This window comes from Paenibacillus sp. FSL R7-0652, assembly GCF_038595045.1.
Taxonomy (GTDB): domain Bacteria; phylum Bacillota; class Bacilli; order Paenibacillales; family Paenibacillaceae; genus Paenibacillus.
Genome location: NZ_CP152001.1, coordinates 921715 through 979385, shown reverse-complemented (window position 1 = coordinate 979385; position 57671 = coordinate 921715). Strand labels below are relative to the sequence as shown.

General features: G+C 47.4%; 47 protein-coding genes and 1 pseudogene (2 of these 48 only partly in view). 15 read left to right on the top strand and 33 right to left on the bottom strand.

Going from position 1 to position 57671, the window contains the following annotated elements:
• A protein-coding gene (locus MKY97_RS04435; RefSeq protein ID WP_342554303.1) for a penicillin-binding transpeptidase domain-containing protein crosses the window boundary here: on the bottom strand, window positions 1-1210 show its 5' portion. 962 nt of this gene lie to the left of the window's left edge; only the first 1210 of its 2172 coding nucleotides appear in the window; its start codon is at window positions 1208-1210; its stop codon lies off the left edge, out of view.
• A 174-nt stretch (window positions 1211-1384) separates the two neighbouring features.
• Here MKY97_RS04435 and MKY97_RS04430 point away from each other — a divergent pair, with 174 nt between their 5' ends.
• A complete protein-coding gene (locus MKY97_RS04430; RefSeq protein ID WP_342556227.1) occupies window positions 1385-1789 on the top strand; it encodes a CBS domain-containing protein in 405 nt (134 codons plus the stop codon).
• A 240-nt stretch (window positions 1790-2029) separates the two neighbouring features.
• Here the strand turns inward: MKY97_RS04430 and MKY97_RS04425 are convergent, their stop codons facing one another.
• A complete protein-coding gene (locus MKY97_RS04425) occupies window positions 2030-2464 on the bottom strand; it encodes a hypothetical protein (protein WP_342554302.1) in 435 nt (144 codons plus the stop codon).
• 237 nt (window positions 2465-2701) lie between these two features.
• Between MKY97_RS04425 and MKY97_RS04420 the strand changes: the two genes are divergently transcribed.
• Complete coding sequence (locus MKY97_RS04420) at window positions 2702-3292, top strand: hypothetical protein (protein ID WP_342554301.1); 591 nt, start codon at window positions 2702-2704, stop codon at window positions 3290-3292.
• 126 nt (window positions 3293-3418) lie between these two features.
• Here MKY97_RS04420 and MKY97_RS04415 read toward each other — a convergent pair whose 3' ends face one another.
• From MKY97_RS04415 to MKY97_RS04405, 3 genes are all read right to left on the bottom strand, one after another.
• Complete coding sequence (locus MKY97_RS04415) at window positions 3419-3958, bottom strand: isochorismatase family protein (protein ID WP_342554300.1); 540 nt, start codon at window positions 3956-3958, stop codon at window positions 3419-3421.
• Window positions 3955-4326 carry a DUF1801 domain-containing protein gene (locus MKY97_RS04410; protein ID WP_342554299.1) on the bottom strand — a complete coding sequence of 124 codons (372 nt, stop codon included), beginning with the start codon at window positions 4324-4326 and terminating at the stop codon, window positions 3955-3957. The genes MKY97_RS04415 and MKY97_RS04410 overlap by 4 nt, the downstream gene beginning before the upstream one ends.
• Window positions 4327-4465: 139 nt before the next feature.
• Entirely contained in the window at window positions 4466-5128 is a 663-nt protein-coding gene (locus tag MKY97_RS04405) for a SprT family zinc-dependent metalloprotease (RefSeq protein ID WP_342554298.1), read from the bottom strand.
• A gap of 172 nt (window positions 5129-5300) precedes the next feature.
• Between MKY97_RS04405 and MKY97_RS04400 the strand changes: the two genes are divergently transcribed.
• Both MKY97_RS04400 and MKY97_RS04395 read left to right on the top strand, forming a co-directional pair.
• Complete coding sequence (locus MKY97_RS04400; protein WP_342554297.1) at window positions 5301-6059, top strand: GNAT family N-acetyltransferase; 759 nt, start codon at window positions 5301-5303, stop codon at window positions 6057-6059.
• 260 nt (window positions 6060-6319) lie between these two features.
• Complete coding sequence (locus MKY97_RS04395) at window positions 6320-7195, top strand: hypothetical protein (RefSeq protein WP_342554296.1); 876 nt, start codon at window positions 6320-6322, stop codon at window positions 7193-7195.
• Between the two features lie 69 nt (window positions 7196-7264).
• On the opposite strand, the gene MKY97_RS04390 is transcribed toward MKY97_RS04395, so the two are convergent.
• Together MKY97_RS04390 and MKY97_RS04385 are read right to left on the bottom strand one after the other, a co-directional pair.
• Window positions 7265-8167, bottom strand: coding sequence for an SDR family oxidoreductase (locus tag MKY97_RS04390; RefSeq protein ID WP_342554295.1), 903 nt, complete (start codon window positions 8165-8167; stop codon window positions 7265-7267).
• A 245-nt stretch (window positions 8168-8412) separates the two neighbouring features.
• The gene (locus MKY97_RS04385; protein WP_342554294.1) at window positions 8413-9786 is read right to left on the bottom strand and encodes an amino acid permease; all 1374 of its coding nucleotides are present in this window, start codon (window positions 9784-9786) and stop codon (window positions 8413-8415) included.
• 204 nt (window positions 9787-9990) lie between these two features.
• On the opposite strand from MKY97_RS04385, the pseudogene MKY97_RS04380 reads away from it, so the two are divergent.
• Both MKY97_RS04380 and MKY97_RS04375 read left to right on the top strand, forming a co-directional pair.
• Window positions 9991-10089 (top strand): annotated as a pseudogene (locus MKY97_RS04380) (hypothetical protein); the annotation flags it as partial.
• A 28-nt stretch (window positions 10090-10117) separates the two neighbouring features.
• A complete protein-coding gene (locus MKY97_RS04375) occupies window positions 10118-11101 on the top strand; it encodes a DUF4003 family protein (RefSeq protein WP_342554293.1) in 984 nt (327 codons plus the stop codon).
• A 104-nt stretch (window positions 11102-11205) separates the two neighbouring features.
• Here the strand turns inward: MKY97_RS04375 and MKY97_RS04370 are convergent, their stop codons facing one another.
• The 3 genes from MKY97_RS04370 to MKY97_RS04360 all read right to left on the bottom strand — a co-directional run bounded on the left by MKY97_RS04370 (window position 11206) and on the right by MKY97_RS04360 (window position 14576).
• The gene (locus tag MKY97_RS04370) at window positions 11206-12225 is read right to left on the bottom strand and encodes a phosphotransferase (RefSeq protein WP_342554292.1); all 1020 of its coding nucleotides are present in this window, start codon (window positions 12223-12225) and stop codon (window positions 11206-11208) included.
• Window positions 12226-12300: 75 nt separating this feature from the next.
• Window positions 12301-14067 (bottom strand): sulfate permease, encoded by a 1767-nt coding sequence (gene sulP / locus MKY97_RS04365; RefSeq protein WP_342554291.1) that lies wholly within the window; start codon window positions 14065-14067, stop codon window positions 12301-12303.
• A gap of 179 nt (window positions 14068-14246) precedes the next feature.
• Complete coding sequence (locus MKY97_RS04360; RefSeq protein WP_342554290.1) at window positions 14247-14576, bottom strand: metalloregulator ArsR/SmtB family transcription factor; 330 nt, start codon at window positions 14574-14576, stop codon at window positions 14247-14249.
• A 132-nt stretch (window positions 14577-14708) separates the two neighbouring features.
• Between MKY97_RS04360 and MKY97_RS04355 the strand changes: the two genes are divergently transcribed.
• Window positions 14709-15434, top strand: a complete 726-nt coding sequence (locus MKY97_RS04355; RefSeq protein WP_342554289.1) for a suppressor of fused domain protein — start codon at window positions 14709-14711, stop codon at window positions 15432-15434.
• Window positions 15435-15627: 193 nt separating this feature from the next.
• Here MKY97_RS04355 and MKY97_RS04350 read toward each other — a convergent pair whose 3' ends face one another.
• The 10 genes from MKY97_RS04350 to MKY97_RS04305 form a co-directional block, all read right to left on the bottom strand.
• Window positions 15628-16440, bottom strand: coding sequence for a hypothetical protein (locus tag MKY97_RS04350; protein ID WP_342554288.1), 813 nt, complete (start codon window positions 16438-16440; stop codon window positions 15628-15630).
• A 26-nt stretch (window positions 16441-16466) separates the two neighbouring features.
• Window positions 16467-18047 carry a glycoside hydrolase family 43 protein gene (locus tag MKY97_RS04345; RefSeq protein WP_342554287.1) on the bottom strand — a complete coding sequence of 527 codons (1581 nt, stop codon included), beginning with the start codon at window positions 18045-18047 and terminating at the stop codon, window positions 16467-16469.
• Window positions 18044-18943, bottom strand: a complete 900-nt coding sequence (locus MKY97_RS04340; protein ID WP_342554286.1) for a carbohydrate ABC transporter permease — start codon at window positions 18941-18943, stop codon at window positions 18044-18046. Before MKY97_RS04340 ends, MKY97_RS04345 begins: the two co-directional genes overlap by 4 nt.
• Before the next feature lie 15 nt (window positions 18944-18958).
• Window positions 18959-19933: an ABC transporter permease subunit gene (locus tag MKY97_RS04335; RefSeq protein WP_342554285.1), complete on the bottom strand. Its 975-nt coding sequence runs from the start codon at window positions 19931-19933 to the stop codon at window positions 18959-18961.
• A gap of 312 nt (window positions 19934-20245) precedes the next feature.
• On the bottom strand, window positions 20246-21919 hold the full coding sequence (locus MKY97_RS04330) for an extracellular solute-binding protein (RefSeq protein ID WP_342554284.1): 1674 nt from the start codon (window positions 21917-21919) through the stop codon (window positions 20246-20248).
• A gap of 152 nt (window positions 21920-22071) precedes the next feature.
• Window positions 22072-23670, bottom strand: coding sequence for a response regulator transcription factor (locus MKY97_RS04325; protein ID WP_342554283.1), 1599 nt, complete (start codon window positions 23668-23670; stop codon window positions 22072-22074).
• 11 nt (window positions 23671-23681) lie between these two features.
• Entirely contained in the window at window positions 23682-25484 is a 1803-nt protein-coding gene (locus MKY97_RS04320; protein ID WP_342554282.1) for a sensor histidine kinase, read from the bottom strand.
• 82 nt (window positions 25485-25566) lie between these two features.
• Window positions 25567-26274, bottom strand: a complete 708-nt coding sequence (locus tag MKY97_RS04315) for a DNA alkylation repair protein (protein ID WP_342554281.1) — start codon at window positions 26272-26274, stop codon at window positions 25567-25569.
• A 308-nt stretch (window positions 26275-26582) separates the two neighbouring features.
• Entirely contained in the window at window positions 26583-28766 is a 2184-nt protein-coding gene (gene gnpA / locus MKY97_RS04310; RefSeq protein WP_342554280.1) for a 1,3-beta-galactosyl-N-acetylhexosamine phosphorylase, read from the bottom strand.
• Entirely contained in the window at window positions 28763-29791 is a 1029-nt protein-coding gene (locus MKY97_RS04305) for a glycoside hydrolase family 88 protein (protein WP_342554279.1), read from the bottom strand. The genes gnpA and MKY97_RS04305 overlap by 4 nt, the downstream gene beginning before the upstream one ends.
• A 181-nt stretch (window positions 29792-29972) precedes the next feature.
• Here MKY97_RS04305 and MKY97_RS04300 point away from each other — a divergent pair, with 181 nt between their 5' ends.
• The 3 genes from MKY97_RS04300 to MKY97_RS04290 all read left to right on the top strand — a co-directional run bounded on the left by MKY97_RS04300 (window position 29973) and on the right by MKY97_RS04290 (window position 35325).
• Window positions 29973-30941 carry an AraC family transcriptional regulator gene (locus MKY97_RS04300; protein WP_342554278.1) on the top strand — a complete coding sequence of 323 codons (969 nt, stop codon included), beginning with the start codon at window positions 29973-29975 and terminating at the stop codon, window positions 30939-30941.
• Window positions 30942-31078: 137 nt separating this feature from the next.
• Window positions 31079-34210, top strand: a complete 3132-nt coding sequence (locus MKY97_RS04295; RefSeq protein ID WP_342554277.1) for an ATP-binding protein — start codon at window positions 31079-31081, stop codon at window positions 34208-34210.
• A complete protein-coding gene (locus tag MKY97_RS04290) occupies window positions 34207-35325 on the top strand; it encodes a response regulator (RefSeq protein WP_342554276.1) in 1119 nt (372 codons plus the stop codon). Before MKY97_RS04295 ends, MKY97_RS04290 begins: the two co-directional genes overlap by 4 nt.
• 105 nt (window positions 35326-35430) lie before the next feature.
• On the opposite strand, the gene MKY97_RS04285 is transcribed toward MKY97_RS04290, so the two are convergent.
• Window positions 35431-36603 (bottom strand): DUF4317 domain-containing protein, encoded by a 1173-nt coding sequence (locus MKY97_RS04285; RefSeq protein WP_293201533.1) that lies wholly within the window; start codon window positions 36601-36603, stop codon window positions 35431-35433.
• Window positions 36604-36954: 351 nt separating this feature from the next.
• On the opposite strand from MKY97_RS04285, the gene MKY97_RS04280 reads away from it, so the two are divergent.
• Entirely contained in the window at window positions 36955-38124 is a 1170-nt protein-coding gene (locus tag MKY97_RS04280; RefSeq protein ID WP_342554275.1) for a glycoside hydrolase family 27 protein, read from the top strand.
• Window positions 38125-38328 (top strand): hypothetical protein, encoded by a 204-nt coding sequence (locus MKY97_RS04275; RefSeq protein WP_342554274.1) that lies wholly within the window; start codon window positions 38125-38127, stop codon window positions 38326-38328.
• Between the two features lie 38 nt (window positions 38329-38366).
• On the opposite strand, the gene MKY97_RS04270 is transcribed toward MKY97_RS04275, so the two are convergent.
• Window positions 38367-39215 (bottom strand): AraC family transcriptional regulator, encoded by an 849-nt coding sequence (locus MKY97_RS04270; protein ID WP_342554273.1) that lies wholly within the window; start codon window positions 39213-39215, stop codon window positions 38367-38369.
• Between the two features lie 201 nt (window positions 39216-39416).
• Between MKY97_RS04270 and MKY97_RS04265 the strand changes: the two genes are divergently transcribed.
• Together MKY97_RS04265 and MKY97_RS04260 are read left to right on the top strand one after the other, a co-directional pair.
• Window positions 39417-40952 (top strand): carboxylesterase family protein, encoded by a 1536-nt coding sequence (locus tag MKY97_RS04265; RefSeq protein WP_342554272.1) that lies wholly within the window; start codon window positions 39417-39419, stop codon window positions 40950-40952.
• Window positions 40953-41156: 204 nt separating this feature from the next.
• Window positions 41157-42968 carry a flagellin gene (locus MKY97_RS04260; RefSeq protein ID WP_342554271.1) on the top strand — a complete coding sequence of 604 codons (1812 nt, stop codon included), beginning with the start codon at window positions 41157-41159 and terminating at the stop codon, window positions 42966-42968.
• A gap of 110 nt (window positions 42969-43078) precedes the next feature.
• Here the strand turns inward: MKY97_RS04260 and MKY97_RS04255 are convergent, their stop codons facing one another.
• Both MKY97_RS04255 and MKY97_RS04250 read right to left on the bottom strand, forming a co-directional pair.
• Window positions 43079-44896 (bottom strand): ABC transporter ATP-binding protein, encoded by a 1818-nt coding sequence (locus MKY97_RS04255; RefSeq protein WP_342554270.1) that lies wholly within the window; start codon window positions 44894-44896, stop codon window positions 43079-43081.
• Window positions 44889-46625, bottom strand: a complete 1737-nt coding sequence (locus MKY97_RS04250; protein ID WP_342554269.1) for an ABC transporter ATP-binding protein — start codon at window positions 46623-46625, stop codon at window positions 44889-44891. The genes MKY97_RS04255 and MKY97_RS04250 overlap by 8 nt, the downstream gene beginning before the upstream one ends.
• Before the next feature lie 131 nt (window positions 46626-46756).
• Between MKY97_RS04250 and MKY97_RS04245 the strand changes: the two genes are divergently transcribed.
• A complete protein-coding gene (locus MKY97_RS04245; protein ID WP_342554268.1) occupies window positions 46757-47593 on the top strand; it encodes a MerR family transcriptional regulator in 837 nt (278 codons plus the stop codon).
• Window positions 47594-47682: 89 nt separating this feature from the next.
• Here the strand turns inward: MKY97_RS04245 and MKY97_RS04240 are convergent, their stop codons facing one another.
• The 9 genes from MKY97_RS04240 to MKY97_RS04200 all read right to left on the bottom strand — a co-directional run.
• A complete protein-coding gene (locus MKY97_RS04240) occupies window positions 47683-48261 on the bottom strand; it encodes a DUF4256 domain-containing protein (protein WP_342554267.1) in 579 nt (192 codons plus the stop codon).
• A gap of 95 nt (window positions 48262-48356) precedes the next feature.
• Window positions 48357-49709 (bottom strand): glycosyltransferase, encoded by a 1353-nt coding sequence (locus tag MKY97_RS04235; RefSeq protein ID WP_342554266.1) that lies wholly within the window; start codon window positions 49707-49709, stop codon window positions 48357-48359.
• Window positions 49672-51048 (bottom strand): glycosyltransferase, encoded by a 1377-nt coding sequence (locus tag MKY97_RS04230; RefSeq protein ID WP_342554265.1) that lies wholly within the window; start codon window positions 51046-51048, stop codon window positions 49672-49674. Before MKY97_RS04230 ends, MKY97_RS04235 begins: the two co-directional genes overlap by 38 nt.
• Entirely contained in the window at window positions 51045-52052 is a 1008-nt protein-coding gene (locus MKY97_RS04225; RefSeq protein WP_342554264.1) for a glycosyltransferase, read from the bottom strand. The genes MKY97_RS04230 and MKY97_RS04225 overlap by 4 nt, the downstream gene beginning before the upstream one ends.
• A 30-nt stretch (window positions 52053-52082) precedes the next feature.
• The gene (locus tag MKY97_RS04220) at window positions 52083-53792 is read right to left on the bottom strand and encodes an ABC transporter ATP-binding protein (protein WP_342554263.1); all 1710 of its coding nucleotides are present in this window, start codon (window positions 53790-53792) and stop codon (window positions 52083-52085) included.
• Entirely contained in the window at window positions 53792-55636 is a 1845-nt protein-coding gene (locus MKY97_RS04215) for an ABC transporter ATP-binding protein (protein ID WP_342554262.1), read from the bottom strand. Before MKY97_RS04215 ends, MKY97_RS04220 begins: the two co-directional genes overlap by 1 nt.
• Window positions 55633-56922 carry a hypothetical protein gene (locus MKY97_RS04210; protein ID WP_342554261.1) on the bottom strand — a complete coding sequence of 430 codons (1290 nt, stop codon included), beginning with the start codon at window positions 56920-56922 and terminating at the stop codon, window positions 55633-55635. The genes MKY97_RS04215 and MKY97_RS04210 overlap by 4 nt, the downstream gene beginning before the upstream one ends.
• A 90-nt stretch (window positions 56923-57012) precedes the next feature.
• Entirely contained in the window at window positions 57013-57255 is a 243-nt protein-coding gene (locus MKY97_RS04205) for a 4Fe-4S binding protein (protein WP_123064903.1), read from the bottom strand.
• A protein-coding gene (locus MKY97_RS04200; RefSeq protein WP_342554260.1) for a S24/S26 family peptidase crosses the window boundary here: on the bottom strand, window positions 57243-57671 show its 3' portion. It continues 348 nt past the right edge of the window; the window shows 429 of its 777 coding nt (coding positions 349-777); the start codon falls outside the window, past its right edge; it ends in the stop codon at window positions 57243-57245. The genes MKY97_RS04205 and MKY97_RS04200 overlap by 13 nt, the downstream gene beginning before the upstream one ends.

The following is a 57671-nucleotide window of genomic DNA, read 5'->3' as shown; positions in this document are numbered from 1 at the left end:
CGGCGTCCCCGCCGCCAGAGAGCGTTTGATACAGCTTTTTCTGCTGCGCAGAGCTGATCGTCAGCTGCACATCCCTGCCATCCACCGCCTCCTTACGTATAATTTCGGAGCGGGTATTGCCCGCTTCATCCGTAATCTCAATCAAACCCCCGCGTTCTCCGCGCAGCTGTTTCTCCATGGACTGCTCCAGCCCCGCTTTACCGATCCAGTCCTCCGCACGGTAATACCCTTCCGTATCTTTGTCCAGATCTTCTTTGGTAGCCTTACGCACATATCCAATCAGATGTGCAGCTGCTTCACCCAGGGGGTAATAACGGATTTCCTTACTTTGCAGGGCAACTCCACTGAGTGAATCTGGTACATCAAATTCCTCTGTGGAGCCCATCGGAACAAAAAATTCAGGTTTCACCCATGTCTGACCAAGTGCCTTCTGAATTGTTTCTACCGATACCTTATAATGATCCGCGATACGTGCAATCATTTGTTCCGGATTCTCTCCCAGCTTCTCGGGAACGATCCCCCACTCATTCATAGTGCCTTCAGTGGCCAGCGGCAGTCCGTCACGATCTACAATATCCCCTCGATTCGGGAACAGCGTTTTCACCCGAACTTTGCTTCCCTTCACCATATCACTCAGGATCAGGGAAGGCTGCCAGTTAATCTGCCAGATGCTGCTCCCATCCTCAAGCTCTCGTCTAACCAGCTGTAACGTATGCGTTTCGCTAACTTCGCCCAGAAACGTTGTCAGCTGCACTTTATAATCGGCCTGGTATAAGTCCGAGCTATCTGCTGCCTGCTGTGCCTGGTCCTTACCCTTTTCATTTTCCGTGGTGTTTAATCCCTCCTGTGTATCGGTTTTATTTTCAGTTTCTGCTGCTTGATTGTCAGGATCTGTCCCGGCTGCGGCCTCTGACGACTGCGCCGGCTCCAGTTCGGCCTTAACGGCAGACACCTGCATCCCCGAATAGATGGCATTGTACTTCTCGACAAATTGTTCCTTGGTCATGCCTGCCTCGGTTAATGAATCAGGTGACATTAATGAATACAGCTGGTCAAACTCTTTCTTTTGCAGATGCTCTATGTACTGATTCACAATCGGCTGGGGCTTGGCTTCCTCTGTTTTGTTATTCTGCATATAAAGATACATTCCGATGCCGCCTGCAAACAGGATGGGCAGCAATCCGTATAATAATTTACGTTTGGATTTCATGTCACATCACCTCTACTCTATACTATAGATTTCCAGCGTCAATTACACAATGTAACAAATCTGATGAATTTGTCATTAAAAATAGCCTTTGCCTCGCATAATATGTTTAAATAAGAATAGTGAATTACATACTACAGCTTTTTGCGATGCAAAAGGTTGAAAAGGAGCCCGATGATGGAAATCAGCTATTTTTTACTCCCAAAAGCCGAAGTGGCCTATATCAAGTCTACCGCTTCCATGAAAGATGCTATTGAGCAGCTGGAATCGCACCACTACACCGCCATTCCTGTAATTGATCCGGATGGAAAATATGTTGCTACTCTATCCGAAGGTGATCTGTTATGGAAAATGCGTAATACCCCCGGATTGACATTTGATAACATGGATCAGGTGCAGGTGCAGGAGATCAGCAATCGCATCTATAATGAATGCGTGTACATCGAAGCAGAGATGGAGGATATGCTGACACTTGCGGCAGACCAAAACTTTGTACCTGTGGTGGATATAGATCGTGTCTTTCTCGGAATCATTCGTCGTAAAGATATCATTGAGTACTACACACGCAACATATCCGACTAGCATTTGTTTCAGGTAACGGTCAAGTCTCATGCGAAGACGGCTGCATCTGTATAGGTATTACGAAGAAGGCGAGCCAGGCGGGCTCGTTTTTTTTGTGCCGTTTTCCGGAATGTGTTCAGTGTGACGACTCCGATGAGTCAGCGTTAATATCATTCGGACAACAAAAGAGTACTTCTTTAGCCTGTATGACAAACCGAGTACCCTTTTGTTTTATACATCCAACATCCTATTGTAAGGTCTTTAAGTTAGTACGAAGTACCACTCCAGGAATGCACTGAAATCTGCCCATTGCGGCTTGCTCTCACCATTCAGGAAAAGCTCGATTGACTCCCCTAATTCAACCAGCACAACCTCGCCCGTCTGGCGATTATAGAAAAACCCACCTTCTCCTTCAAAGCTGTCCAGGGGAATGTAAGCCTCAGGCAGTCCGAGTGTGAGCTGCGATATATGCATATCCTGAAGGTATACCGTATTTTCGATGACCCAGCAGATCTGATACAATTCCTGATTTCGACTGTAAAACGTTGGCCCATCCTCTGCATGCAGGTAGAACTGTGCAAAATCCGAGTTCAGATCAACATCCAGTTTGCGCAGTGCTTCCTCGTACTCAGCCGGGACATCTTCATGCCACCAGCCGTTCAAGCGGCAGTGTTCAATGACTTTAGTGGATAACATCACAAGCCCCCTAATTCATGTGTACGTCATTACATCATTTATCGTAACTCTAATGAAAGAGTAGCACGATTATAGAGGCCTGCACAAATTAAGAGAATACTTCACGACGGCGAAAGGTCTGATAGGTAAAATATCATTACATCTACAGAATCAGAAGAACGCTTGGGAAGATCATGTTGGTGAAACTTTCCCGCTTCACCTCCGTTTAATTAAAGACTACCCTTAAAGGAGATGACTATGCGTATAAGCTGCAGCCCCGGTTTTCCGGGAAGTATGATCGGTTCTATTGATCTGAGACCCACTGAACCCAATCCAACAAGTCAAATTACAGCACATGTTGACCCGGAACTCATTGTGATTCCCTATATAATCGACCCGGACTTTGGATTACACTTTGATACAATGAAGATAATGACAGGTACATATCAGGAAGAGTTTCATGAGAGCTATGATGTGGAGTTTACTATCGATGTCGATAGAAAAGGGTATATCACGCAGTTTGAGCATACCTTCACGCTCGAGCGTTATTTGGACCTGATCCGAACCCAGTCGTACCGGGTCATCCAGACCAACTGGCGCGGACAGTCCTTTCACGTGATGACTTATAGTTATATGAAAGAAGTCATCAACCCCAACAATGTTATCTTCCGATGTACGAATGCCGAGGACGTGTTCGTTGTGGCCGAGCTCATTCCTTTTCGTGCAGGTGGGGTTGTAGAGCAGCCGAACCATCGATACCTTCATTTCCGTGCGCTGATCTCAGCCCGAGATGACCTGTACCCCATTGAATATATGTGCAGGCCGGATTTTGACCTGAATCTGGACTGAGCAAAAGCAGCGAAACAGACGATAATATATTAATAGTTAAGATCAACGTAATCAGATTCAAAGTGCAAAAAAACAGCCGGGTGATTTCACCGGGCTGTTTCTTCTTAGATCAACCGCATCCTTGAATCAAGAATTTTGAACAAACCTATCCATAAACTCATCCGTATACAGTACTTCAATGCATCCCGACCAGTTCAGAATGGAGCCGATAAAATCCGGGATGTCCAGCCCCTCCATTTCATACGTATCTGCAGTATTGACCGTGCCCGCTGCATCTTCAATCAAGGTTACGTTGAATCCCTCATGTTCGGCAGTTATTGCCGTAAACAGACAACAATATTCCATATTAAAACCCGTAATGAATACATGCTCAACCTGCTGATCAAGCAGCCATCTTTTCAGTTCACTATTACTGAAAGCACTTGGTTTATTCTTCACCAGAACAGGATATTGTCTGGTATCCACAACAATCTCCAGGTTCTCGGTTTTGCCGCGATAGAGTGAGGACTCTTCGTGATGCTCATCAACATGTTTTATAAACACCACAGGCCAGTTCATCTTCTCAAAGACATGTATGACCGATTCAATCTTTTCCAATGTCGCTGATACATCTCTTAGACTCGTTAATCCGTGCTGCACATCAAGTACAATTAAAGCTTTATTCATCTCTGACTCCTTTCCACATTCTCTTTCACCCGATACTCAACAATCTGGCGGATTAATTCTTCCGGGAGCGGCTCATCTAGCGGAAACTGGACGGACCCCTTCGCTCCTTTGAACCTGGAGAGCTGTTCCTTGAATGCCAGAATACCGCTGGGTGCAGGATAAAATCCGATATGTTTCGTATATGCGGCAAAATGAACCAGATTCCCATGCTGCGCATAGGTAGGCATTTTATAACTGATCTTCTCTTCAGCAAGTGGGGCTGCCTCACGAATAAGCTCCCGCATCCGCTGCAATTTCAGCTGCACATCTGCCGAAAAAGAATGGATATATTCATCGACCAGCACCGAATGCTGCCTGTTATAATCCATCTTGCACTCCTTTCGCCGCGCAGGCTGCTCTGTGATTCGCGGCACGTAATAATGGCTCTATTGTACTTCATCTTCATGAAAAGGCAGCAGCTTTTTTTCCTGCAGAGTCTATCCAATGCCTGCCTGCAGGTGAGGTAGTCTACAGCGTCATGGCTCGGCCGTTGCGCATCAGATAATCTTCTTTTTCCTTGTAATCCGGCATAATGCTGCCCACCCGCCGCCAGAAGGAGCGGTCATGGTTCATGTGGTGAATATGACACAATTCATGGATGATGACGTAATCGATCACTTCCGGCGGTGCCATGGCGAGGCGGTAATTAAAGGTCAGTTTTTTGTCCCAGCTGCAGCTGCCCCATTTTGTGGGAGAGTCCACAATGTCGATTGACTTGGGCTTCACCTTCAGCTCCTGTTGATAACGTACAATCCGCTGTCCAATCATGCGTTTACACTCGGCAAAATAAAACTTTTTCAGATTTGCCCGCAGCTCCTCTTCGGTATATCCTTCTACCGGGATTAAGTCCTGCAGCGCATGAGCCCTGCCAAAGAGCAGGAATGCCCCCTTTCCCTCTTTTTCATATTCCTTGGCCTGAGGGCCGTCCAGCACCTGCTGCATTCGAGCCGACTTGTGTATAATCTCCTCACCATGCTGTATAACCAGCTGCCGAATCAATTCCTCGCTTGTGCCGTTTGGTGCCTTAATGGTGACCATATAGGGCAGCTCCATTGTTACCGAGGCTTTTTTTCGTTTGCCGAATTCAATATGACATGTAATCATTTGTCCCTGGATATTAATCGTAAACATGATGTACTCCATTTCTGCAAATTGAGTTGTTTGCTTGTCCTACAGATTGTAACCCAATATTCAAATGTTAGATATCTGTACAAATTTATTGAATATTTATGCAATAATATGTAATATTATTCTATTGAAATCATACTGTCTTTTGAAACATTACATTGAAAGGATGAACCATATGTATTCAGAAAAGCACACGCATCGGCACATTGAAGAATTAACACTCAATCACTGGCAGCCTTTATCAACCTCATTTTATGACGGTTGGGTGCTGCGATTTGCCAAAGGATATTCGAAACGAGCCAACTCGGTCCAAGCGATCTACTCTTCGTCTCTGGATGTGCACGAAAAAATCCGGGTATGTGAAGAAATGTATACGTCCAGCCAATTAAATACTGTTTTTAAAATTACACCATTTGTTCAGCCGGGAGAACTGGATCAGCTCCTGCAGGATAAGGGTTACGTCGTTGTAGATCGCACCCTCGTACAGCTTCGAAATCTGGAGGATCTAAACATACCAAAGCCCGTGGACATTCACATTGACGAGCAGCTGACTGATGAATGGCTGCATCATTTTTGCCGTTTGAATTCTGTCAGTGGACAGTTCCGCGAAACGATGACACAGATGCTCTTGAATATTCGGGCACATACCGCATTCATTCGCCTCTCGGTTGATGGCCTCGTAGTGGCCTGTGGACTTGGTGTTGTGGAGCGGCAGATCATCGGACTGCATGATATCATTACAGACCCGGCATACCGCAGCCGCGGCCTGGCAGAACAGATGATTCTGCATCTGCTGCATTGGGGAAAAAGCCAAGGTGCAGTTTCAAGCTATCTGCAAGTGGTGGCAGAAAACGCTCCCGCACGGCGCTTATACGCAAAGCTGGGATATACCGATGCATATTCTTATTGGTATCGCGTTAAAAAATTTACATAATAATGCTCCATCATGCAGCGTAATCGGCACAGCTGAAACGGTCTCTCTGATTTTAAGAAAAGGCCGTTTTATCCTACTCCTATATTAAAAATGTTGATCTACCCTTCCAGTCCATAGGACCAAACACTCGGATCACTATCCTTGACGATAAGTCGTTGTGACCATACACTAGCAATGAATATTATGTAATTAATAGGAGGTTTGAAAGATTAGAGGTTTGAGAACGAGTTTTACCCAGAAAAATAAGAAAGCAGTGTACCATGAAACGACTATTTTTTATGATGTTTGCACTTCCCCTGCTGCTCGCCGGCTGCCAGAGTAATGATCAGGAGAGCAGCCCATCCGATAACATATCAGGTGAAACGAAACAGGGATCCAGCATTTTAAGCCCAAAAGAAAAATACGGCACAGCATCCGACAAATCCATCATGCCTATGTACAACGCAGCCCAGAATGAAGAATTTACGTTTAAGTTTAAAGCAGATTTGAGAAATTCAAGCTTGTCTTCAGATGATATTATTTCCGTACATACCGATATCAAAGGACTTAAAGCAAGTAAAGTTTATGCTCTTCCAGAAATATATGATCCGGATGCGGATAAGCTTACTTTACTTGATAAACCCATAATTATACCGTTTACAGTAAAGTCTGAGCTGCCGGTACCTAAACTTAGATACGAGATCGATAAAGACAGACGGTTAGCCCTAGTATGGGACAAAGTTGAAGGGGCAAGCCAATATAAGATATATAAACGCATCGATCGAAGTAGAATTTTCGATCCAAACAATCTCCCTCTTCAAGGTGCAGAAAATGCTTATAGTGAAAGTAATCCTTTGGTTATCGCAACGACAACCGAAACAACCTTTAATGATTTTATGAAAGATGGGCGTGGAGGCCTTGGTATTTATAATGATATCGTTACAACGAAGCAAAATTTCGGCATTCAGGGAGAATACTACGTTACCGCCATCGGGGAAGGTAAAGAATCCAATTTTAGTAATGGAAGCCCTGCTGGATCACGCGCAGCTCGCCACCCTGGGAAGCTATGTGATGCTGGAAACAAAGTCGGAAGAGAAATAAAACGTAAAGACGGGATAAAGCAGCGCACTTTTGCTTTATCCCGTCTCTTTATATAACCTGAAGAACGCAAATGCATCAAGAGGCCGTTGACCTTTCATATCAGGTTCTTACGATTCAATTCCTCATTACGGACTAACCGTACCGCCATTGGCATTCAAGGTCTCTCCGCTCACATAGCTCGATTCCTGACTTGCCAGAAATACGTAAGCCGGAGCCATCTCTACAGGCTGTCCTGCTCGTCCCAGCGGGGTATTGTTACCAAATTCGGCCAGCTTCTCTACAGGCTGTCCACCGACAACCTGCAGCGGTGTCCATACCGGCCCCGGCGCCACAACATTCACACGAATACCTCTGCTGCCAACCTGCTGGGCGAGTGCCTTGCTGAATGTGTTAATTGATGCTTTAGTCGTTGCATAGTCCAACAGAATTGGAGACGGGCTGTATGCCTGAATGGAAGATGTGTTGATGATTGAGCCGCCTGCTTTCATATGTTTGACTGCTGCTTTGTTAAGCCAGAACATGGAATATACATTCGTTTTGAACGTAGCGTCGAATTGTTCTGTCGTTAGATCTTCGATCTGCTCAACAAACTGCTGTTTGCCTGCCACGTTCGCGAGAATATCGATCCCGCCCAGTTCTTTGACTGCAGTTTCAATTAGTTGTTCGCAGTATTTCTCATCCTTCAAATCTCCTGGTACAGCAATCGCTTTGCGGCCAGCTTCCTCAATCAGCTGCACAACTTCCTTAGCATCTGCTTCTTCCTCCGGCAGATAGGAGAGTACAACGTCTGCTCCTTCACGTGCATAAGCAATCGCCGCCGCACGGCCGATCCCGCTATCTGCACCGGTAACAACCGCTTTGCGGCCTGTAAGGCGCCCGCTGCCTTTATACGTTGTTTCACCACAATCGGGAACCGGAGTCATCTCACGCTGCAATCCCGGCTCATCCTGCTGTTGTTTCCAGTCCGGGTTTGCCTTCGGATATTGTGTCGTTGGATCTTGAATCGAATGTTGATCTTGCGTCGCCATGTTCAATTCCTCCTTGGTTTGTATTTATGTGTTGTGAATTTCATTTGTGTAAAGGTTCACTCTTTCCTTTGTAACCGAGATGCCTGTTCTTTAAACTGCAAAAAAAAACACGCCTTAAACATATTGGACTCTTCTCAAGTCGCCTCATATGTTCAAGGAGTGCATTATTACCGCCATACAAGCGGTATTTCATTCAATGATAACGGACAATTCTTTTTTTAATTTTAGTTTGTCTTTATTTATAATTATTTTTGATCGTTGGCTTTCTCCCGGCCGCCTATGCCAAATACATAATAACCAACTACCACAACACCCATAAACGCCGCACCAACGATCAGCGGCAGACGTGTATCCGGGTTAAAGGCCATACCGATGATAACCAGGATCAGATACACAATAATGATGTAATTGCTGATCGGGAACCATTTGGACTTGAAGTTATGCTCCGCCAGTTCCTGGCCCCAGCGCTTTCTGAAACGGAACTGACTGAACGCCAGTGCAAACCAAGGCACCATCCCCGGCAGTACACTCGCACTGTAGATGTATAGGAACAGCTTCGAATCAGGCATCAGATAATTCAATATCACGCCAATCAGGAGCAGCGAGATGGTCACCACGATACTGTTGCGGGGAACCCCGCCTTTGGACAGCTTTTTGAAAAAGGCAGGCGCCTGCCCGTTCTCTGCCAGCGTGTACAGCATCCGCCCGGCACTGTAGATCCCGCTGTTGCATCCCGACATTGCCGCTGTCAGCACGACGAAGTTAATAATCCCCGCAGCTGCCACAATACCAACTTTGGCAAAGGTCAGCACGAATGGGCTGCCCGTCTCGCCTACCTCATTCCATGGATACAGCGTAACGATAACAAAAATTGCACCTACGTAGAATATGAGTATCCGCCACACGATATTTTTGATCGCTTTGCGCAGCGTGTACTTCGGGTTTTCGGCTTCCCCAGCCGTAATCCCCACCATCTCTACCCCTTGATAAGCGGCCGTTACGATACACAGCGCAAACAGGAAACCTTTGATTCCTCCGGGAAAGAAGCCCCCATGGTTAATTAGATTGGACAAACCGATTGGCTGCCCGCCATTCCCCCATCCGAAGAAAATAAGACCTGTTCCGATGACAATCATCGCCACGATCGCAGTCACTTTAATCATGGCAAACCAGAATTCAAATTCTCCATAGAACTTGACCGCCGCTAAATTCGCTGCTGCAATGATGAGCACACCCGCAAGCGCCGGCAGCCACTGCGGAATATCCGGAAACCAGTATCCCACGTAAATTCCGATTGCCGTAACTTCTGCCATACCCACCGTAACCCACAGAAACCAGTAACTCCAGGCCGTGAGAAATCCGGCAAGCGGTCCGATATATTTGTGGGCAAATGTCGCAAACGAACCCGTTACCGGTTCCTGGATCAACATCTCTCCCATAATACGCATAACAAAAAAGATAATGATACCAGCCATTAAATAGGCCAGCAGTACGGATGGACCTGCCCATTTGATCGTACTGGCCGATCCCATGAATAACCCCACACCAATTGTACCGCCGAGCGCAATCAGCTCAACATGGCGTGGCTTCAGCCCTCTCGATAGTTCTTTTGATTCCAAACGATTCTCCCCTTTTCTAATAAACAGCTTCCTTTTTTCATCCACTTCAGATCATTCACATTAACGCAATGCAGAATTGCTTCATCAAATTGTACGAGATGTGCCGCAGAAATACAATATGGAATGTGAGGAAGTAAGCAGCCGCCCCGTTACTGGAACTTTTCAGCAGGAATGGCGTATTGTTTTTAATGCGTTTTCGAAAAGCATCCTCAGAACGAATTCAAAAACAGGTTCTCCAGATCTTTGATCTATCCGATGGGGTTGATTGCTCTGATTCACTTACTATTCCTTATGCTGTTGTAAACAAATTTCTCATGGGGAGGTATGCAGTATGCACACCGAAAGAGTCGAATTATTCGTTTCTAATACAGAGATCATCAAGAAACCATTCAAATATCAGCATACGATGATGCAGCGTATGGTCGCTTTACTCTACGCCGCGGAGAATAAAACCGTGGACGTGGAAGCGATCCGTCATAGTAACGAATTGATCAAGCAAAACACCAAACGATTTTCTACATTTAGAGGTTTTTCTTCCTTCAGCATCGCAGCCATGCTTTCTCTGACGAATGATGGGCTGACAAGGCTGCAGCATATGCTTCAAGTTTATGATCTGATGAAAGATATCAAGTTTCGCAATTCCGAATACTTGGTGATGGCGGCCTATCAGATTGCTGCTCAGGCTCCGCCTGAACAATTTCAGCATGCGGTACAGCGGGCCAAAACCTTCTATGACCAGATGAAAACAGAGCATCCGATCCTAACAGGAAGGGACGATTATATTTTCACCGCAATGTTAGCTCTTTCTGACTTGAAACCGGATTCCACAATAGTACGCATGGAACGTTTCTACCAAGACTTAAAATCAACCTTTTCGGCGGGTAACCACTTGCAATCTTTAACGCAGGTACTCGTTATGGGCAGCAATGATCCGGAGGTCAACGCTCGGATCATGACGTTAAGAGATACTTTCCGTGCAAGGAAACTTCGGATGGACAAAACATACACCCTGCCCTCTCTTGGACTTCTGACCCTATTACCTTCTGATCCGGAGAAGCTGACAGATGAGGTAGTGGATACCTATGACTGGTTACGATCCCAGAAGGGGTTCGGCCCTTGGTCCATTCACAAGCAGGAGCTGCTGCTGTTCTCCTCTGCACTGACAATCCTTGAGCATGTAGAGAATCTGCGCAGCGAGGTACTCCCAACAGCCATGTCAACAACGATTACTAACATGATCATCGCCCAGCAAGCTGCTATGACCGCGGCAGCGGCAGCTTCAGCAGCTGCCGCTGCTTCCCAGTCATCCGGTTGACAGATCCGGCAGTATAAGGGACATTGATCGCTGTTATCATGTTCTATATCAAAAACGAGTATGCAGACGACATGTCTGCATACTCGTTTTTTGATTGTTGATTTTTATTTGACGATACCTGTACCCCGAAACTCCTCAATAAAATCATTCAGCCAGTCTGCACCATAATCCAGTGCACCCATATCACTCTCGATAAAGGCCGCATCCAGACCCATCACCCAGAACCGACGGGCAGTAATAAACAGGTCTATCGCCTGCTCATCTGCATCTGAGAAGTTACGAACCGAACGATATCCTTTCATCAGCGCATCCCACAGCCGTTGCTTCTGCTCAGGATCACCTGATTGCCGTTTTCGAACTTTCACTTGAGCCAAGTCATACGCACGCCACCCCGGAGCAGCCCACTCGAAGTCATAATGAGTGAACTGATCCTGCTGCTGAAACACATTGTTGTTTCCATGCATATCACCGTGGCACAAACCATAATCCAGCCCTGTGCTGGAGACGGTCAGAATCTTCTCTTTTAAGACAGAGGCAAATGTCTGCAAAAATGCTGATTCCTCATGATGCTCACTCGTGTACCGAAGGATTCGTTCCAAGGACTCATCGATAAGAAACTTCGTATCCAGTTCGAACCTTGGACGGTTTGTTCTCCATTCCAGTACGGGTTCCAGCTTGATCTGATCCATAGCCTTGTGCAGCTCAGCAGCAGACTGACCAAAAGCATAGCAGGATTCCTCATCCTGCAGATTATTTTCTATCCCCTCAATATAATGAAACATGACAGCTGCCCGCTTTCCTTCCGCTGCGTCCAGCATGATGTAACCGGTCTGATCCTTTGCCGTGATAAAATCTCCAATCTTCGTGTGTTCGCTCGTACCCAATCCTGCTTTAAGCGCAGTCAGCACACTCAATTCATAACGAACATCCGCTTCCGTCACCTCGGTACGATAAATACGCAGTATATATAACCCTGTACTTGTCCGTACACGATAAGTGTCATTCAGTCCTCGCAGCCAAAATATGCATTCTTTCCACGTTCCAATATCGTAATGTTCGTGCAAGGCCCACTCCAGATAAGCCGGACTGAGTACCGAACGTAAAGCCGTTGGTTGATTGAACATATGCAAAATCCTTCCTGTATGATATATCGTCAACACACTTAATATATACCAACGAGGAATTTATTGGAATATAAATTATGGAGCCACTTTAGCTCTAACCACCTTCCACTTCTGCTGCTGTTCAGATTCAACAGCGGTACCCGACAAAACCCCACACTCCCGAAAAGCAAAATGTCTGCAGCCTCTGCATTTCTCTTGATTCAAGTGCTGTAAGGCATAGTTAATAGCTTCCCCGGTATGTTCAAACCGATGAGCAGGATTGATTCGCTCCAGCAAACCCGTTCGTTTCAGCATCTCAAGCGGCTGCTCCTGTATCCCAGATAACAACACAGTTCCGCCCTTTCGTTCAAAATGCTTGATTAAACCAGCCAGATTAGCCTCGCCCGTTGTATCGATAAAAGGAACTTTCCCCATGCGAAGCAGCAGCAATCCGGGACGTTCTGGGAGTGAATCCATCACTGATTTTTCAAACATATCTGCCGCACCAAAAAATAATGGGCCTTCAATCGTATAGAGGCTAATCTGCGGACAATCATGTCCCTCCTGCACCATATGAGCCATAACTTTCTCATGTTTATGATCTGGATCAGGCAGGACTTTGGCGACTTTTAACATCTCGCTCATTCTTTTCACAAACAGAATGACTGCCAGAATCAAGCCAACTTCGACCGCTGTCGTAAGACTTGTAAATACGGTTAGCAAAAATGTCAGAAGAAGCACAAGCGAGTCACCTGTTTTGGTCCGCAGCACATGCGCAAAGGACTTACGCTCACTCATATTCCAGGCCACCAGCATAAGTACCGGCGCCATACTGGCAAGTGGGATGAGGGATGCGTAGGGTGCGAACAGAAGCAGCACAAGCAGTACGACAACACCATGAATTACGCCTGACAAAGGCGATACCGCACCAGACTTAATATTCGTTGCTGTACGTGCAATTGCTCCTGTAGCAGGAATTCCGCCAAACAGCGGCGTAATCAGATTGGCAACCCCCTGCCCGATCAGTTCCCGGTTGCTGTTATGACGGCTTCCTGTCATGCCGTCAGCTACAACAGCGGACAGCAGCGATTCGATACCGCCCAGCATAGCGATGACAAAAGCAGGCTGCAGTAAATGAATCATCCGTTCCCACGTGATCTCCGGCAGGCGGAACCCAGGTAACGTTCCCTGTATCGCCCCAAAGGATGAACCAATTGTAGCCACCTGATCTTTGAAAAAAACGGCAGCGACAATAGTCGATAGAATCAAACCTAACAATGAAGCAGGCACTTTAGGTGCGAACTTTGGCACAAGCAGAAGAACAGCCAGGCATACCCCCGCTGTCAGCAAACTATATATGTTGATCGTGCCGATGTGCATTCCGATCTCTCTCATATTGGAGTAAAAGTCCTCGTGCTTCGTAACACCTGTGAGTCCTAGAACATTCACAATCTGACCGCTAAAAATGAGAACGGCAATCCCTGCGGTAAAACCAATAGTAACTGGTCTTGGTATAAATTTGATTAATGCCCCCAGCTTGAACACGCCCATAATAATCAGCATCAACCCAGCCATCATACCCGCAATCAATAAATTCTCGTAACCATACTGCATTACAATGGCAAAAAGAATCGGAATAAATGCCCCGGTAGGACCTCCAATCTGAAATTTGGAACCGCCTAGCAAAGAAATCAAAATCCCCGCAATAATGGTTGTATACAACCCATATTCCGGCTTGACTCCCGAAGCGATAGCAAAAGCCATGCCAAGTGGAATTGCTATAATCCCGACAATTAGTCCCGATATCAGATCCTTGCGAAAATCAGCCATTCGATAACCCGCGTATCTCCCGGTGCCTTTCATGCTCCATAACCTTCTTTTCTTCATATATTTGAATATTTGAATATATAATGAACACTACTCCTTGATATATGCACTGTCAATCGCAAATATCACAATCCTGTATAATTATTGGAACTCTTATACAAAATCAAAAAACAAGAGACACACGTACAAACTTACGGCTGCTCTTGTTTCTTGTATCAGCTATCTTTGCGCATATCCTCCAGCATCGAGATGGCATCGACCAGATGATTGTCGAAAATTTGTTTGGCTACTGCCAGCAGGTCTTTAATCAGTGGATCACGCAGCGAATAGGTGACCGTCGTACCTTCCTTGATGCCCTGTACCACATTTTTGCTGCGCAGCACAGCCAGCTGCTGGGACACCGCAGAACCTTCCGACCCGAGAATGCTCTGCAGCTCATTGACATTTTTCGCCCCTTCGCTCAGCAGCTCCAGAATGCGGATTCGCATCGGATGTGCCAAAGCTTTGAAGAAGTCCGCTTTAAATTGCTGTACGCTCTGATTCATACGCTTTGCCCCTTCAATCGAACTTGCTAACTTGAACACTATCATAACATAGAACGAGATACAGCTTTCAATTCACACGTTGTGATATGATAAAATCGCTAGTACATCAAACTGTGCAAGGGAGCGGTAAGCATGTCCAAATCCTCAGAATATTCGCCCTCCGGCGTCCCAATCCTTCGTCATAAGGACAAAGGGCGTGAGTGGCAGTCTGCTTCATATGCAGCAGACGAATGGCTGGAGCAGATCGAGCAGCACGCTGACCAATATCTTGGCGAAGCTGAATCCGTGTTTCATGAGCTGCTGTCGGACAAGGTTCATATCGATGTTCATGTCGTTCGCCCAACACCGAATCGCAATTATTACACGTTATACACCACAGGTATGAGTGCCCTGCCTATGAACACACCAGAAGATGCAGAGGACTATGCGTATGCGGAACTGATGATTTGTTTACCGCCTGATTGGCCTCTGTTTGAAGAGAAGCTGGAGGTATCGGATCACTACTGGCCCATACGCTGGTTGAAAACGATGGCTCGCCTGCCGCATGACTATGATACCTGGCTGAGCTGGGGACATACTGTACCAAATGGTGATCCGGCAATTCCTTTTTCGGGCAATACTGACATGTGTGCCTTCATCGTACTTCCGCCGCTTGAGACGGATGAGGATTTTCTGACGCTGGATATGGAGGACGGACAAACCGTGCACTTTTATGCGATTCTTCCCATCTATCTGGATGAGCTTGAGCACAAGCTGGAATATGGTTTAGACGCTCTGCTCGACCGGTTTGAAGAACATCACGTGAATGAAATTTTGGATCTAACCCGGGTCAATACCTGTGAGGATGCGCGGCATTAATCATTGGACACTCCTCTGTAATCCCTACTGAACACAGCTTGAATACAAATTCATGAAAGAGCTTCAGAAGACATAAAGGAATGCATGAGTTATGCAGTTAACAAAAAGTTACATGAAGTATAAGCGGCCTTAATCCCCCATTCATTCCAGGATTAAGGCCGCTTAACCGATTTTATCTTGAAGTGCTGTCTACCTATTTGTCCAGCTTCATAAATTGTTGGAATTCTTTCTGAGTCATTTTCTTGATCGGTTTAACCTTTTTGGCTGCTGTATTATATCTAAAAAGACTCATTTGATCGGAAGGATACTCACTAATGTAATCGAACGATTTTCCGTTTTTGTGCCAAAGGATAATGCCTGTACTAATATAGTTTGTTGTACGCGGTACATATTCAAAAGTGCCTTTCTCCGCATCGTATATGGCTAGTGAACTCTTCTCCGTATTCCCGTATGAAATCGCGAGCTTGTCCTCCACAGGTGACCAGTTGAATGAAGGGATACTTTCTACACCATTCTTACCTTCCTTTATAAGGCGATCGTTTAAAATCGTGGATTCACCCGTTTTTAGGTTCACAAGAATGACAGCACTACCGGCGCTTTTTGCTGCCTGAACAGCCACCCAATCACCTGAATTTGAATCAACAACACGTATTACTTCATGCCATTTTTCTGCCAAATCATCGGTTTTTATCGTCTGCTTCATCTTCCCTTTAGAAACGACAATAGAACGAATTACTTTGGATTCTGATGCAGGGACATTTTCTTCCTCTACGATGTTTGCGATTAATTTAATATTTTTTCCATTCCAGATTACTTTGTCCTTACTTAACGTTTTTTTAAATTTGGGAACTTCCTGATACACATTGGGTTCTACCGATGCAGCTTTTACAGAAATTAGTGATGTCGTCTTACTACCCTGATCAGCTGATACTTGAGAGACCCCGGACAAAGTTGTGATGATGCCTATGGCTGCTACACTCGACAGGACGGTTTTAGCTGCTTTCATTATACAATCTCTCCTTCAATGAGAGTTTAATTGTGTGCACCGTATTCAAACCAGTCAAAGTCCGCTGCCTGATCGGACTTTTGACCATTGCTGCTGCTGAACATACCGATACAGCAGCCAACAAAGCCGCCAGCGACTTCCGTACTCAGGCTGGTTGTATCCACTTGTCCTGCAGCCAACTGATAATCACTTCCATCTGTGCTGTAGTAGAAGCTGAGCTGCTGTCCTAGCGCTACCAATTTAATGTATACACGCGGAGTTTCTCCATCCAGCACAACTTGGCCAACCTGTGATTCCTCACCACCAAGCCATGTCATCACCCGCAGCACCTGCTGTTCACCTTCACGTGCTCGCTCAATCCGCACATGATACTGATCATTCTGAATGACTACCAAGCCAGCCGTTTCATACTCATGCTGCGGCACAAATTCCATGGCAGCAGCTGCCACATAATCCATATGCCGCTGCCGTACACAGACAAAGCTGGAGTTCTCAAGTTCCTTCAATGTTTGCGGTTTCAGCTTCAAGCGCAGGTAACCTTTACGTTCCGTTAACGAGTACAGGTCCTCCTGAGGATTACGCAGGAACATCCACTGCAGCCCCAACTGTTCACTATCAAAATTTTCACAACGCAGATCCGGTGCCACAGGTGCTGCTGGCAGATTCAACACACCCTGCTCTTCCAGTTTTCCAAGCCCGCGGTTGACCACAGGCCAGCCATCTTCCCATTCCACCGAAGCAATGAATGTCTCACGACCAAGATTACTGAAAGCGCCACCATATGGTCTGGAAGCCAGCATCACCATGAACCATTGACCGTTAGGTGCCTGTACCAAATCAGCGTGTCCTACATTAATAACCGGATAATGCTTGCCCATATGGCGATGCGTAATAATCGGATTATTCGGATTGCCAACGTAACCTTCGGTCAGACTGCTGCTGCGTGCGATGGTTACCGCATGGTTCAGGCCCGTCCCGCCTTCCGCAATCATCAGATAATAATAATCACCAATTTTGTACAGATGCGGCCCTTCCGGCCAGATGACATCCACCATCGCGCCGCGCCATAGAACATAGCTGTCTCCGACCAGCTTCATGCTGCCCAAATCCAGTTCACGCAGCCACACTTCCCAGTTTCCGTTGTAACGCACTCCTTCCGAACAAGGACGCGTTCCGAGATAATACGCCTTTCCGTCTTCATCGAAGAATATCGTTGGATCAATCCCCTCCGCACCATCAATGAAATAAGGATCGGACCATGGGCCAGCCGGGTCTGAGGCTGTCACTACAAAGTTTCCGCCATGCGTTACATTCGTTGTTATCATGTAAAAGAGCCCATCATGATACCGGAGCGTTGGTGCAAAAATACCCTGCGAATGACCTGCTCCTTGCAGATTAAGCTGCGAAGCACGATCCAGCACATTACCGATCTGCTTCCAGTGAACCAGATCACGACTATGAAAGATCGGAACACCCGGGAAATAAGCAAACGTAGACGTAACCAGATAAAAGTCTTCTTCTACCCGGCAGACAGACGGGTCCGGATAGAACCCAGGCATAATCGGATTTCTAAACGTGCATTGCTCGCCTTGATTTACATTGTTCATTCTTTTACCCCTCCAATGGTGAGTCCAGTGACAAAGTATTTTTGCAAGAATGGATACAGTATAACGATGGGCATCGCGGTCACGATGGTGATGGCAGCCCGAATGGATACGGGGGTGACCATATTAGTCACATTTTTATATTGATCCACATTGACGGTTCCCCCTTGTGACGTTGCTGAGGATAACAGCTTCATCAGTTCATACTGCAGGGTGGTCAAATTGCGGTTGCCTGCCGTATAGAGCATGGAGTCAAACCAGGAGTTCCACTGACCGACCGCAATAAACAGCGCGACTGTCGCCAGTACCGGCTTGGACAGCGGAAGCACAATACGCATGAAGATGCGGAAATCGCCCGCTCCGTCCATCTTCGCGGATTCAATCAATCCCTCGGATAATCCCTGAATGTAGGTACGGATGACGATCATGTTGAAAACCCCGATCAGACCGGGAATAATATACACCCAGAAGCTGTTCAGCAGTCCCACTTGTTTGATCAGCATATACCCGGGAATCAACCCGCCGCTGAAATACATCGTTATGACAAAAAGGGTAGTCACAAGTTTGTTAAACATATATTCCTTACGGCTCAGCACGTAAGCCAGCATAGCTGTACAGAAGAGCTGTACCACAGTTCCGATGACCGTTCTGGCTACCGAAATAAATGCGGCTTGCGTCAGATGGGGATTTTGGAACACCGAAACATAGTTTTGCAGCGTCCATTCTCTTGGCCAGAGATAGATTCCCCCGCGAATCGTATCAAGACCGTTGTTGAAAGATACGGCAATGGTGTTTAAAAAAGGATATAACGTAACAACCATAACAAGCAACATAAATATGCCGTTAGTGATCGAAAAAATAGAGTCACCCAAGCTTTGTTTTCCGCTAAATCGTTTCACAGCGCTGCCCCCTTATCATATCAACCGCTCTTCACCAAGAGACTTGGCAATCCCGTTGGCGATAAAGATGAGTATTAAACTGACTACACTTTTGAAGATCCCTGCTGCGGTAGCAAGTGAGTAGTTCCCCAGATTAATCCCGTATTTCAAGACAAAAATATCGATCGTCTCGGATACATCCTGCACCAGTCCGTTCCCCAGCAAATATTGAATCTCAAAGCCTGCATTCAGTACGTTACCCACGTTGATAATCAGCAGGATAATAATGGTTGGTTTGATGCTCGGAAGTGTGACATTCCACATTTTACGGAATCGACCAGCCCCATCGATAGATGCTGCCTCGTATAAGCTCGGATTAATGGAAGCCATAGAAGCCAGATATATAATGGTGCCCCATCCGATCTCCTTCCACATGCTGGACAGCCCCACGATGCCCCAGAAATATTTGGGTTCGGCGAAAAAATTGATCGGTGCATCGATCAGGCCCAGCTTGGTCATCAGTACATTCACAATCCCGTTTTCCGTTGATAGTACATTCGCAACGATACCCGTCACGATGATCCACGACAAAAAGTGTGGAAGATAGGAAACGGTCTGCACCACACGTTTAAATAAAACCATCCGCAGTTCGTTGAGCAGGAGTGCCAGACCAATCGACCCGGCAAATCCCAGAAACAGACTAATGAGACTCATTGCGAGTGTATTGCGAATGACGCGTAAAAAGGTAGGGTCCGTAAATAGCGTTCGAAAATGATCAAGCCCCACCCAATCCTGTTCCATGAAACCAATGCCTGGTCTGTAGTTCTGAAATGCCATCAGCCATCCCCATAAAGGGCCATAGGCAAAAATAGCAATAAACGCAATGAAGGGGAATGACATCCACATCAATTGACGCTGACTTTTCATTCTGGACAAGTTATATCCGATCCAGCTTTTCCCTGAAGGAATATGGCTGGTATTGACTGAAGGCTGCAGCTCCTTTTTGGCCATTTTTTTCTCTCTCCTTGATTACGAGTTTTATCTATATCATCCGAAAGGATGAGTCGAATCCATTCCTGTCCAATAAGCACACCTATCTGTGTTGAATAAGAAAGGCTACAGGATATCCTATAGCCTCTGCCTTACTCCTAACTGTGTCTGTCCTATACTGCTTATCTTTTCTGATAACTTGTCGTATTGCTTATCACACTGCTCAGCCTATGGCTTGTGTCACATTACTTGTCGTATTACTTTATAGGGATGCTTGCTTGTAGTTCTTCTTGACCTGCTTGTTGTCGTACTTCATGCAGATGTTTCCTCTAGTTATCCCCACAGCTCTACACGTCTGCGAACCTCTTCTGTAAGTGCATCCTCATAGGCTTTAATATCTGCACTTTCTTTCAGTGTCGATTGATATTCCTCCCATGTCTTATCGAACTCGGCTGGTGACGTCATGATTACTTTAGGCAGCCACTTCCGCTTCACATCGTCCATCTTCTGTCTGGCGATGGTCTCCGGCTTATTCGGTTCGAAATTGTACGTATAGATCGGGAACCATGGTTCGTTCTCTTCTGCTGGCTCCAGGAAATCCGTAAATTTGGTATATCCATAGGCTTTGAGTACTTTTTTATCGATATCATTCAGTGTTGCGAGATACTCTTCAGGCTGCTCTTTCGGGTCCAGTGCATTTTTACCGTCTGCTGTCATGCCTTCATGGTGCGGGAAGTAAACCAGCGGGCTTCCTGTGTTCGCCAGCACCCAATCCGGATCTTTGGCATTGGCACGCTGCTCCTCGTTACGGGAGAAAACGCCTTTGTCATCCACCTGATAATCTACATCTTTCTGTCCCCATGTTCTCAGCACTTCAATCTCCGGATCGAGCAGGTCATTAATGTATTGAAGTGCTCCCTCCACATCTTTACAGCTCTTCGTGATGGCAAGTCCGCCGTTGACGTTCAGGATTGGCTTATGCTGATACCGTCCTTTTACGTCCTCGGACAAGGTAATGGACAGCGGTACATACGTTCTTTCATACAGCTTTTGTTTGACAAGAGAAGCCTCGGCGTCAAGGAACTGCCATCCCTGATCGACCATACCGAGTACGCGTCCAGTCGAAATTTTGGAGATGTACTGATCGTAATTGGCAGTGAACGTCTCGTTGTCAACCAGCCCTTTATTGTAGACTTCATTGATCTTTTTAAAATAAGCCTTGGCTTCCGGAATCGTATTATAGTTCTTCGCCGTTAATGTGGCTTTGTCGATAATAGCAGCTCCCTCGTTCGGATAGCCTGCCAGGAACAGCGGCGGGTTCTCCAGTGCGAAGTAACGCCAGTCGTAAGAAATAATCTCGAAACCGATGGTTGGCTGACCATTAATCGTTGGATTCGCGGCTTTGTACTTTTCGATCAAGTCAAAGTACTGATCCAGTGTTTTGATCGTAGGGTAATTGGCCCACTCCAGCACCGCTTTCTGAATCCAGAATGCCTCTCCATCATGGGATACCTTCATGGACTCACCCTGTAAATTTCCAAACTGAGGAATAAAGTAGATGTGACCATCCGTTGAATTTTTCATCTTCTTCCAATTGTCACCCAGATAGTTTTTGATATTTGGATATTTGTCGATATAGTCCTCAAGCGGTACAAGGGCGCCGGCAGATACCAGCTGCTGTGTACCATCACTGCCATCAATAAAGTCCGGATATTCCCCGCCTGCAATCATGACACCAATCCGTTCTTTGGCGGTCTGACCCGTGAGCCAGTCCATCGTGACCCGCACTCCGGTCTTTTCTTCAATCGCCTTTAAAACACGGTTGTCGTCAGGCGCAAGCTTGCCAGGTACAGCAAAAAATGCGGAAAACTGCTTCAAGTCTTTGCCGTCTGCTGTCTTTTCTTCTGTCTTGGATGAACCCGGCGAACACCCGGCGAGCACTACCGTAAGCATCAAAGTCAGTAATACGAACTGCCTGAATCTTTTTCTGACATCCTTTTTCATCATGACCCCTCCAGCGAAATATGTTGAGAGACAAGCCTTGGAAAGCGCTTTCCAAATGCTGACTTAAAATTATCATTGTTACCTGCGCTCCTCAACGGGACAAACTATAGGCCTCATCCCAATAATTCCAGATATGCAAAAAAACCTGCTCCCCTCTACGGAGAACAGGATGAAGAATCCGAAGTATACACCGCTTGTGCCCTTTTTCGATACTGTGCTGGCGTCTCTCCCCTGACTTTCTCGAAGCGGTTAATAAAATAATCGGAATCCCGATATCCGACCATTGCTGCAATCTCATACACCCTGTAATCGGTTCTACGCAGCAGCCGGGCAGCCTCTTCAATTCGGATCTGATTCAGGTAATCACTGAAACTTATCCCATAGTGCTTTTTGAAAATCTGTCCCAGATAGGCACTGTTCATGTAAAAATGCTCTCCGAGCAGTTTCAGGCTGATATTTTCCGTATAGTGCTCATGAATATAAGCTTCAACCCGGGCAAGTACCCCCATCGCATTCCATTTCTGCTGCTCTTTCAGCTTATCGGCACATTTGTATGAGAACTCGCATAGATTTTCGATATTTTCTTCCATGGACAGCATGGCATAGTTCTCCTGCAAAAATGTGGACTGCAACCATTCCTCATCCGGATTCCGCTGCGCATGATCACTGTTAACCAGGCCGAGCAGGGTGTACGCCAAATAATGAAGATGAATGCCCACAATGCCCGGCTCAATCCGCTGTTCCAGAAAAAATTGAAAAATAGCCTGCGCATGACTGTGTATATCCCCGATTCGCTGTTCCTCAATGGCTTGAATCAGTCCATCAAAGAGCTGCTTTTCCCGCCCTGCAGGCTGATTATTAAAAACAGTTGTATCCATATGCTCATAATAGTAGATCGGACCATATGCACTGAAAAAGCGCAAACTTTTGATCCTGCTGCAGGAATAGTAGGATTCATGCAGTTCCTCCAGCCTGCTTACCTCCTTGCCAGCATAGATCGCAACAGCCGCACTCTGTATGCCGCTCAGCTCCGCATAAAGCCGAGTAACGTATTGTTCCAAAGATAATGCCTCCTGCTTCAGCAGCAGGTCAGTGACTATATGCAGTATTCTATTTTTCTCGCCGGTAAAGGATTTCAGGACAGTTCCTGCATGATTCTGGTTCATACTCGCTTCCACGTGCAGACACCAGTCAGCCTGCTGCTCTCGTCCAGACTCCGTTTCAATCATCAAACATCGGAACTTCGCTGCATCCCCGTATTGAGTTCGCACATGGGCAAGAGTCTCCTCGTCAGCTGATCCAAGCAGGATCGACTGCACATGCTGGACCATAACAATCTGTTCCTGCTTTTCCTGATGTCTCTTTTCTTCCGTCCTCTCCAAAAAGGAGGCTCTGAATGCCTCCAGCACCTGCAGCAGCTCGTCTTTGACAATCGGTTTAAGTATATAATCGTTCACCTGATACTTAATCGCTTGTTTGGCGTACTCAAACTCATAGAATCCACTGAGCAGCACCATCTTCATCTCGCCGCCATACTGTTCATATATAATTTTGGCAAGCTGCATACCATCCATTTCCGGCATTTTAATGTCGGATATGACAAGGTCAGGCTGCACTTTCCGAATACATTCGAGTGCCTGCACCCCGTTTGAAGCCTGACCGCAAATCTGAAATCCAAGTGCGTTCCAATCGATCAGCAAAAGAAGTCCTTGGCGAATAAATGGCTCATCGTCCACAATCAGCACGTTGATCATATCCTCGCTCCTTATCCCTGAGATGCTTGTACAAGCGGAATCTGTATCCGAATTGTAGTCCCCTTGTACCTTTCACTGACAATGTCCACCTGCACACGTTCATCAAAATACATGCGAAGCCGAATATAAGCATTCATAACCCCGATACTGCTCAGCTCACTGAGCCGCTCCAGACTAGGATCAAGCATCATATTGCGAAGCACATCCAGCTTGTCCTCTTCCATGCCAACCCCGGTATCCTGAATCATGATATGCAGTTGGTCATTCTGTTTCTGAAACCTGACTTCCACGACACCATCATTCAAGCTTCCCTCGATGCCATGAATGCAAGCATTCTCTACAAATGTTAATACCGTCAGTTTTGGAATTTTCATCTCCAAAATGCCAGTATCTGCAGCGTCAATAACGAACTGCAGCTTCTCCCCAAAACGGTATTGCTGGATCACCAGATAACTCTCAACAAAGCGAATTTCATCCTGAATGCTGACAAGATCATTGCCCCAATTAATCGTCTGCCTCAGCAGCAGCGCGAGCTTCTGAATAATGTCCGAGGTTTCGTGTTCTTCCTTGATCAAACTGCGCATGCGGATCGTTTCAAGGGTGTTAAACATAAAGTGCGGATTGACCTGGCTCTGCAGCGCCTTTAATTCAGCTTGTTTCTTGGAGATTTCCAGCGCCTGCCGTTCGACCTGTCCTTTAAATACAATTTCAATCAGATTCCTGATTTTGATCACCATCATGTTGTAGCTGTGGGTCAGGCTTCCGATCTCATCCCTGCCAGCCGCTTCTGCGATTACTTCAAATTTCTCCTGTTTAACTTGATCCAGATGTTTGGCAATACGGCCTACTCGGTGAACAAGTGACCTGGAAATGAGCCAGATGAGCAGCGTTGGTACGAGCAGATTAACAATAATCAGCAGCATCAGATTAAATCTGGAATCAACGATCTCTGTGAGAAAATCCAGTTTCTCCCCGCGCACGATAATCTGCCAATTTTCCGATACGACAGGAATGGATACCACCGATTCTCCAGTATCCCTCTCCATGTCGGACATCAGGTAAAACGGCTTCCGTGCTTGATTCATCTGTGCGTCATTCGAGAAAATAATCCGGTCGTTTGAAACGATGTATATTTTCCCGCCAGCTCCTTCGTTTTTGAAGGACTTGTTGATGAAGGCATAATCGAGGTCTACCTTTAATACCTTCTCCACCTGCTGTTTTCCGAAATAATTCAGCTTGCGAATAATGCTGACCTTCCGCCCGCCTTGACTTTGCGACATCTCAGCCTGCTGCTTGTCAAAGTACGAATAGATCATCATCTGCTCATCCGTATTCATCAGCGCCTGATACCATTCACTCTTTCGGATCTCATCATTTAGCTTGATGAAATTACCGCCATTCACGAACGTATCATTGTCTACGTAGAAGGTTACCTGGTTCACCTGCTGGTAGCTGTAATAATAACGGACCAGATTGTTGCCGCTCAGCATATCATAATATGCAAAATAATAGTCTTCCTGATTGCGGTACTTGGATTCCATAAACCGGTTCATTGTGGCATCCGTGTATAAAAAATTGGATACGTACAAACTATTGTCCAGACTGTTCCGCAGATTAAAACGAATCCGCTGCTGCATTTCGTTAATCCGGCTCTGCTCTTTTGCTTCGATCTGTCCCTTGATACTTTGATAAAATACGGCATTCGTGGCTAGTACGGGTATCAGCACACAAAAAATAAACAATATGTACAGCTTCGTTCTAAGACTCCAATCATCCAGTAACTGAATACGCTTACACTCCATCCTGCGTTTCATGTCCGTTGTTGTCTCCCCCACCCGTGTCATCCATTAACACCATTATAACGAGCCATGGCGATAATGGAATACACGTTTCGGGTTAACATCTTACATATTTGCGCTTGAAACCAAGCTGATTACGATCCACTGCTTTTTGAATATTGTCGGAAGCACTTAACTGCTTGCTTTTCGGCTTGTCCAAGCCTACCTCAACCGGGCCCACTCTTTTGGCCGTTTGCACCGCCAGATCATGCAGCGGAACATAAGATATCGCGACATTGTAGATAAATAGATTCATCGCTATTTTGGCCCGTTCCGGAGCAGTGTGAATCGTTTGTGCTGCCTGCTCAAGCATCTGTTTAATTTTATCTTCCTCAAACTCGGTATCCTTGCGGCTGCCGAGCAGCCAGCAGTAACAGCTCCACCCGCCGGACATTCGCAGTTCCTCTCCACTGGCTATCCACTGATCCGCAACCTCTTGTGCAATATCTGTCTCTGCCAGAGTTACAGCGACCACATAATCGGACAGCATATAGAAATAAGCCGCATCCATCCAGCGATCAAAGTCGGCCTGGGTCATGGCTTTGGGGTCAGCTATAATGCCTGCAAAATACATGGCATCATAGTTGCCTGTTGCATACAGCTGCTCAGCCAGCGGCTGATTTTTCTTGATCTGCTTCGCCATCGGTTTCATTGCTCCTGTCGCAACACCAAACAGCGGTTCATGTGCACCATTAGACAAATAGATTTTTTTAGTACGTTCCTTGCCCAGAGCCTCCAGCTCCTGCATAACCTCGTTGATATTCATATGAGCAGCTCCTTGCTTTCCTAGTTTTTTCCTTCCTCTCCGTTAAAGTGTAAACTGAATCCGTTTAGTCTCATAGTTATTAAAAGCAGCTTTCGCTATACATAGCTTCAAGTTTTGACATAACTTTTCATTAGTCTAGCACATAAGGGCGTGTGTCCATACATGCAGCATATCATCCTTAAATCAAAATGTGTTGGCGCCACAAAAAGCCCAAAGGCCTATAACAAGCTGCAGACCTTGAGCTTTTTTGCGGCAAACTAATCATTTTCACGTCGATTCCATGAAGTACAACCTTGCCAATATTGATCTCACACCGATGCCTGCGCCCCAATTCGGGTGATAATCGTATCAAATGGAGCGATATGCAGCGTCTGCATACCGTGATCTGTTTCAATCGTGGTCGTCTGCGCTTCATCGCTGTTGTTGATGACAACCAGCTTGCCGCTCTCGGGATAATACGCACACTCGGTAACCATATTATCCGTAATATACTTGGTATTGTGCAGCTCATTACCGCCAAAGTGGACCAGATTCAGCAGCAGCCTGGCATTCGCCCAGTTGAACTCGAACGAGGACAGATAGATCCCATGCCCCTTACCAAACGCATGAACAGACAACGCAATATCTCCTCCTGTCTTCTGCAGTACCTCGGCCGTTCCATCCGTCAGATACAGCTGCGGATTGCCTGTCACTGCCGCACCTTCCGGTATAAGATCATGCCGATCCTGAACGTCATACGCCCATTTTCCATGCACCACACGCGCACCGGTGTCCTCATCAACCCCGAGCACATGAGCCATTCGGAAAAAGGTATCGTACCCTTCCACCGCAGACGGCTGGTTGATGCCAATGAACGTGCCTCCGTCGTGCACCCAACGGGTGAGCTGATCTACACATGCCGTGTCTCGCCATTGTTCTCCGCCACTCCACGCAGAACCCGCACGGCCCGCATTAATGACCACATCCACCTCACTGAGCACGCCCTGACGTATATCCTCAAAATCAATAAACCGAACGTTTACCGGCAGCCCGGATAATGCTTCATTCACATGAATGAGATCATGCATATAGGTCTCATGGAAATGTCCTGACAGCGTCCACGATCTCAACCTGCCCCAGCTGTGCAGTACAGCTACCCTGGTTTGAAGCTGAACGGGTTTACCTGCCTGATGCAGCTCCTTGATCTCCCTGAACTCGTCCGCGACCTTCTCGATATATTCCACGAAATCAGGATACGGCTCCACCAAATGCAGATATCCACCCAGTCCAATCCGGTCAATCTTCTCGCGCAGCAATGCACGCCGAATGTTGATCCAGTAGTTTTTGGCATCCAGCGTCGGATTTCCTCCCTCTTTAAAAGTTGGTAATCCGCCCAGACCCACAGGGAACAGGTACGGGTGAAGACGAATCTCGTGTGTGTCCACCTTGATCCCCGAGCACATTCTGACCTCATACCCGGAGAAAACACATTTGATCATGCCATCGAAGCCAAACTCTTCAAAACGATCGTTGTACGGCTCCATGCCTACCCAGCTGTCATCATAGAACACATAGGCAAGTTTGCCATGCTTATGTACGATATCAATCAGTTTTTGGCCGAATTCAATGACAAAATCGTTGATGAACGCCATCCAATCCAGCTTTCGCTGCCCCGCAGGCATATGGCTGACCTGATATTTGCCTCCATTCACAAAATCTTCAGCTGTGAGTAAATAGCCATATTTTTCGGCAAAAAGATCTAGCCCTTTTGAACTTACCGTGAAATCATATGAACCCCAGTCGGAGAACAGATGACGGTTCCGCTCATCACTACCCCATATCCAGGCAAAATTATAGAAAAGCGAGGTAAACCGGACAACCGTTGTTTCCGGATGCGCAGCGCACCACCGTTCCATCCAATCCAGCAGATACGTCTGTGTATCCGTATAAATGGGATCGATCTGCATCAGGTGTTCCTTGTCCCAGTTGTTGGTCGTGTGGTTATACATGGAGATTTCTTCCCATATACGATAAACCATGAAACTTACCGTGTATTTATGCCAGGCCGCAATGCCGGTTATGACCACGTGGCCGGATTCCCTTTCGTAATTCCACTGGCTTCTCGGCACTTCCTGTCCCGTCGTTCGGTCATATACCTGCCAATACTTTAACGCTTCCTTCGAATCGTTGACCTTGAATTGTTCGGCAAAAAAATCTTCCATCAGATAGAAGGAGATATAATCCTGCACGGCCACCTTCGGCTGTGTAATCAGAAAGCACTGCTGCAGCTTATCTTGGTTTCCCGACGCCCATTCATTATGATCCCGAATGATGCAGATGGTCGAATAAATGCCGTATCCGGCTTGAATAATCTCATCCGACAATCTCGTCCCGTCACTGTCACGAATCACATCGGCTCCCCATCGCTGGGCCAGCTCCAGCGTCAGCGCTTCATAACCGGATTCTCCCGGTAACGTGAAAGAGCCTTTGGTCGATTTCGGCAATGTGTTCACTCTCCTTGTCGCAGCAGATCGGATAGAAATGCCAGTGCCAGTCCCTGACCCCAACCTTGAATCCAATCCTTCGGAATGTTACGGTAACCGTCGCGGTCCTTCATTACAGCCGTTCCACCGGATACACCCAGCACACGCCCATCTTCGCTAATATGGTTCAAAATGCCGCTCAGCGCTTTTTGCACATATTTCGTATGCAGCGGATTGCCATTATTGATCATCGCAGCGGCAATGCCGCAGGATGCAGAGACTTCCTCATATGATTCCGGATCATCCAGTACGGTACGCCACAAGCCCTCTTCCGTCTGCAGCAGCTTGAGAGCCGCAAGCTGATCTCGCAGGGAACACTCAACGTCCATACACTGCGGATACAGATACCATTCTCTAAGCTGCGGTTTTACCTGCGACATCGTATAGGCTCCCCATGCATTCGCACGTCCCCAGTAAAAACCCGACATATGATCCTTGTTCACATTGTTATAGCCGTGGTACCACAGGCCTGTGCCGGGGTCCTGCAGGTATTTGATATGCCAGTAATACTGATTCAGGGCATCCTGAATCATCGCTTCATCCTTCAGCTTGCTGCCTACCCGGAGCAGGAAGAAGGCTGCCATAAACAGCGTATCCGCCCAAGCCTGTTCGGGAAAATCATTCGCGGTGGATACGGTATGCTGCAGCACCCGATCGCCGAAGCGGAGCGCATGATTTTGCAAATAATCCACCTTACTCATCACGATATCCCAATATTTCTGATTCCCGGTCTCTTCATATAACGTAATCAGCACATGCCCCATCGCACATGTATTCACCGTCCAGCTCGGAAGCCCCAGTTCAATATATTCATCTGCCCATTGTACCAGTCTGTCCAGAACCTCCTGATCACCTGTTGTTTGGTAGGCTCTCGATACACCGTAATAGGCCACACCGCAGGGCCAATCCCACATCAAATCCATATCCAGCGTTTTTCTCGTTACATGGTGAATCACATTTAGAAGCTGTTCCCGGTCATATTTCAACTGCAGCATTTTGTATTATTCCCCTCTCCTGCGCACACTCCTCCAATTGATCCCGAGAAGCGACTGTCCTGTGATGTAAACGCTTTACTTATTTCATTGTACGCAGTAAAATAGTCTGCATCTAAGCATATTCGTAACAAAACTGCGCAATTTCGATCATTTATAATCAGACGAATGGGAGCAGCCGGACATGCCCAAACCTAAGAAACCTGTCATTGAATACCGTCATTACAGCCTGCCCATCGATTTTCCCGTACTGCTGCTCAGCGGGGAACGCTGGAAAATATCCGATATCAAGAGTGAGCATCTGCATTTCCATAATCATATGGAGATCGGCATTTGTTACTCCGATGGAGGGGTGATGGAGATTAAAGGGGAATGCGTTCCATTCCGGGCAGGAGACGTGACATTTCTTCCCCGCTATCTGCCGCATACCACTTACAGTTCACCTAATAACGCAAGCAGGTGGGCTTATCTCTTTTTTTCACCAGAAGAGCTGTTCCAGCATGCTTTAAAGATGCCTCACGGTAATATGGAGCCGAATCTCCGGACCATTCGAGCAGACCGCTGTGTGCTGCATAAAGATCAATATCCGAAAGTCTATACGCTGGCATCTTCCATTGTGGAAGAAATACAGCAGCAGTCCCCTTTCTACCGGGAAAGCGCGTATGGGCTGTTAATGTCACTCTACATCGAGCTGCTGCGTATTCATGCCGGCGATGAGCTCGGCTCTAATCCGGAGAGGAAGCCAGAACAGGCACGGGAACAGGAGCTGCAGGGCCGTCAACCTGACCTCGTCATCTCACCTGCCCTGGAGTTCATTACGAGAAGTTACATGATGCCTGTGACGATTGACGAGCTTGCAGAGCTATGTCACCTGAGCACCACTCATTTCCGCCGTAAATTCCATGAGATTATGGGGACGACACCGCTTGATTTTCTTAACAGCACAAGGGTCGAAGAGGCCTGCAAACGATTAAAAAGTACCGATGCCTCCGTGCTGTCGATCTCCGAGCAGGTTGGCTTCCGCTCCATCTCCAGCTTTAACCGCTGTTTCGCCAGGTTAATGGGCGAGTCACCGAAAGCATGGCGAACAGGAACGCATGTGGAAGCCCCCTCCGCCAAAGCGTCTATATTGGCATTTACAGGCTGGGTTTGACCTCCGACATTCAATACAATAAACAAAAAATAAACAAAGAAAATTGTCGAAATTCAATTGCAGCCCCCAGGGATATCCGCTACAATGCCGATAGACTACTAGAGATGATTGGCGATCTCCCAAAGGAGCAGCTTAGCGTGTTATTACGAATTTTGAGTGCTGTGCTTACAGTGATGCTTGCTGCGGCGCTGCTGGTTCTGTCCACGATCAGAGAGCCGCAGGCTGCCGCACTCCATGCACGCCAGGGTATTCTCGATCTCGCAACCTGGAACCCGAAGCTGATGGATCGCATCAGGCTGGATGGGGAGTGGGAATTTTATTGGAAAAAGGCCCCCTTACCTCAAACGATAGATCAGAAACAGCATGATATCCACGTCACTCCCGATGCCTATGCCGAAGTTCCGGGTACTTGGGGCCCGGTTCAGATAGGGAACGAACGACTGCCTTCGTACGGCTTTGCTTCATATCGGCTTGTGCTGCGCAATACACCGATTGAGGGCACACTCGCCATCAAAAAAAGCAATATCCGTTTCGCCAGCGAAATTTACGTCAACGGCATCAAGCTGCTGCAGGACGGACAAGCCGTGGAAAAAACAGCCGGTTACAAGGCAGGTAATTCTCCACAAATCGGTTTTTTCCCTTATGATGGCGGCGATATTGAAATATTGGTCCGGGTGGCGAATTACGACTATCCTAACGCCGGCATTTCCGGACCGCTCTTTTTTGGCGAACAGGCGGCGATGCTCAAAAGCCATCAGAGCCACACAGCCATTGAACTGGCCGCAATGGCTGTTCTGGCTGTAATAGCCGTCATTTTTCTCGTCAGCTACTTGGGGTCGGCCTTGTATCGAAGCCGAGATGATTCTCTGCTGCTGCTCGGCCTAATCTGTCTACTGTATGCCCTGTATAATGGCATGATCAGTGAACGTGTTCTGACCGAAACAGGAATTCATTTTTCATTTAGTACGCTGTATAAATTAAAGGATTTTTGCTCTGTTGCCTGTCTTGGCCTGCTCATATTTTATTTCCACCGTTTCCGGGCAGGCATGATCTCCGCAGGAATAACCTCTACAGCGTTGTTTGTTTTTGGAGCATATATCTGCCTGCTCGCACTCTTTCCCATCTCCGTCTACGTGTTAACGGCACCTATTGTCATCGGGCTGTATACGTTAATTCTGCTATGGCTGCTTGTACAGTGTGCTGTGCGGTTTGTAATTAGCGAGAAGGGAGAACGACTATCCGGCTTTCTATGGTACGCAGCCATGCTCTGCATTACGCTGTACTGTCTGGACATTAACCTGTTCTCCGTTTCGCTTAAGGAAAACGTGAATATCGGACAGGTGTGCATCGTTCTGTTCAGTATCTTGATGCTCTTTCTCGTTGTGCTTCGATTCTTCGAGGCTTATCTTACCGTCCAATCCCTTAAGGACCAGCTTCTTTTACTCGATCAAGTGAAGGATGACTTTCTCTCCAATACTTCGCATGAATTAAAGACACCGCTCAATGCCATCGTCAATATTAGTGAAAGCCTGCTCAAAGGTTCGGAAGGCCGGTTAACAGAGGAACAAGCTCAAAATCTGGCGGTTGTAACAAGCAGCGGCAGAAGGCTGACATATCTGGTGGATGAACTGCTGGACTACTCCAAAATGAAACATGGAGATATTCCGCTGCACCGCTCGGCTGCCGATCTGTCCGCCTATGCTGAATCGGTGATGCGTATGCACTCATTCCTGCTGGGCACGAAAAACGTAGAGCTGATCAACAGTATCCCGGCGGATTTCCCGCTGATTTATGCGGACGGGAACCGACTCGTGCAGATCCTGCATAATCTGGTCGGTAATGCCGTCAAATTTACCGACCACGGTTCTGTTCGCATTAGTGCCTCGATTGTGCACGGCAAAGCTGAAGTGCGCGCTGCAGACACAGGCCGCGGCATCAGCCCGGACAAGCTGGAGCACATCTTCCTGCCATTCGAGCAGGAAGAGGGTACGGGACCCAGGGCTGCCGGGGGGACAGGGCTTGGTCTGAGCATTACCCGCAAGCTTGTTGAGCTGCACGGTGGAACGATTCACGCTGAATCGGTGCTTGGTCAAGGATCTGTGTTCGTTCTAACTTTCCCGCTTGCCGAAGCTAAAAAAGTGAAACGTTCCAACGTTCCACCTCTGAACCTGCCTCCGGCGGTTTCAGGTCATCGTGCACTGAGATACGAGGAACCTGTCATTATGCCGGGCCTAAAAAATGAATGGATTCTCGTCGTTGATGATGATGCAGCTAATCTGCAGACGATCATAAGTCTGCTGAAACTGGAAGGTTACAGTTATGCCGTCACTTCACAATCCGGCTCGGTATTGGGTCTGCTGGACCGGCTCCCTGCCGTTCATCTGATCATAGCGGATATCATGATGCCAGGCATGTCCGGTTACGAATTGCTTGATCGTATTCGGGAACGCTTCTCCCCTTCCGAACTGCCCGTGCTCATGCTGACCGCGGGCAATAAAGCCCATCAGTTAAAATTGGCACTTGAGAAGGGAGCTAATGATTTCGTAGCCAAACCCTTCGAATCGGAGGAACTACTGGCTAGAATCGGCGGCCTGACCCGAATGAAGACGTCTGTTCAGGCGGCACGAAATGCCGAGATTTCCTTTTTGCGATCCCAGATTAACCCGCACTTTCTGTATAACGCCTTGAATGCGATTGCCGAATTGTGTGTTGATGCACCGAATCAGGCGGAACAATTAATCCTGCAGCTGTCCAGTTATCTGCGGGGAAGCGTGCACTTCAAACATCTGGATTCCAAAACAAGTCTGGTCAACGAGCTCGAGATGATTGAAGCTTATGCAGCCATTGAACGCGCGCGATTCGGATCAAGGCTGGAGGTCATCATCGACGTGGACGCCGATGTAGACCGCAGCATGGACATTCCGCCGCTCATCCTGCAGCCGCTCATCGAGAATGCCATTCGGCATGGTCTGATGTCCCGTGTGGACGGCGGACGGGTGATGCTGTCTATTCGTAAGGTGAATGAAATGGAAATCAGATTTACCATTGAGGACAACGGCATCGGAATAACAAAGCAGCGAATGAAGGACATCCTGCAGGCTGCCGATGGCAGCACCGGTGTCGGTCTATGGAATATTTCCAGCAGGCTGAAGCTGCTGTATAACAGGGATATTCAGTTGGAAAGCCATGATGGTGAAGGAACACGTATTACGTTTGACCTTCCCATTCAGTACTACAGCAATAAGGGTAACGGGGGTTACAGTACATGATGAGAGTAATCATCGTAGACGATGAAGACCTGTCGCTCAAGCGGCTGAAGCGTATTTTGACTGAAAGTGGAAAAATAGAGGTGTGCGAAGTATTCCAGGACCCCGAGAAGGCTTGTGAATACGCTGCGAATAACAGCTTTGATGCTGCCTTTCTTGATATTACGATGCCGCGGATCTCAGGGATGCAGCTGATTGGCGAATTGCGCAGACATCATGCTTCCCTTCCGATCGTGCTTGTAACAGGATATGAAGAGTATGCCGTACAGGCTTTTGAAAAAGAGGTCATCGACTATGTGATCAAACCCGTGACCGCCGAGCGTGTAAGCCGCAGCATACAGCGTTTGCAGGAGCGGCTTCGCGACACCATCATCTTGTCAGAGCCCGTTTCCCCGCCCCCTCGCCTGACGGTGCGGCTGTTCGGTGAATTTATGGTGTTTGCCGGAGAGGATACGGGTAGTCCTATCAAACTGCGAACACCCAAAACGGAGGAACTGCTCGCATTCCTCTTATATGCCAAGTCGACAAGCCGCGATGCACTGGCCGATACGTTATGGAAAGACCTAAGTCCGCAGAAGGCGTGGACGAACATCAATTCAACGCTGTATTATGTTAGACGTGCGATTGGAGACAACACCGATATTCCCATTATCCTCAAAGATCGAAACGGGATTCGTGTAGATCGCAGCGTAATGGATTGTGATCTGTATGAGTTCGAAACCTTATGCCGTAAAATTCGTCAAACCTCAACCTATCAGCCTGAAATGTTTGAACGAATCGATACCCTTTATCGTGGAGAGCTTCTGAAAGGGCGGCACTATGAATGGGCTTTGGCGTGGTCAAGACAGCTGGAGATGGATTTTATTACAACGATGGAAACCGCCGCCCAGTATCATCTCCAGCAAAATCAACCGCTCCGTGCCCTGCACTATTTTGATCGGGTCCTGCAGATTGACTCTATTCGGGAAGATATTCACCGTGAAGTAATTCTTCTCTATCTTTCGCTGGGCCGGAGGGCGGAAGCCCAGTGGCAGTATCAGCTTCTGGAGGAACTGCTCCATGAGGAGCTTGGTTCGCACCCATCGCCTGATCTCAAGCAGCTGCTTCGGCAATCATAGCCTAAATAAAAACAGTAAAGCCCAAGCCTCGCGGTATGACCGCAAGCTTGGGCTTGTTAACGTTTATTTTTGTATCCTCTAACTTACTTGGCTAATCTAACTTAATCAGAGATTCTCTGTGGCAAGTGTAAATCCTTCAATTACAGCGTCCTCGTCCACTTCAATCATGATACAGCGTCTTCCCTGGTAGTTGACTTGTCTCACATATTTGAGATCCTGCGGACTGATGGAGATGGTTGCTACCTTCGTATCAATCTTGATTGATTTGGAAGTGTATTTGGGCATAACACTATTGGCTTTCAGCTCATAGTTTTTGTTGTCCACGATCGTTTCAAATGCTCGTTCCACCTTCTCGGTGGTTAACTCTTCTACACCGCTGGCGGTAAGCAGACGTTCCACGTCTTTATAATCCAGCTTCGGCGGCTCTTCTTCATGCGATTCTTCGTTCACTTCAATGACACGATTGATCTCTTCATACACATGGGCCAAGGTGGTCGCATCCATCTGCTCCCCTGTAATCTCTTTGACGATATCCTCGAAAATGGCCCGCTCCTCCAGTGCCGTTACAGAACGTTCACCATTCAGCACATTTTCTACAAAATGAGGATCGGGGAAATTCGATTTTCCCGTGCAGTACAGCACACGGTTCACGTCCGAATAATTATCCGTCACACTTGGATACAGGAATCCCTGCTCCGGCGTGCTTAATTTGATGATCGGATCAACGATGATGTTGTACTTGAATTCCCGCTCTACATAGTCAAATAACAGCGTCTTCCGCTGCTTCTCCGTGGAATTCACACTGCACAGGATGAAGGGATGAGCAAATACCTCGTTTTTCTCACTCTCTTCGGCTTCATCGTTTCTGGCTTTTGTCGGCAAATAATACTGCCCCTTAATAAACGTAACAACCATATCCCGCTCATACTTGGCATCGGCCATCATGCGGTCGACAAGCAGCAGCATGAGATCCTGCCACTCATCTGGGTCTCCAGTGACGAGCGCCTGATGAAGCATCACCTGTGCCGGTTCCTCCGCCTCTTCTTGGAATTTCAGTTCGAACAGCTTCTGATCGAGTTCTCCTGTCAGCAGTTTTTTGAAATTACCCATGTATAATTCCTGCTTCTCTCGATCCACCAGCTCAAAAGGATGGCGTTCCCAGTGATAAACTTCATTCGTTTCTTTTGTAATATAGACATTCAGAATGTCGTAAATGTTCAGCAGATCATGATCCAGCTTGAATTGTTTGCGAATGTGCGCGACTTCTTTTTTATTCATGATTCGTTAGACAACTCCTCAAGTAAATTGGCTTTACAAGTATAAACGATAAAAAAAAGCTTCGCCAGAAGGAGGTTTGTTGTTCATGGTTTTGTGCATGATACAGCCCTGCAAAATAGCAAAAAACACGATTCGATATTTCAATTGATTCAGTTCAATTAATTCTCATCTGGCTTCCTTCATTTCATATATTCAAACAACATTTGTCCATATCGAAGCAACGTCAAGCTATGGCTGAAATGCCCTTGATCAGTTAAGTTCATGATAGTTATTATCCGCATTCTCAGCAGAGATAAGATGGAAGTTTGGCATTTTCAAAAAAACAGGACAAGGAAGGAAGCGAGCCAAATCATGAGCGCTAATACAAATGCAATGATGGGATTTGCCCCCGCGTTGGGCTGGAATTCATGGAATACGTTTACGTGGGACATCAATGAGCAGTTGATTCGGGATGTGGCCGATGTGTTTGTAAAGGAAGGATATCGAGACGCTGGGTACGAGTACATTGTGATTGACGATTGCTGGAGCCTCAAGGAGCGGGATGCAGACGGAAATCTGGTCGTAGATCCTGCCAAATTCCCGAGTGGAATGAAGGCGCTTGCAGATTATATCCACGACAAAGGCCTGAAGTTTGGCATGTACTCCTGTGTCGGTACACACACCTGTGCAGGTTATCCGGGCAGTTTCGAGCATGAGTTTCAGGATGCTGCGCTGTTCGCCGAGTGGGGCGTGGATTATTTAAAATATGACTACTGCTTCAAGCCGCGCCACATCTCGGGCGAGCTGCTGTACAAACGCATGAGCCTTGCTCTCAAAAACTGCGGGCGCGACATCCTGTTCTCTGCCTGCAACTGGGGTGAGGACAATGTATACGAATGGATTCGCGAATCGGGTGCACATATGTACCGCTCCACCGGAGATATACGCGACAACTGGGATTCGGTCAAAGAACTGGCCCTTTCACAGCTTGGAAAACAAAGCTATACCGGCTCCTTCTGCCACAATGACATGGATATGCTTATTGTAGGCATGTACGGCGGAAGCAACAGCGACTTTATCGGCAGCATTGGCGGCTGCAATGATATCGAATACAAAACCCATTTCTCCCTCTGGTCCATGATGGGTTCACCCCTGATGATCGGATGTGATGTGCGCAAAGCCAATGAGACAACCAAAGATATTTTGCTGAATCCCGATCTGCTAGCTATTAATCAGGACCCGGAGGCACGCGGGGCTTACCGCATCAAACCCGAGCCGCAATGGTTTCATACCGATGACGTATTCATGCTGGTGAAGGTACTTACGGACGGTGATCTGGCGATTGGTTTCTTCAACCTGAGCGACAGCCAGCGGGAGTTGTCCTTGCAATTCTGGGATATGGGCCTGCCCTATGCATCTGGTTACTCTTTGTCCCTCTATGACTGCTGGGAGCACAAGGAACTCGGTGTATTCCGCGAGCGTTATGCACCCGTAGTGGCAGCTCATGATTGTCTCGTTGTGCGAGCCAAGCTGGTGAAATAAATGGCACAAAGCCGGCTGTGCACCACCTGTCAGGTTCCGCTTTCTTCCGACGATGTGGGCATTTATCTGAAATTAGTCTCACGCACTGCCCAGCAATTTGTCTGCATTGATTGTCTAGGTGTTAAGCTGCACTGCGGACGGGAGCCGATCGAGAAGCTGATTCGTTATTTTCGCGAGTCCGGAAACTGTGCCCTTTTTCGTTAATCCTCAATTGTAGTTCATCTTACAGGTTAGCGTACCGCTCAGTGATGTATGGATGTTGAGCTGTTTTCTCCTAACGTGCTGCTCTTTTTTTGGTGCAGCATCATGTAGGCTGATGGCGTATATGATGCTGCCTTTTTGAATACTCTGGAAAAATAAAGCGGATCCTTATATCCTACCGAATATGCTATGGATTGAATGGACAATTGGGATGATTTCAGCAGCTCGCAGGCACGCCGAATCCGGCATGCTGTTATATATGCAGACACCGATATACCTGTGGCTTCTTTGAACCTGCGGAACAGGTAGCTTCGTTCCAGATTCACGACCTGTACAACCTCCGCAACCGTTAAGGAAGATTTCCAGTAGTTCTGCTCAATATAGGTTCTTGCCAGCCACACATCATCCCTAACTTCCTCCTTCTTCCCGCTGGGAAAGAATTCTATGTAATAGGACAGCAGCTGCTGCAGACGAGCGTCCGCTCTCAACACTTCACTTGGTGATGCACCCGAATTCCAGGCCCGATGAAACCAAGGCTCCATAGACTCGGGCGCAGCTGGCAGGACAGGATGCTGAACCGATAACTGTGTCAACGCTATGAGGTGCCGGGCATCTCTGCCGTTGAATTCCATCCATACGTACTCCCACGGGTCCGATGAGTCAGGATAGTAATAGATTTCTTGCTGCGGAAAAATGATAAAACTCTCTCCGGCACCCAGCCGGAACCGCTGACCTCCGGTTTCCAGTGTACCCTGCCCTTGAATGATGTAGTGCAGCGCATAGACGTCACGCACACCCGGTCCCCACTGATGAAGATTAACCGGTTTGCGATCGCCGCTGATAAAATATATCTGGCTCGCTCTGCTCCCTTCTCTCCATAATGAGTCCACTTCCAGCACCTCCATTCCTTTTACCAGTCATTATATATCATTTAGATGAAGTCAGAGATTTTTAATTTAGATGCTGGAAACAACGCTTCAAGATGCTTATGATAGAGACAGAGGGAAAATCACCCCGCACACTTGTAAGCGCAACCATACATCTTGGATCGACATGAATAATAATGTTCAATTCAGAGAGGAGAATGTGTGTTGCTTAGAACAGTTACGGTAGAGAATGGTCAAGTTCAGGGGCTGCCTGCCGCAGACCCGCGTATTACAAGTTTTAAAGGTATTCCGTTCGCCGCGCCCCCGGTAGGCCGAAATCGCTGGCGTGCTCCGCAGCCGGCATCTGACTGGGATGGTGTGCTTCAGGCTTTTGATTTTGCTCCCACCTCTATGCAGGCCCCCACGGTGATCGACGATAACAACATTTATACCCGAGAGTGGGCGGTCGATCCGGACCTGCCGATGAATGAGGACTGCCTCTACCTAAACGTGTGGACACCCGCCAAACGTACGGATGAGAAGCTGCCTGTGTTTGTCTGGTATTTCGGCGGCGGCCTTCAAGTGGGTCACACGGCCGAAATGGAATTTGATGGTGAGCGTATTGCTCGCAGGGGAATCGTCGTCGTTACCGTCAATTACCGTCTGAATGCATTTGGTTTCCTGTGCCATCCCGAGATCAGTGCGGAGTCTCCACAAGCCCCTGCAAACTTTGGACATCTGGATCAGCAGGCAGGCACGCAGTGGGTGAAGCGCAACATTGCTGCATTTGGCGGTGACCCGGATCAGATTACAATCGGCGGACAATCTGCCGGCGGTGGCAGTGTACTCAGCCAAATGACTTCCCCGCAGAACAAAAACCTGTTCCAGCGAGCCGTCATTATGAGCGGCATCGCAACCGAACTGTATCCAAATGTGCATGTCCCTGCTGTCCGCAGCACACTGCGGGATGCCGAACAGAAAGGCGTTGATTTTTTCCGTTTTCTAGGAGTATCCTCCCTGGATGAAGCCAGACAGCTGGATGCGATCACGCTGCGGGATAAAATACTGGAATACAAAAGCTTCTGGGGAACGGTCATTGATAACCAGTTCTGCGTAGGCGATCCATTCACCCGGTTTATGCAGCATAAGCGCGAACTCGTTCCCGTCATGCTGGGACACACCTCTTCCGAATTCTGGACCCGGCCTGCTGTCAGCAGTATGGAGGAATTGAAACAGATGGCGGCTGAACTTTTTGGCGAGGATGCTCCTGCCTTTTTGCAGCACTGTGAAGCCGATAACGGCGATCTGGATCATACACTGCAGCGGGCTTCTGTCCGCATGATTGAACATGCGATTCAGCTTGTGATCCGCTCGAATAGCGGTCATCCGTCCGAGACGCCGCTCTATTATTATAACTTCGACGCAGAGATTCCAGGCTGGGATCAGCCAGGCACATTCCACTCCGTCGATCTGTGGTTCTTTTTTGAAACACTCGCGAAATGCTGGCGTCCTTTCACGGGCAAACACTATGATCTCGCACGCCAGATGTGCAATTATTTGTCTAATTTCATCACGACAGGTGACCCGAATGGTCTGGATTCCACCGGCAAACCGCTGCCTTACTGGATTCCGAGCAGTACCGAACAGCCGTATCGTATGGAATTTGGTGATCTGGCCCAGCTGCAGCGCGAAGAACCTGGACCTGTGCTCGAATTGGCGATTAAGCAGCATTTTAAGAAGCAGAATGAACCTGTGGTTTAATACGTGAAGCATTTTCTCCTCTGGATAGGCTGTGCGGTGGCGCATGGCCCTCTTCTTTCTGAGCTGATTATCTTAGTGGAGACATTACTTTTGTTAGGCCATTTGCACACTAAATTTACAGAAAAATCACATATCAATAGACTATCCTTATTCTACCATGGTAAAATTAATCAACTTACTCCACTTTAGATAGAGGTATAACATATGATTATTTCGCATAACTTAGCGGCTGCTAGTGCACATAGGAAAACTCAAGAAAACGCCCGTAATAACTCCAGCCACCTACAGAAACTATCTTCTGGGCAGAGAATTGATCGTGCGTCTGATGATGCAGCAGGACTAGCAATATCCGAGAAAATGAGGTCACAGATTCGCGGACTTGACCAAGCAAATCGAAATATACAAGATGGGATTTCTCTTGTTCAAACAGCAGAAGGCGGACTGCAGGAAATTTCAGCTATTTTACAAAGACAGAGAGAACTGATTGTCCAGGGTCTAAATGATACATACACCAATAATGATCGTCTGAAGATTGAAAGTGAGATTCAAGAGCTTACGGATGAAATAAACCATATTTCCCAAAGCACAAGCTATAACACGATAAACTTGTTGGCAAGAGATGATTATAAAATACTGGCGGATCGTTCAAGTTCCAGTACAAACACTTTCCTTAGTGAGCCGCCCACAATTACAACCGTACAGAAAACTGTAGTTTATGCAGCCTCTGGGACACCACCCGAAGCAAGACACCTGACCAGCAATTCTAATACGTCATCTACAACTCAGACGTATACAAACACAAATGTAATTACTCCGATAACCTCGCAGGATTCGGGACAAGGTTACAACGAATATAATGTGGATACGTATACAACAACTAAAACAGATACAGAGCGTTCAGTATATGAAACGTTAGCGCCTACAACCGATCCGCAATATTCAGCACCAGACTATTGGTATGCTTCGGGAATCAACCCAACTTGGTTTGGCCCCAAAACATTAGGTCATGTTTATGGCACGATGAGTGAGATTGTACAAGTGGATGGCATGATGCGACCAGTGGAGTATACATCTAGAAGCAATACCGGTACAGTTCCGGCTTGGGATCATATGTGGTTTCCAGATAGCGATGTATCGATAAAAAGAATCCGGACTATACTTCCAGATAATTCGATGCAAATCGAATATATAATAAATAACGGAAATTCAACGGATACGAATGTAAAGCTAAGCAACCTAGTTAACCCGCCTGATCATTCAGTGATGACAGATGCAAATGGGCTGCTTATCCCCAATGGTGTAACATCCATTAATTCGCCATCTGGGAATACAACATATACGATGACAGGAACGGAAGCAAATGCTAGTATTACGTTCGATAATTCTCTCGGATCTCTATCACCAACCCAACTTGCAATTCATAATCCCGCAGGGGGACAACCTACAATTAATTTTGATTGGGATGTTAGCCTCCCTTCTCAATCAAGTTTAACACTTGCTTTCAAATACGGTCCTTTCTCATTAAATTTGGATGTATTTGAACGTACAAACGAAACAGAAGTGTCTACACGCCTAGAAACAACTTTAAATGTCAAGATCAAAGACATAGACTATATCACACCGAAACTCACGGTCCAAGCCGGAGCTAATCAAGGGCAGCATATGGATATCCCTTTATTCAACGTGCAGGCTGATGCGTTAGGTATTACAACGATGGGCTTGTTACTACCATCTATTCAAGAACAAGCATTATCTCGTGTAGACAAAGCCATCTCCAAAATTTCCAATATTCGTGGAATATACGGTTCAATCCAGAATCGAATGGCACATGCATTAAACAATACAAGTAATGCTGCAGAGAATTTGAGTAATGCAGAATCTCGAATTAGAGACGCAGACATGGCCAAAGAAATGTTAGAGTACACAAAATCAAATATTTTATCGCAGGCTGCACAAGCCATGCTCACACAATCGAATCAAAGCCCTCAATCAGTTCTACAATTGCTCCACCAGTGAATAAAATTTAAGGGTGTCCCACAAGCCATTTATATAGCTTGTGGGACACCCCTTTTTGATCTTGGCTGCTTTCTAGTATACTCTTCGATGCTTAAATACTCAGTGAAACGTTAATCCCACTCAAAAGCTCCAGTATACAATTGATAATACGTACCTTTCGCCGCCAGCAGCTGTTTGTGGTCACCACGTTCCTTGATCTTGCCGTGCTCCAGCACCATAATGGCGTCGGAATTTCGTACAGTTGATAAGCGATGGGCGATCACAAACACGGTTCGACCCTGCATCAGATTATCCATCCCCTTCTGAACTAATGCTTCTGTACGTGTATCGATGGATGATGTTGCTTCATCCAGAATCATGACAGGCGGATTGGCAATTGCCGCTCGGGCAATCGCCAGCAGTTGACTCTGCCCCTGTGACAGTCCGCTGCCGCTGCCATCAAGCCGGGTCTCATACCCGTCAGGCAGCCGTTCGATAAAACTCGCCGCATACGACAGCTTCGCCGCCTGGATCACCTCATCGTCACTCGCCTCCAGCCTTCCATATCGAATGTTCTCAGCGACCGTACCCGAGAACAGATGGGTATCCTGCAGCACAATGCCCAACGAACGCCGCAAATCCGTTTTTCGAATACGCTGAATATTAATGCCGTCATAGATGATCTCGCCTTCTGTAATATCATAAAAACGATTGAGCAGGTTGGCGACAGTAGTCTTGCCCGCACCCGTTGCACCTACAAACGCAAGCTTCTGCCCAGGCATGGCATACAACGTCATATTCTGGAGCACTTGTTTCTTTCCGTCATACGTAAAACTGACACCCTTAAACTCCACTTTGCCTTTCAGAACAACGCTTGTGCCATTCTCCAGTTTCCAGACCCATCCGGACAGATCCTGATTTTTTTCCAACGTCACGCGGCCTTTATCTGCCTCAGGCTGTTCATCCATCATGTTAAATATCCGCTGAGCCCCTGCAACAGCTACGACAAACATGCTGACCTGCGAGGAGATTTCGGCAATCGGCATCGTGAAATTACGGGATAAACTCAGAAAAGCTGCGATAATTCCCAGACTCAGACCGGCGTTCCAGCCTGAGATCGCCATAGCTCCGCCCGCAATAGCCACAAGCACATAGATTAATGTGGACAGATTCTCATTGATTGGCATGAGGATATTCGAATATTTGTTAGCTGTCGCCGAGTCGTCAAATAATCTATTATTCAGGTGGGCAAATTGTTCCATCGCTTTTTGCTCGCGACCGAATATCTGCACCACTTTCTGCCCATGAATAATCTCCTCGATATATCCATCCACCACACCGATCGATTCCTGCTGCTTGAAGAAGTGCTCGGTTGCCTTAGTACCCACGACTTTGGTAACCCAGAGCATGGCAAGTGCACCTAGCACAACCACAATCGTTAATGGTACATCCAGATACAGCATCGTACCAAGAACGACTACAACCGTCACGACAGTGGACAACAGCTGGGGCAATCCATCCGTCAGCATCATGTTCAGCGTATCCACATCGTTCGTGTAATGACTCATAATATCCCCGTGAGCTTTACGGTCAAAATATTTAATCGGAAGCTTCTGCATGTGATCGAATAAGCGGTCACGAATCCTCTTCATAATCTGCTGTGAGACGGTAATCATCAGCCTTTTCGTGACAAACGTACTGATGACTCCAGCAGCATAGATCACAGCCAGAATAATTAAAGCCTGTAACAAGGCATCAAACACTGGATTCTGATTTCCGAGCAATGGCGTAATAAAGTCATCAATCAGCAATCGCAGAAAGGCCGCTGAAGCAACAGAGACGGCAGAACTCACCAGCACCAGGATCAGCGCTAGTGTCGTTCTGAATTTGTAATATTTAAAGTAGGTTAGCAGACGTTTTATCGTCCGGCCATATTGAATGTTATCCATCTAGTGCTTCACCGCCTTTCGTCTGTGTATAATAAGCCTCTTGATAAATTGTATTTCTGCCCAGCAGTTCCTGATGGGTTCCGATATCTACCATCCTGCCTTCATCCAGAATGACAATCTGATCGGCATCTTCCACAGATGCAATACGCTGGGCAATAATAATTTTGGTTGTATCCGGTATGCTTTCCTTGAAGACGTTGCGGATTAACGCGTCGGTCCGTGTATCTACGGCACTGGTGGAATCATCCAGAATCAGAATCTTCGGTTTTTTGAGTAAAGCTCTGGCAATACATAGCCTCTGCTTCTGACCTCCCGAAACGTTCGTACCGCCTTGTGCCAAATGAGTGTCATATCCATCCGGAAACGTGGAAATAAACTCATGTGCCTGTGCTGCTTTGCACGCTTCAATCAACTCTTCATCGGCAGCATGTTCATTGCCCCAACGCAGATTCTCCTTAATCGTGCCTTCAAACAGGACGTTTTTTTGCAATACCATCGCAACCTGACTGCGAAGCAAACTTAGATCGTACTCCTTCACATTGACTCCACTGACAAGCACTTCGCCCTCACTGGCATCATACAGACGTGGAATCAGCTGCACCAAGGTGGATTTTGCACTGCCCGCAGCTCCAATAATGCCAATCGTCTGTCCCGAAGCCATTCTCAGATTGATGCCAGACAGGGCATAATTCTCGGCTTTGCCTGAGTAACGGAAGGACACATTGCGGAATTCGATTTCCCCGTTGTGCAGCTCTGTAACGGGTGACTCCGGACTGGTAATGTCCGGCTGTTCACTTAACAGTTCATTAATCCGTCCCGCCGAAGCACGAGCAATGGCAACCATAATGACAACGATGCCCAAGGTCATCAAACTCATTAGAATTTGCATGGAATACGCGAATAAACTCGTAAGCTCCCCGGTGGTCATGTTTCCGCCCACAACCAGTTTCGCGCCAATCCATGAGATCATCAGCATCACGGCATACATGACAATTTGCATCAGTGGAAGTTCATACGACAGAATGCGTTCTGCCTTAGCCATCTGTGCAAATATTCGCTGGGATACGGCCTGAAACTTGGATACCTCACGCTCTTCTCGTACATACGATTTCACGACCCGAATGCCGCGTACATTTTCCTGCACAACTTTATTGAGATCATCGTAACTGTCAAAGGCACGCTCAAATACCGGAAAAGAATACTTCATGATGATGACCATGCCAATGGCCAGCACAGGGATCACAATCATGAACCAAGAAGCAATGGATGGGCTGATGCGATACGTCATAATCGTTGCAAAAATCATCATCACCGGACTGCGGAAGGCAATGCGGATAATCATCAGAAATGCATTTTGCACGTGCGTAATATCTGTCGTCAGCCTGGTAACGATCCCTGAGGTTGAGAATTTATCCATATTGGAGTACGACAGATGCTGCACATGACGGAACAAGTCATAACGCAGATTTTTGCCAAACCCCGACATTGCAATCGCAGAATGCTTACCCGCCAGTGCTCCAAAGACCAGAGACACCAGGGCAAACAACACCAGAATCAAGCCGTACTTGGTCACCTGATCCATCTGACCCCCAGTGATCCCCTGGTCGATCAATTCAGCCATAAACAGCGGAATAATGACTTCCATGGCCACTTCGCCAAGTAAAAACAAGGGCGTCAGCCATGTATTCTTTTTATATTCGCGTACACTTTGCAGTAATTTTCTTACCATAAGCATTCTCCTCATCTAAAATAAACACGCTGATCTGCCATCTAGAAGTAGATCGACGCTCAGAACAGCTGTATTATAAACTGTATAGCAACTATACAGTCAATCCACTTTTTTAAAATCTGGAGGTGCTTATGCATCCGAATGAAATGCTGTCCATTAGTGCTTTTTCCAAGCTGTCCGAGGTTTCACGCAAAACCCTCATTTACTACGACCGCATCGGTCTGTTCAAACCTGCCTATGTAGCGGATAACGGTTATCGATATTACAGTCACAGCCAGTTTGAAACGATCGGCGTTATTCATATTTTCAAAGAGCTCGGCATGTCCCTGGAGGAAATTCAGCAGCATCTCGGTGAGCGTTCACCGGAAACCACCCTTCAACTGCTGCGTAAACAGGAGGAAAATCTGCAGCTGCAGATTGCCAAACTGACTCAGGCCAAACAAATGATTATGCAGCGTGCGCAAAATATAGAGCAATCCATGCATCTGGACACCAGCCAAATGCATGTCATCTGGCAGCCTAAAACCCCCTTGCTGCTGAGCCGACATATCTATTCATCCAAACAAGAGTTTTCAGAAGAGCTCTGGGAGGACTTTCGGGTACGTCTGGACAAGGAACATGCACCGCTCGGTTATCCCGGCGGCATCATCATTCCCAAAGCTGATCTGCTAAGAAAGGATGGAGACATGATCTCCCATATGTACAGCTATATGACTACCCAGCATCATGAACAGGCATATATGCCGGAGGGATTCTATCTGGTGTCTTATGCAAGAGCTGACTACGGAGATACCAAGAAGTTTTTCCCACAAATCTTTGATTATATCGAGAAGAAACAGTACGTCATTAAAGGTGATGCTTACGAGGATTACATGCAGGATGAGATTGTACTGCAGCATGCGGAGGATTATCTGGTTCGGGTTATGGTGCATATTGAGGAACCCGGTGACAAAGAAGATATAACCTGATAACTTAGCTTAATTTAAATCAAAATCAACTTTATTTAAATCAAAAAGGAACCATTCGCAGCCTGCCGAATCGTTCCTTTTTATTTCGTTTACACCCTTAACAAACCTCGGAAACCTCTTGCAGCGTAGTAGGACTCCGCACCGTTATGGTACATAAACACGGTATCGTAACGGCGGTCGCAAAAAACAGCTCCACCCCGCTGCCTAATATTTTCAGGGGTAATCACCCAACTGGATGTTTTAAGATCAAAGTTCCCCAGCTGCTGCAGTTCACGATACTGGGTCTCATCCAAAAGCTCAATGCCCATCTCGATGCACATTTGAACAGCGCTATGCTTAGGTTTGTTCTCTTTGCGTGCATCCAGTGCAGCCTGATCATAACACACACTGCGACGGCCTTTAGGGCTCTCTGCTGAACAGTCGACAAAGATATATTCACCTGTCTCCCTGTCAAGCTCGACGACATCCGGTTCGCCGCCTGTTTTCTCCATCTCGTGGAGCGACCACAGTTTATCGGGGTGCGCTTCGAGTTTGGCCTCAATGTTAACCCATTCCAGATCGGGATGGCGACTCATATTCTTCTCAAAACGGGTCTTTAATGCCTTGAACAATTCATCACGCTGTTCCGGTGACAGATCTTTTTCATTTTCAATGGAGTTCATGGTCATCCTCATTCTCCCCCGGTTCATTAGCATATAGTGGTGCAGCGCACTTATTCTATTCGATTGTATTGAAAATAAAGGCGGAAAACAACCTGTCCCATTCACAGGTTGTTCACCTCGGCATCCAGCTGCCGGGCCAGTCTCGATATGCTGTATAATTTCGTTATTCCCGTACCCCCTACACACGCAGTCTGAAATCCGGTTGGAAGGTGATCGCCAGCAATCGGCAGCTGTTCAAGCTCTATATCTGCCGTATCCAGCAGATATACCCGCTTGGCAATTCGCAGTATCTCATCCAGCAGTACAATTAACAAGGTGATCGGAATGACTTTCCATACATCCGTAATAATTGCCGTTTGATACGTATCATCTTCACAGAAATTGACGAACCCTGCTTTGTAACTGGTGTGAACGTCTGGTTTCGCTGCACGGATCATCTCGGCGTTACGCTGATTGCAGGCAAATACATCTGTAATGTTCAGCCTGCTTACGAACTCCGGAGTTAAATACCCCACGGCTAATCGCCTGCCTCCTTCATGTAATTCAAATAAGGCTGGATCAAGATCATCATAATTTTGCGTTAGATATCGATCCGCGGCATTAAACTGTCCAAGCAGCATTTCAAAAATAAAGTTTTTATTCACATAGGACAGCTCCACCGGAAGCTCCTGATGCAGCTTCACAAAGTGAAGATGATTCTTTCGGCTTGTCATCTCTACCGGATTAAACTGCTCATGTGGCAGATGCAGCGCACGGAGTGAAGGGTCTGCCCGGAAATGCAATCCTGCCTTCCAGAGGCGATAACCCAATTCCAGATCCTCGTGCCCCCAGCCGTGGAAAGATTCATCGAATCCGCCCACCTGTCTCAGCAGACGGGTTTCCACAGAGACCATGCTTGTCCAAAACATCGTCCATGGAGCAGCACTGCGATCCAGATCATTTTCATAAAAATCAAACTGTGTTTGTCTGGAATCGGGGTAAGCCTTCAGCATGGGATTCCGCAAGCATGCCTCCGGATGCTCCGAGGAGGCTATGGATTGCAAGTATTTCGCAAGCGGATGCTGGTCATCCTTTTGATTCATGCCATGAACCGTGCCGAGTCCAATCGTATGTTCGTGACAACGATGAAATTGAATGACATTAAGAATAAGATCCGCGCCGATCAATACACCGGTATCCAAGTATACACATATCTCATGTTTAGCCAGATGCAGTCCCATATTTCTCGCCGTTCCTGCCCGAAACCCCAGATCCTTCTGGTAGCAGTATCGCAGATCCAAATCAGCTTCAAAGGAACAGGCGACATCCTTGGTATCATCACTTGAACCATCATCACATACAATGACCTCAAATAAAGATGTGTCTGCCTCCTGATGCTTCAGGCATACTAGCGTTCTTTCCAACAATTCGGAGTGATTATATGTAGGAATAATGACGGTGACACCCTTGGTCATCTAACATGCCTCCTTCCTGAACTTGAGCGATCCCATGGTCTATACAGGTGACGAGTTTCATGGTCGTATTCATCACGTCCATAATGCTGTATTCGATGTCTCTGCCCATCTTTTTCAAGGCAGCAATGACTGCAAGCAGAGGCATGATCTCCGTCTTCGGGCTGACGCAGTAACACACATGCGATGTTCTCAACGCTTCCATGAACAGGTGAAAGATTAATTCTGGTCTGTACATCGTCCACACAGGAGTAATAATACAGCCATCAAAAGAGGATGCTTCAAACGGCATGCAGCTGCCGGCAAGTCTGTAAACCTTTTTTCCAGGAACGTTCATCAGATCTTGCTTCAATTCCTTCGGCTCTCGGGGATCAATCAGTGTGCTCACCTGAGATAAGGCAAACAGCCTCGCATCATACCCTACCAATAAAAAGTGGGTTCCATAGGTTGAAGTGACCGTCTGCATAACGGCTTGAAATGTATAGTCCTGGTCTGACCAATCGCGCTGTCCCTTGTTAACTGCTGCGGCTGCATCTTTCTTCCAATCATGCATCTTCAGGAGAAACAGCTCAATCTCGATGGAAGGGTATTTTCGCATGAACATTCTGGCATTGGCCGCCTGATTGCGCATTCGTTCTGCCTCGTCCACCTCATGCGGTACATGTACTGCCCAGGCTGACCGGCTTAACGTTAATGCATACCCAGATTGCACAAGTCTGTAGCCAACTTCTATGTCTTCCATTCCCCAACCGCTGAATCTGTGATCAAATCCGCCTGCACGCTGTAACGCTGTTCGGGAAACAGAGATGTTACCTGACCAGAATACGGCCCAAGGCCACGGCAGCTGCATCAGTTGATCCATCACCGGCTCATAATATTTCTCCCGCTCATCGGGTATGCGCCCAGATTCATGCTCGAACCAGCTCATAAAAGCTTCAAGCTCCAGCTCTCCCTCATAATGCAGCTCTTCCCGATGCATCCCCTTCTTCCCGTAGATGTAGCCGATCACCATGTCGTGTCCAGCACGCTGCATCGCTACATGTTCACCAACAAACCCCGCACATACAATCGTATCTGCATCTAGAAAAATAACAACATCCCCGGTAGAGTCACGTATAGCTCTATTACGTTTGTCCGACACGGTCGTATGTGCAGGGGTATCCATGTAATGAATACACAGCTTGTCTTCAAAAGCATCTCTGAACTGTTCAAAAGGAATGGATCCCCCCTGATCAATCAGGTAAACGGAGAAGTCCGAATAATGCTGCCCGGCCAGCGCCTGCAGCGTCAGATGCAGCACGTCCGGTTTGCCGTACACCGGGATGATGACGGTCACGTTCATAACGGCTTCTCCGCAAGGTGAAGCGAAAAGCTTTCCAGAATACAAGAGGTCAGATGATCCAGTGCCGCCCCATCATAAGCATACGTTCTAAGCTGTGTCACACCACGCAAAATCTCACCGGCATAAGCAGCGATCAAACCCTGATCCATGTCGGATTCCTCCAGCCAGCGGATGTAACCTCTCTCCCCCATCTGCCGTGCATATACAATATTGCTGCGATTCACCTCTTCCCGCCGGGGAACAGCGATAGCTGGGATACCCAGCGAAGCCAATTCCCATAACGTCGTATGCCCCCCCCTGCACACCACCAGCGAGCTGTCTCTCACTTCATCCATAAAAGAGCTTGGGTCGGCGATAAACTGCGTCGTTTCATCTCCCAGCCGCTGCAGTGATTTCGTCAATGTACCGCTGTACACCAGCTTGATATGATCGGTTTCCCCTTTTAAGTCTGCTATCGCTCTTTTGAAAAAAGGAACGTCCACAATCGTCGCCGAGCCTGACGTGATGACAATCTTCTTCTCTCTGGCCGCTGTCCGTTCAGGCACTTCGACCACCGGGCCTACAAAGTGCAGCTTCTCCCAAATCGAGTCCGATGTCGGGAACATCCAGTGCTCCTGCTGATCGACAATCGCAATTTGGTCCGCCATTTGCAGATAACCCAGCGTCTCCTGTTCGTCTTCCAGCCAGTTCGTAATGAAGCAGGTTGGAATACCCAGACTTTGGGCGAGGGGAAGTACAAGCAGTTCCTCATCTACCACGATGCCATCGGGCTGCGTGCGGCTGATGAGGTCCAGCAGTTTCCGTGTTCTTTCGGCACTGCTGCCAGCCGAAGGCAGTTCCAGATCAATCAGATCACCTGAATATACCCTCTGTAAATAGTGAAGTCCGGAGGAATAGGACGCAATAATGACCTTGTGATTCAACTGCATGAGCCGTTTGGCGACCAGCAGATCGCGCTTTGCATGTCCAAATCCGTTTCCACGTGATACGATAAGTACCTTCATCGATATTTCCCCTTTCCAGGTTTTCGGATCTCACCCGACAGAAGCAGCCGCTCCCTGTTTGCGCAGCAGAGCAACCTGTGCACCGTACATTTCACGGAATACCCCATCTTCCTCAAGCAGCCGCAAAGGCGCGCCTTCCTGAACAATGTGCCCATCAGCCATCACATACACCCTGTCACAATGCATTACGGTGCTGACCCGGTGTGCAATCAGCAGTGCTGCTCTGCCCTCCGCTGCGAACTGCTTGACACTCCGAACAACACTTTCTTCCATGACCGGGTCCATCGCAGCCGTAGGTTCATCCAGGATCAGCATCTTCCGGGTATTCGCCATCGCCCGGGCAACCGCCACGCGCTGCCACTGTCCACCCGATAACTCGGTTCCATCTGTATATCCTGCACCCAGCCGTTTATCTCCGCTCCGCTCGGTGATATCCTGTACAAGCCGCTGTGCAGCAGTACTCCACTCTCGATCAAGTCCAACATTCTGCTGCACACTCAGCGGGAATCTGGCGAAATCAGCATAGGCAGCGGAAACCGCTCCCAGCCTGTCCGTATGCAGACTGCGTTTTCCGTCGACCCAAATCTCACCTTCGGCGGGCTCAAGCAGACCGCAGATCAGATTGCACAGTGTTGTTTTTCCAGCCCCATTCTCTCCCACCAGCCCGACAAGCTCACCGGATCGAAAATACATATTTACATCGGTCAATACAGGCTTGCTGTGATTCGGATAGGAAAATCCAACTCCATTCAGTTCAATTTCTTTGTCCGCTTCCTTGGCAGAGGTCTCGACTTGATCTGCTGTTTCTGCAGCCAAAAAACGAGAGAGATTGGATGCGGTGAGTAATTCACTAGTAAACATGCGCAGCTCCAGCACGAATGCATTGGCTTTGCCAAGCAATTCATCAATCAGTTGAAAGGCGATGATTAAACCGCCTATTGAAGAACTGGCCGTCAGAATCGATACCATGTAAGCCACAGAGATGAGCAGAAGCTGACCGATCTGCATCAGTCCTGATGTCTTTTGGGAGGTTAGTAGAAAAGATTGATTGGTCTTGCTGATGTCCGTAAATGTATTTTTCCACAGACTCACGATATAAGGGGAATATCCAAACAGCTTGCGTTCCCTGCCCAGTTGAAAATCCATAACGGTGCTGCGGTAATAATTTTCACGGATACGATGACCCGACAGCTGATTCTCCACGTTAAACATCTGACGACCCAGCTTATATTGTTTGAATACAACAAAAGCAAAGGTTACCATCATCACCAGACACCCAATTTTCGTGACAAACCACAACGCTGTACCCAAGCTGATTAAGGTTACTGCGGCACTCAAAACATCCAGGGCCAATGTGAGAACGCGATGTCCACGATCCAGACCGTTCGCTGCCTTCTCTGCTGATTCGGAAAAGGACGCATCAAGAAGTTTCTGATAAGGTACTTTATTATATTGATCGATATACAGCTCTTTGGCAGCTCGGCCCATGTGAACACGAAGCCCCTCCAGTGCAATACCGTATAACGAATCCATCACTTTCTCACCGATGGTTGCTGCAACGAACCAGGCCATCAGCAGAATCATACGATCGAGATCTACTCCGGAAATGACCTGCTGCACAGCATAACCGAATAAAAAAATGCGAACGGCGGGCAGTATCCCTTTGAACAGCGTCACGGACAGAGCGAACGCAATCCATGGTAATAACTTTCGTTTGTTCTTTACCTTGGTCAACCACATTACGCCACGTCCCCTCCTTCCTCTTCCTTCATCGTCTCCATAAAAGAAGAAGAGGCTTTCCACATCGCTTGATAAGGTTCGCTTGTCTGAAGCAGTCCGTCATGTGTTCCATAGTCCCGGATTTCCCCCTGATCCATTAGAAGAACCGTATCCGCAAAAGCACAACCCACCAGACGGTGAACAACAAACAATACGGTGTACCCCTCTAATCGATTAATAATGGACTCCAGAATGCTTAGTTCGTTACTCGGGTCAAGTTTTGACGTTGGTTCATCCATAATAATGACCGAGCCCGCCCGATATATAGCCCGGAACATACTTCTGGCTAAGGCAAGTCGCTGCCACTGCCCTTCTGACAGGTCCGATCCTCCGACTTCCGGCCACAGCTCCGTTTGCAGTCCCTGCGGCAGCGTGTTTACAAATTGGGCATTAGTAAGCTTTAATGCTTCCATCATGTCCTCCGTATGCTCCTTGCGAGTGATATCACCCAGATACACGTTCTCAGCAGCGGAGAGTTTATACCGTCCGTAGTCTTGCAAACAGAAGCCGCCTGTATCCTCCGACACTACGGAACCATGGTCAGGCTTCAACAAGCCCGAAAGCATCAGCATTAAGGTGCTTTTACCTGAACCATTAGCACCAACGATGGCCACCTTGGCTCCGCGTTCAATATCAAAGCTGATATTTTTCAGCACCTCATGTTCTCCGTCATAACTGAACGTTAGTTGTCGAACAGAAATGGCACAGGTAGAATGGATATCATTATTTGGGCGGCCTATTGTGCCTGTATCCATACCCGCATCTGAAGTTGTATTTGTACTTCCAGCAGCGGCTGTGTTTGCAGCTGTCTCTGTAGCCGGGTTTGCTGCTGTTTCCGAATGTTCCTCTGCGGGCTGCTGTATCAATTCCGCCAAAAACATTTTCCGCCCCAACCAGTGCTTACCCTGGCTGAGAACCAGGCCCAGCAGCTGTTCCAGATGCAGCCCCCCAATAAGCAGTGCTGCGACTTCTCCAGGATGCAGTGTACCCTGCCAAAGTTTCCATAACCCTACCAGCAATACAATGGTTGTTACGACCCCGCTGCCAAGTTGACCTGCCAGTCTGTAAAATCCGGTCTTGATCATTTGCCTCATCGTTAAGCGTGCGATTCGAATCTGCTCGGTCAGCCACTTCCCTTTCACCCAACCGGATATACCAAAAACACGCATTTCTTTGGCAGATTTAAACGTGGTCAGCATATCCAGAAACGTTCCTTCAAGCCTCGTTGTCTCCGAGATGCTTTCCAGAAAACCTGATTCAGCAGCTGCTGCCTTTTTCATGAGCCATACATTAAGCACCGTACCAGCCAGTATCAGCAAAGGCGCCCACCATGCCACCACCAACAGAATCCATGTCAGGGAAATTCCCGTTATAATGACCTGGAGTAGTGCCGACAGCCCATCCAGTCCACCATGGTAGATCGAGCTGACCGATTCCGAAGTGCTTGAAATCCGGTTTCGCGTCGACGCACGGAGCAGCTCATTTTCTGTTCTACGATTTACATTGTCAAACAGGCGGATAGACAGATTGTGATAGACGTGGTCCTTTACTTTTCTAAGAAAATAGGGCTGTATCACGTTGAGCAAAATCGCAATCGTGCCAGCCCCAGCAATAATACCTATGTAAGCTAACGATGAGTTGCGGTCGCCGTTAGCCAGTTGATTCACTGAATGCTTGATTGCCCATACCATGAAACCAGGCCACACACCGAGTGCAAGAATAAGGGCTAACAATACCCAGATCGCCCGATCCCCTGCCCGAACAATCATCCATATCTGGACCAATCCGGCATGTAAACGGCTCATAATATTCTCCTTCCCGAGGCAGAGTCTACGAAAGCGATCGCTGTATGAATCTGTGACAATACGGAAGTCTCAATGTAATATCCTGATTCAGCACGCGCGGAAGGACACAGCAAAACGAACTTCCAAGAGGATTCCGCATCATGGTCAATGAGCAGACAAAGTGTATCCGTGGTATCGAACTGCTTTTGACCCGTCATATGCTCATAAGTCACGGCGGCTTCATGATGACTGTGCTGGATATGATGCCTGGAGCAGATCTCTGCAGCACTTTCTGCATTCCAGGGTAAGACCAGAAACGGATATGCCTTCTCCAATCCAGCTTCATCCTCTGACTCGGCAATATCATAATAATCGGCAATCCATCTGGTGTTTGCCAAAAGATTGTACTGGTCGCTTATGGATACACGAACTTTCTTCTGGATCGTATGTACGACCGTCATAGGAACATCATGACGAACCTCTTCCAGATGCGGAGGCGGCCAGTGCGCATTCAGATTACGGACATATTGAATCAGATGACTACCAAACCCCATCTTGCCATCATATTGCGAGAGTGCCCACTGATAGACTAATTTGTCCTCTTCATGGAAAACCAGATCAAAATTCGTGCTAAAAAAGTGATCCACTTCCATTAAAATGATCGCCGAAACCAGATTAATCAGATATGGTTTCAAACCTTCCTTCACTTCTCCATATTCGCCTTCGTGAGCAAGCAGCCATTCTTTAACGAGATAATGAATGCCGCCTCGTGCGAAGAAAGAAACAGTCAGGTTAAAGTCATCCCACAGATGAAGCGGTGGTACGCCGAAGGCCAAATGTACGGATGTCGTTGCTGCTTTGCTTAGGCTGGCTCCGAATCTTCCGATCTGCGGAGGAGGCATAGTTGATAGCGGATAAAGCTTCAGTTCAACAACCTCGGCAATGTCAAAATTATGGATTAAAGGTGCCAGATACTCTCGAATCTTCTCGCATTGTGAAGCCAGATGATTTTCATATTCAGCCATAACCTCATCCGCCTTGGTATCCGCAGATGCAATTAATATACGTTTGACCAATTTAACTTCCGGCTCACTCTGGATAGCCAGCATATCTTTCAGCAGCAAACTGCCCCAATATCGATAGACATTAGAACGAAGACCGCGATTACGAATAAGATTCAAGAGCGCAGGCGGATAGTTTCGTTCCTTAGGAACAGTCCACAACTTATCTTGTCTCAGCTCATTAATGGCTCTGCACAGCTCCAATAACAGCGGATACTGCCCAACTCGTACACGAAGTGTCGGCATCGTATTCCGGCTCCCCTTCCTCCCTGATACTACATGTCAACGCAAGTCTCTTCCGCCTTGCGCTGACATATGCAGGTGATGATGGCGTGACTACGTGAGAAAGAACAAACGATTCTCTTCAATGCTGCTTCTCCATTGCTTCGGCACGGCGCTTTCCGGAAAAATAGCTGCCACAGGGCAAGCCAGATCACACAGGCCGCAATCGGTACATACCGATGGATTAATATAATATTGCTTCGCATCTGGAGAAGTCTGAATGGCTTCTTCAGGGCAAGCCACGATACATTTAGCCAAAAGTTCTCCTTCGCATGTGGCGGTTATTACCCATGACATACGGTTGTCCCCCTCATATGAAAACCTATAATCGCTGCAATGCTTAATTCTGCATGCAGGTTATTCCAATATTCGACTGCTGTTCGAGCTACGATGTCCACATCACTCATGCCAATAATACCGGCAGATTCATCCGTGTCCCTCGCCACCTCGTAACCGGCAAAGATCACCACCCTGCCAGCAGCATGCGGCAGCTGAGATAGATGTTGTCTTGCACCTTCATGAATGACAACGGATGTCCATCCCTTCTCCCGCATATGCTTTAGCTGGGTGAGCGGATTTTTCGCGATGACGACATCTACTCCAAAGGCACGAGACAACACTTCACCATATGAACTACCCATGGCATCAGGATGGACAACAATCTTTATTTCAGATGATGAACCACGGGAATCAGTTAGGGTCGATGAATGCTG

Bases quoted from the DNA above. Each gene is read 5' to 3' on its own strand.
- MKY97_RS04430 (WP_342556227.1), top strand. From the start codon at position 1,385: ATGGAAATCAGCTATTTTTTACTCCCAAAAGCCGAAGTGGCCTATATC.
- MKY97_RS04425 (WP_342554302.1), bottom strand. From the start codon at position 2,464: ATGTTATCCACTAAAGTCATTGAACACTGCCGCTTGAACGGCTGGTGG.
- MKY97_RS04420 (WP_342554301.1), top strand. From the start codon at position 2,702: ATGCGTATAAGCTGCAGCCCCGGTTTTCCGGGAAGTATGATCGGTTCT.
- MKY97_RS04415 (WP_342554300.1), bottom strand. From the start codon at position 3,958: ATGAATAAAGCTTTAATTGTACTTGATGTGCAGCACGGATTAACGAGT.
- MKY97_RS04410 (WP_342554299.1), bottom strand. From the start codon at position 4,326: ATGGATTATAACAGGCAGCATTCGGTGCTGGTCGATGAATATATCCAT.
- MKY97_RS04405 (WP_342554298.1), bottom strand. From the start codon at position 5,128: ATGTTTACGATTAATATCCAGGGACAAATGATTACATGTCATATTGAA.
- MKY97_RS04400 (WP_342554297.1), top strand. From the start codon at position 5,301: ATGTATTCAGAAAAGCACACGCATCGGCACATTGAAGAATTAACACTC.
- MKY97_RS04395 (WP_342554296.1), top strand. From the start codon at position 6,320: ATGAAACGACTATTTTTTATGATGTTTGCACTTCCCCTGCTGCTCGCC.
- MKY97_RS04390 (WP_342554295.1), bottom strand. From the start codon at position 8,167: ATGGCGACGCAAGATCAACATTCGATTCAAGATCCAACGACACAATAT.
- MKY97_RS04375 (WP_342554293.1), top strand. From the start codon at position 10,118: ATGCACACCGAAAGAGTCGAATTATTCGTTTCTAATACAGAGATCATC.
- MKY97_RS04370 (WP_342554292.1), bottom strand. From the start codon at position 12,225: ATGTTCAATCAACCAACGGCTTTACGTTCGGTACTCAGTCCGGCTTAT.
- sulP (WP_342554291.1), bottom strand. From the start codon at position 14,067: ATGAAAGGCACCGGGAGATACGCGGGTTATCGAATGGCTGATTTTCGC.
- MKY97_RS04360 (WP_342554290.1), bottom strand. From the start codon at position 14,576: ATGAATCAGAGCGTACAGCAATTTAAAGCGGACTTCTTCAAAGCTTTG.
- MKY97_RS04355 (WP_342554289.1), top strand. From the start codon at position 14,709: ATGTCCAAATCCTCAGAATATTCGCCCTCCGGCGTCCCAATCCTTCGT.
- MKY97_RS04350 (WP_342554288.1), bottom strand. From the start codon at position 16,440: ATGAAAGCAGCTAAAACCGTCCTGTCGAGTGTAGCAGCCATAGGCATC.
- MKY97_RS04345 (WP_342554287.1), bottom strand. From the start codon at position 18,047: ATGAACAATGTAAATCAAGGCGAGCAATGCACGTTTAGAAATCCGATT.
- MKY97_RS04335 (WP_342554285.1), bottom strand. From the start codon at position 19,933: ATGGCCAAAAAGGAGCTGCAGCCTTCAGTCAATACCAGCCATATTCCT.
- MKY97_RS04330 (WP_342554284.1), bottom strand. From the start codon at position 21,919: ATGATGAAAAAGGATGTCAGAAAAAGATTCAGGCAGTTCGTATTACTG.
- MKY97_RS04325 (WP_342554283.1), bottom strand. From the start codon at position 23,670: ATGATCAACGTGCTGATTGTGGACGATGAGCCATTTATTCGCCAAGGA.
- MKY97_RS04320 (WP_342554282.1), bottom strand. From the start codon at position 25,484: ATGAAACGCAGGATGGAGTGTAAGCGTATTCAGTTACTGGATGATTGG.
- MKY97_RS04315 (WP_342554281.1), bottom strand. From the start codon at position 26,274: ATGAATATCAACGAGGTTATGCAGGAGCTGGAGGCTCTGGGCAAGGAA.
- MKY97_RS04305 (WP_342554279.1), bottom strand. From the start codon at position 29,791: ATGCTGCAGTTGAAATATGACCGGGAACAGCTTCTAAATGTGATTCAC.
- MKY97_RS04300 (WP_342554278.1), top strand. From the start codon at position 29,973: ATGCCCAAACCTAAGAAACCTGTCATTGAATACCGTCATTACAGCCTG.
- MKY97_RS04290 (WP_342554276.1), top strand. From the start codon at position 34,207: ATGATGAGAGTAATCATCGTAGACGATGAAGACCTGTCGCTCAAGCGG.
- MKY97_RS04285 (WP_293201533.1), bottom strand. From the start codon at position 36,603: ATGAATAAAAAAGAAGTCGCGCACATTCGCAAACAATTCAAGCTGGAT.
- MKY97_RS04280 (WP_342554275.1), top strand. From the start codon at position 36,955: ATGAGCGCTAATACAAATGCAATGATGGGATTTGCCCCCGCGTTGGGC.
- MKY97_RS04275 (WP_342554274.1), top strand. From the start codon at position 38,125: ATGGCACAAAGCCGGCTGTGCACCACCTGTCAGGTTCCGCTTTCTTCC.
- MKY97_RS04260 (WP_342554271.1), top strand. From the start codon at position 41,157: ATGATTATTTCGCATAACTTAGCGGCTGCTAGTGCACATAGGAAAACT.
- MKY97_RS04255 (WP_342554270.1), bottom strand. From the start codon at position 44,896: ATGGATAACATTCAATATGGCCGGACGATAAAACGTCTGCTAACCTAC.
- MKY97_RS04250 (WP_342554269.1), bottom strand. From the start codon at position 46,625: ATGGTAAGAAAATTACTGCAAAGTGTACGCGAATATAAAAAGAATACA.
- MKY97_RS04245 (WP_342554268.1), top strand. From the start codon at position 46,757: ATGCATCCGAATGAAATGCTGTCCATTAGTGCTTTTTCCAAGCTGTCC.
- MKY97_RS04240 (WP_342554267.1), bottom strand. From the start codon at position 48,261: ATGACCATGAACTCCATTGAAAATGAAAAAGATCTGTCACCGGAACAG.
- MKY97_RS04235 (WP_342554266.1), bottom strand. From the start codon at position 49,709: ATGACCAAGGGTGTCACCGTCATTATTCCTACATATAATCACTCCGAA.
- MKY97_RS04230 (WP_342554265.1), bottom strand. From the start codon at position 51,048: ATGAACGTGACCGTCATCATCCCGGTGTACGGCAAACCGGACGTGCTG.
- MKY97_RS04225 (WP_342554264.1), bottom strand. From the start codon at position 52,052: ATGAAGGTACTTATCGTATCACGTGGAAACGGATTTGGACATGCAAAG.
- MKY97_RS04220 (WP_342554263.1), bottom strand. From the start codon at position 53,792: ATGTGGTTGACCAAGGTAAAGAACAAACGAAAGTTATTACCATGGATT.
- MKY97_RS04215 (WP_342554262.1), bottom strand. From the start codon at position 55,636: ATGAGCCGTTTACATGCCGGATTGGTCCAGATATGGATGATTGTTCGG.
- MKY97_RS04210 (WP_342554261.1), bottom strand. From the start codon at position 56,922: ATGCCGACACTTCGTGTACGAGTTGGGCAGTATCCGCTGTTATTGGAG.
- MKY97_RS04205 (WP_123064903.1), bottom strand. From the start codon at position 57,255: ATGTCATGGGTAATAACCGCCACATGCGAAGGAGAACTTTTGGCTAAA.